The organism is Streptomyces sp. NPDC004629 (assembly GCF_042873595.1).
Lineage (GTDB): Bacteria > Actinomycetota > Actinomycetes > Streptomycetales > Streptomycetaceae > Streptomyces.
Map to the genome: position 1 here is coordinate 168,094 of NZ_JBIALO010000011.1, position 57,671 is coordinate 225,764.

The following is a 57,671-nucleotide window of genomic DNA, read 5'->3' on the forward strand; positions in this document are numbered from 1 at the left end:
CAAGCAGTTCTGGTTCCCCGCCGGACAGGACCGCCCCAACTTCAACCGCGCTCTCGGCGTGGTGGCCGTCGCCGATCCCGACGACTGGGACGACACCGGCAGCCCGTCAGGCCGGGGCCGGTTCGACTCGGCCCTGACCACCCCGGCAGTGGCCATCCCCTCGGGCACATCCGCCCTCCACCTGGGCTTCGACTCCCATTACCGGCAGGAGAGCCCGCAGGAGGCCGAGGTCACCGTCGTGTTCGACACCGGCGAACCGGTCCGGCTGCTCCACTACAGCAGCGCGACGTCCGGGAACACCAACCTGGGCCAGGACCAGCAGAACCGGCTCGTCCGGCTCTCCTGTCCCGTCCCCGCCGGGGCGACGTCGGCGAAGGTCAGCTTCCGGATCTTCAACGCGGGCAACAACTGGTTCTGGGCGATCGACAACGTCCGTCTGGGCGCCGACCCGATCGCCGACGCCTGACCGGGCGTCGGCGGACCGGCTCCGGTGGGGCGGCGGGTCAGTGGCCCGCCGCCCCGCCGTCGGCGCCTGCCGAGTCCGTCAATGGGCCATTCTAGCGCGCCAGTTGGCCGCGGGCCCGCTCGTCTGGTCCATCCGCGCAGGGTGTCGGGGTCGACGCCGGTCAGGTCGCGGCTGGCGTCCCACAGCCGTGCCGCGACGGCGGTGTCGGCGAGATGACTCCATACCGCCTCTTGTCGGGGTGTGCCGCGCAGGCTGAAGAGGCGTGGTCCCCACAGCTGCCCTCCGCGCACGGCCGGGTCGAGCACCGCTCGGACCGCGGGCCATGCGCCGGCGTGCTTGCCCTGGACGAGGAGGGCGGCGGGCGCCGCACACAGCCGTGCGCCGGGAGTGCGCAGGTGGACCGGCGGTCGCGAGGGGGTGAGCGAGTCCAGGGCGCCACCGGGATGGACCACCACGCTCGCCACCGTGCTGCCCAAGCCGCGCAGGCGGCGGTCGAGTTCGAGTCCGAAGTACATCTGTGCCAGCTTGGATCGTCCGTAGCTGCGCTTGGGGCGGTAGTCCCGCCGGGACTGGAGGTCGTCCAGGTCCAGCCGCTCGGACTTCGCCGCGAAACTGCCGACGGTCACGATGCGTGCCGCCGGTGCGGCCGACAGCAGTGGCAGCAGCCGGCCGGTCAGCGCGAAGTGCCCCAAATGGTTCGTGACGAACATGAGTTCATAGCCGTCCCGTGTCTCGCGGCGCGGCGGGTGATCGAGCGCGACCCCGGCATTGTGGACCACCGCATCGAGACGATCCACCGTCAAGGATTCCATCGCTGTGCTCAGCGACGACAGGTCGGCGATGTCCAACTGGATGGCATCTACCCGCGCGCCGGGCACACGTGAGCGGATCGAGGCTACGGCGGCTTCGGCTCTCGCCGGGTCCCGGCTGCCCAGCACGACGGTGGCTCCGGTGGCGGAGAGCTGCTCCGAGATGAAGTACCCGATGCCCGCGTTGCCGCCGGTGACCAGGAAGACACGGCCTTCGGCACGCGGTAGCCGGTGAACATCCCAGGGCGGGGCGGAGGACGCGGAGGACATGACGGAAGGCTCCCTTGATCCGGAAGGACGAGACGAGACGGTCACGGCCGCTGCCGGGCAAGCGGCTTGTCAACCCACGGTTCCAGCCGGCACCGACACATCACCTATGGATCACCGACAGCCGCGCCGCGAGACGGACATCCCGCCGATAGGCGGAGCGGGTTCAGGCCGTCGTGGGCGCCGACGCGAGGTCGAGGGCGATGTCGGTGATCATGTCCTCCTGGCCGCCGACCAGGCCCCGGCGGCCGACTTCCACGAGGATGGTCCGGGTGTCCAGGCCATGGCGGCGCGCGGCAGCCTCGGCGTGGCGCAGGAAGCTGGAGTACACACCCGCGTAGCCGAGGGTGAGCGTCTCCCGGTCCACGCGGACCTCGCGGTCCTGCAAGGGACGTACGACGTCGTCGGCCGCGTCCATCAGCGGGAACAGAGCGCAGCCGTGCTTCCATCCCATGAGATCGGCGACGGCGACGAACGCTTCGAGCGGGCAGTTGCCCGCCCCCGCTCCCTGGCCGGCGAGCGAGGCGTCCACCCGGGTGACGCCGTTCTCGACCGCCACCACCGAATTGGCCACGCCCAGCCCGAGATTGTGGTGGGCGTGGATGCCGAGTTCGGTGGCCGGGTCAAGGGCGTCGCGGTAGGCCCTCAGTCGGTCTCGGACACCGTCCATGGTGAGCCGGCCGCCGGAGTCGGTGACGTACACGCAGTGGGCGCCGTACGACTCCATCAGTGTGGCCTGGCGGGCGAGTTCCGCGGGCTCGGCCATGTGGGACATCATCAGGAAGCCCGCGACGTCCATGCCCAACTCGCGGGCGGCCGCGATGTGCTGCGCGGCGATGTCGGCCTCGGTGCAGTGGGTGGCGACGCGCACCGAGCGGATGCCGAGGGCGTGTGCCTGCCTGAGGTCGTGCACGGTGCCGATGCCGGGCAGCAGCAGGGTGGTGGGCACCGCGCGCCGTACGACGTCGGTGACGGCTTCGATCCATTCCCAGTCGGTGTGGGCCCCGACGCCATAGGTGACGCTGGAGCCGGAAAGGCCGTCACCGTGGGCGATCTCGATCGCGGCGACACCAGCGGCGTCCAGGGCGGCGGCGATGGTGCGGGCCTGTTCCACGGTGTAGCGATGGCGGACGGCGTGCATGCCGTCCCGCAGGGTGACGTCCTGGACGTACAGGGTGGCAGTCATGCGGTCACCGCCTTGGTGGTGTGGTGGGCGGTCATGCGTTCGGCGGTGCGCAGGGCGGCCGACGTCATGATGTCGAGGTTGCCCGCGTAGGCGGGCAGATAGTGGGCGGCGCCCTCCACTTCGAGGAACACCGAGACCTTGGCGGCCGCGCCGGACCGGGCGGCGGCCGGCAGCAGGGAACGCAGCGGGTCGTCGGTGGCGACGGGGTCGAACTGGACCTTCTGCTTGAGGCGGTAGCCGGGGACGTAGGTCTGGACGCGGGCGACCATGTCCTCGACCGATGCGGTCACCGCGGCGTCGTCGCAGTCGCCCACCAGGCAGTGCACGGTGTCCCGCATGATCAGCGGTGGTTCGGCCGGGTTGAGGATGATGACGGCCTTGCCGCGGGTCGCGCCGCCGACCCGTTCGATGGCCGCGGACGTGGTCTCGGTGAACTCGTCGATGTTGGCCCGGGTGCCGGGGCCGGCCGAGCGCGAGGAGATCGAGGCGACGATCTCTCCGTAGTGGACGGGGGTGACCGCGGCGGCGGCGGCGACCACGGGGATGGTGGCCTGGCCACCGCAGGTGACCATGTTGACGTTGGGCGCATCGAGGTGTGCGGCGCCGTTGACCGGTGGCACGACGTAGGGGCCGAGCGCGGCCGGAGTCAGGTCGACGACCGTGCGCCCGAGCGACCGCAGCACCTCGTCATGACGGCGGTGGGCGCCTGCGGAGGTGGCGTCGAAGACGTAGCGGACGTCGGCGAACTCGGCCATCCGCACCAGGCCGTCCACGCCCTCGTGGGTGGTGGCGACCTTCAGCCGGCGGGCGCGGGCGAGTCCGTCGGAATCCGGGTCGATGCCGGCCATCGCGGCGATCTCCAGTGTTTCGGACAGCCGCAGAATCTTGATCATGAGATCGGTGCCGATATTGCCTGATCCGATGACGGCGACCTTGGTGGTCATGCTCCGGTTCCTTCCTCGGCGGAGCCCGCGAACGCGACCCCGACCGTGCCGAGACCTTCGATGTGTGCGCTGAACTCGTCGCCCTCGGCGGCCACCGCCATGGGCCCGAGCGCGCCGGTGAGGACGATGTCGCCGGCCCGCAGCGGGTCGCCCAGCCGCGCGAGCGTGGCGGCGAGCCAGAGCGCGGCGGTGAGCGGGCTGCCCAGGCAGTCGGCGCCGACGCCCCGCGAGACGGTCTCGCCGTTCCTCATCAGGGTCATCCGTGCGGCGCGCACGTCGACCCGGTCCAGTGGCACGGGGGTACCGCCGAGGACGAACAGACCGCTGGAGGCGTTGTCGGCCACGGTGTCGACGATGGTGATGTCCCAGTCGGCGATGCGGCTGTCGACGATCTCCAGAGCGGGCAGGGCGAACGCCGTGGACAGCAGCAGGTCGGCGACGGTCGGGGCGCGGTGCGGCAGATCGGCGCCGAGCACCAGGGCGACCTCCGCCTCGACCTTGGGCTGCAGCAGCCGGCCAGGGGCGACGCGCGCACCCTCGGGCACCGCCATGTCGGCGAAGAGGGCGCCGAAGTCGGGCTGTTCGACGCCTAGTTGGGCCTGTACGGCGGGCGATGTCAGGCCGATCTTCCGGCCCACGAGTCGTCGGCCGGCCGCGACGGCCCGTTCGACGTGCAGCCGCTGCACGGCGTAGGCGGCCTCGACGTCACCCTCCGGGAGGAGTGAGCGCACCGGAGGGCAGGCCAGGCCGGTCCGGGCGGCGGCGTCCAGGGCCTCGGCCGCCTTCGTCACGGCGTCGGCTGCGTCGTGGGCGCTCATGCCGCCCTCCTTGCCGGAGCGCTACGGGGGCGGTGCGGTACGGGCATGCTGGTTACCTCCGGGAGCGGCGTACGGGCGGGTGTGCGGCACCGGACGGCGATGGTCACGGCAGCGCACCAAACGTATAGATGCAGGGCTTGAGTCGAGGCAAAATATGTTCCATGACACGGAACAGCGCACAGGGCAATATGCTCGACAAGGCAGCAGCGGTCCTTGACTGCTTCCGCCCGGATGGCGGTTCGTTCCGTCTCACAGAACTCGCGGCGCGCGCGGGCCTGGCCAAGACCACCGTGCACCGTCTGTGCGCCGATCTGGTGCGCCTCGGTCTCCTCGAACGCGACGCGGAGAACTACCGGCTCGGCGCAGTCCTGTTCGAGCTGGGCTCACTGGTGCCCCGTCGACGTGATCTGCGCGAGGCGGCCCTGCCCTTTCTGCAGGACCTGTTCGAGGCCACGCACGAAACGGTGCATCTCGGGGTCCGCGAGGGCCATGAGGTGGTCTACGTCGAGCGCATCCACGGCCATGAGGTGCTGCGGTTGCCGTCCCGCATCGGCGGGCGGCTGCCGCTGACCTGCACCGGCGTCGGAAAGGCACTCCTGGCCTTTTCCGGCGCCGAACTGACCGAGGAGGTCCTTGCCGCGCCGCTGCCCCGCCTCACCGCACACTCGATCACCGATCCGGAGCGGCTGCGCACCGCCATCGAGCAGGCTCAGGTCGCGGGCCTCGCCTACGAGGAGGAAGAAGCGGCCCCGGGTGTCAGCTGTATCGCGGCGCCCGTCTTCGACGGGCCCGCCGCGGTGGCCGCGCTGTCGGTGGCCGTACCCCGCGGCCGGTTCAGGCCGGCCCAACTCGCCCCGGCCGTACGGACAGCGGCACTCGGTCTCTCCCGCGCGCTGCGCTCCGGTACCTGACCGCACCGCCCGACGGGCCACACGGGCGGCATCGGGCAGCCTGGCCGGCCGGTGAGAAGTAGACGCAGGCCAGCGCCCGATGACGGCGATCTCGTACGGGGCATGGTGACTCCTTGCTGTGCGAGGGGTGCTACCGCCCGGCGAGCCGGCACAGCGCCTGCCGCAGGCCGGCGACATCCGTCACGGTGTCCAGTGACAGACACCGGGTGATCCACCGCTGCCAGTCCGGGTCGTCGCGTCCGGCGCCGGTCTGGCCGCGGAACTTGGCCGTGACCGGGTCCGCGGGCGCGGACCGGGCGGTGCCACGTCCTGCGCCGGTGATCTTCTGCTCCGCCCGCCGTCCATCCGCGAGATCGACGATCACCCGGGCACCCCAGTGGTCCGGCAGGCCGCGGTCCAGGTCGGGGGCGTCGCCCAGGACCACCTCCGGAGTGTCCTCGGGAAGGGAGCCCCGGAAGAAGGAGACGTCGTCGGCGGCTCCGTGGAGCCAGGCCGCGACGGCGAAGGCCGCACTGGCCGCGGCCTCCGTCGGTCCCGCGGGCGCACGGTCGGCCGTGACGAAACGCAGCAGTGCCGCAGGCAGGAGAATCGTCAGACGACGTGCCGTTCGTACGGGCACCCCGCTGCCCGCCAGCACGTCCAGCGCCTCCAGTGCCGCGTGCAGGGGCCGGGCGCACGGGTATGCCTTGAACACACAGTCGTCCAGGTGCGGCGTCCTGACGGACGTGGGGGCTGCGGCGCTCGCCCCCAGTGCGGCGGCTCCGGGCGCGTCCAGCAAGGTGCGGCTGGCCCGGCCACCGGCGCGCGCCAGGTAGGCGGCCTCCATCCCGTCGGCCGCCGCGCGTCCGGCGAGCAGATAGTGCCCCGTGGCCAGTTCGTCGGTGCTGAGCAGCCCGCCGAGCCCGGCCGCCGCCATCCCCAGAGCCGCGAGTGTCTCCTCGTCGTCCAGCCGCAGCAGGCTCGCCACGGCCGCCGCCGATCCCAGCGCGCCGAAGACCGACGTCGGCCACCAGGCCCTGCCGTACAGGCTCGGCCCGCCGAATCGCAGCCCCGCCTCGACGACGACCTCATAGCCGACGATCACCGCGTCGGTGACGGCCCGGCCCGGCAGCCCCTCGTGGTCGGCGACGGCCAGGGCGGCCGGGACCACCACGGCCGACGGCACCACCGCGGCGGCGGGATGCAGGGCGTCGTACTCGTCGACGTGGGCCAGCACCGACTCCATGAGCACCGTCGTGCGCAGCGCATGCGTCCCCGTCAGGGCCGGCGTGCACAGCTCACCGGTGTCGCCGGTCTGCGTCACCAAGCGCTTCAGCTGCGTCGCCAGGGGATGAGAAGAACCGGCCACCACACAGCCCCATGTGTCCAGGACGTGCAGAGCCGCCGTCGACCGTGTCGCCGCCCCGGCCGCACGGAGGCCGCGTCGGCCGCGCTCGGCCAGTTCCTCCAGCACGCTCACCGGGTGGCTCCGCTCCGCAAGGCCGCAAGCACCGAGGAGCCGACGGTCTCGACCAGCTCGGTGGGCGGGTCGTAGGAGCCCACGTGTTGCAGGAAGACATGGGTGACGCCGTCGGCGTGCAACGCCCTGAGCCGTTCGGTGATCTCCTGCGCCGTACCGAACAGGCAGAACGCCTGAGCGAAACGGAGGGCCGCCTCGTCGCTCACCCACTGCGAGCAGATCCTGACGGCCGCGGCCCAGTCCTCGGCGTGGACGAGATCCGGGTAGACACCCTCCACCTGTGCGGGAACGTCCAGTTCGATCCCGGCGAGCGCGAGGAACGGGGCTCCGCCGTTCTGTGCGATCGACACGCAGATCGGTTTGAGCAGCCGGGCTTCGGCCTCCACGTCGTCGGTCACCGCGCAGTACGCCGAGACGGTCAGCGGGATGGAGGCAGCACTTCGGCCCGCGGCCTCGGCCCCTTCCCGGACCCGGGCGGTGGCACTGGCCAGCGTCTTGCGTGAGACACCGCTGAGGAGGATGACGCCATCGGCGATCTCCCCGGCGAGCCGCAGGTTCCGGGGGCCGCTCGCGGCCAGGTGGATCGGCACGTTCGGGCCCGGGTCCCGAAGACGGGACCGGACGCCGCCGAAGTCCCACTCGCGCCCCTCGAACAGTGCTCGCAGCATCGCGAAACCCTCGCGCAGCTGCGCACCGGTGCTCTGTCGCATACCGATGGGGCCGACCGAGCTGTTGCCCACACCGAGGCCGAGGGTGAACCTGCCCGGGGCGATCTCGGCCACGCTGCGTGCGGCCGAGGCGACGACGGCCGGGTGCCGGGTGACCAGGTTGGTGACGGCACTGCCCAGACCGATCCGTTCGGTGGACAGGGCGGCAGCGGTCAGCACCGTGAACACGTCCCGCCACAGCAACTGCGAGTCGGGGAACCACACCTGGTCGAAGCCGAGTCCCTCCGCCCGCCGCACGGTTTCGACCAGCCGGTCCACTCGGTCGCACGGCGGAATGCGAACGCCGACCCGAAGTCCGTTCTGCTCCGACGTGCTCACGCCTGCCCTCCGCGCAGGAACTCCAGGTGCAGGGCGTTGAACCGGTCGGCATGCTCGTGCTGGGGCCAGTGACCGCACTCGGGGAAGATCTCCAGGGTCGAGCCGGGGATGCTGCGGTGCAGGGCGCGGGCCTCGGGGACGTCACCGAAGGGGTTGTCCGCGCCCCAGACGATCAGGGTCGGGGCACTGATCCGGGCCATCTGCTCGGGGCTGAGCAGGTCCTCCAGGCGGTTGTCCATCTCTTGCAGGCACAGCAGGTTCGGCAGCGCCTCGACGAACTCCGGCTGGTGGTAGATCGCATGGCGGACCGCGACCAGTTCGTCGCTGACGCTCTCGGCGGGGTCGTACATGAGCAGTTCGAGCCGCTTCCGGGTGAAGGCGATGTCGTCGCTCTCCACCGCCCTGCGGGTGCTGGTCCTGATGCGTTCCATCACCTCGGGGTTGGCGACGGTGCCTCCGGGGGCCACCAGGGTCAGACGGCTCACCCGGTCGGGGTGGTCGGCGGCCAGCCTGCCGGCCACCCAGCCGCCGAGGGACTCCCCCACGAAGTGGGCGCGGTCGATGCCGCAGGCATCCAGGTAGGCGAGCACATGCTCGACGTAGCGGGGGATCCGGTACGGGTAGTCGGGGCCGGTGGTGTAGCCATGACCGATCATGTCGATCGCGTGGCAGGCGTATCCGGCGGCCGCATGGGCGGGAATGTTGCGGATGAAGGCCTCCAGGTGGCCGCTGGTGCCGTGCAGGAACACCACGGCCTCGCCCGCCCCGGCCTGCAGGGCCCGGGTGCGGATCCCTCCCGCGTTCACATGTCCGAGGCGGAAGTCGACACCGGTCAGTTCGGTCCAGATGCTCATGTGGGATATCTCCTGTGACAAGGTCAGGCAAGGTCGAGCAAGGTCGAGCAAGGTCTGCAAGGTCTGCAAGGTCAGGAACGTGGTTCGAGTACGGCGACGGCCATGCCGGTGAGCCATTCGTCCATCGCGGCGTAGGCGAGCGTGCGTCCGGTGCACGGGCCGAGAGCGGCGACCATCGCGATCCATGCGCGGATCTCCTGGGCGCCGTTGCCCGCCCGGGCCGCCACCTGAGCGGAGCTGAGGCCGAGCAGCGGGCCGAGGTCGCCCGCCTCGATCATGGCGAGGAAGCGCCGGTCGAACTCCTCGTTGATCTGCGGCCGGGCGGCCCGGATGATCTGCCGGCGCCGCACCTCGTACTCGGCCCACGAGTGACGGCCGTTCAGCCACGCCTCGACCAGGAAGCGGTCGTCGTCGCTGAGCGCTTCGAACCACGCGGGCCACGGCAGTTGGTGGGACAACCCACCGGAGGCGATCACAGCGACCCGCTTGTCCGCGCCGTCACGGCCGACGGCGGAGGCGATGGCCCGGCCGAGGGCGTGGCAGCGGGCCAGCGCGGGCAGGGGCGGCGCGAACATGTTGATCACTACGGGAACGATCGGCACACCCGGCTCCGGCACCAGGTGCTGAAGGCTGTGGGTGATGCCGTGGTCCACCGTCAGCCGGAGCGAGAACGCGGGGTCGAACCCGTCGTCGACCAGGGAGTCCACCAGATGGCGGGCCAGATCCGTGTCCACGCTCAGCGGTCCGGACGGCGTCCCGGCCTCGCCCGCGCCGAGGACCTCGCCGACGCCGACGGTGATCGCGGGCATCAGATCGAGGAAGAAGCCGCGGAAGTGGTTGGAGCCGATGATGACGACCGTGTCCGCGCGGGCCTCGGCCAGCACGCGGCGGGCCTGAAGCAGTCCGTCCCTGAACCGGTGCGCCCCCGGCAGGTGGTCCACCTCGTTCCAGTGCGTGTTCATCAGGGTGCTGTGGGAAGCACCCACGCCCAGGACCACAGAGCTCATGACGGGGCACTTCCTTCCGCGGCGGTCACTTCCGCCCTGGTACGGGTGCAGGTGTTGACCACGGCGTGCACCAGGCACCGGGTCAGGCGATGTGCCTCGCGGAGGTCCACGACGTTCATTCCGGCGGGAAAGTCCAGCGCCAGCGGGGCTTCCCCGTCGATGCGGTCCATGCCTATCCGGGCCGTGGGGATGCCCCGGTTGCGCAGGATGTTGGCGTCGGTGGCGCCGCTGTTGAGAAGGATCGGCTCGTGCGGCCGCCCCTCCATCTCCTCCCAGGCGGCCTTGCCTGCGCGGACGATCCAGCTGTCCTCGGGGGTGGACGTGCCGGGGACGGCGAGCGTCATCTCCCAGTCCAGGTCGATTCCCGGGTGGGCGGCGCGGATCGCGTCCATCGCCGCGGCGAACTCGCGCCGGGCCTGTGCGGGGCTGGTCCGGGGACTGATCCGCAGGTCGACGGTGAACCGGCACAGGGCGGGGGACAGTGAGGCCGTCCGGGGCCAGCCGCCCTCGATGGAGCCGACGTTGCCCTGCGGGGCGACCAGCCCGTCGGTGTGCCGCGCGGTGTACTCGGGAAGCCACCGCTCCAGCGCGGCGATCACGAGGCCCGCGTCCACGATGGGATTGCGGTATGTCATACGGTGCCGGCTGCCCACGTAGCCGTAGGTCCCATGGAGCCGGACCTCGAACCAGCACAGGCCGACCTCCTCCCAGGCCGTCGTCCAGCCGGGCTTGGCGATCAGCGCGTAGTCCGCCCACATCCCCTGCTCAAGCATGAACGAACAGCCGTTGCCCTGACCGGCGTTGTACCGGGCGCCCGGGACGGGTCGCCGGTTGGTCGGCATACCGCCCGCGCCCAGGCCGACCAGCACATCACCCCGCAGCGGCACCCCCGCCCGCCGGACCGCCTCGACGGCGGCGATCAGACAGGCGCCGTGCCCCTTGGGGTTGCTCGCGCCGAGGCCGAGGACATGGTCACCCTCGACGGTGGGTTCCGGGCGCATGTCGGGGCGCAGCACCGGGCCGACCCACGGCAGGTCCTCCTCCTGGGTGCCGGCGGTCAGCGTGTCGATCGGGGCGTACAGCAGCAGATCCACGCCGGTGCCGTCGCCGTGCAGCCGGCCGACCGCGTTGCCCTGGGCCTCGTCGATCGGCTGGTAACGGCCCTCGGCGCCGGACTCGACGAGCCGGTCGGCCAGCCAGCCGGCCAGTCGGCCCTCCTCCCCGGTCGGGCTGGGAATGCCCACCATGCCGACGATCAGTTCGGTGAGCCGACGGCCGTCGATCTGCTGCCATGCGGCCTCCAGCCAGGCCCGTCGCCGCGGGTCGAGGCCGACGGTGTCAGCGGCCATCGGGGGTGACACCTGCCGTGTGGGCCCGGGGCCGCTCGTCGCGGACCACGGTGCCGGTGGTCCTGAGGATCAACGCGGCTCCGGCACGCCGAAGGGGTGCGGCGGCGACGAGGGCGACGAGGGCGCCGACGAGCCCTGTCAGGAGTGCGGTACGTGGCATGGGGATGAACCTCCTCTTGTGCTGGGCGCGGTGCGCCGATCACGGGTGGGAAGACGGGGGGTGGTCGCGGCCGTCCGGCAAAAAGGCGTCGACGGCACGGGCGTAGTCCGCGGGCCGCTCTTCCTGCGGGTGGTGCGAGGTCCGGCCGAGGACGAACACGTCGGCGCGCGAAAGCCGTTGGGCCAGGGTGAGGGCGTAGTCCGGGCCGCAGAACGGGTCGTGCGCGCCCCACAGCAGCAGGACCGGCGCGGCCACCTGGGCGAGCGCGTCGGCAAGGTCCTCGGGTGTGCCTCGCCGTGCCGGGTCCGTGCCCAGTTCCAGCGCGCGCCGGGTGGTGCTGTGGGCGTACCGCAGGGCAACCGTCTTTGCGGCCGGTCCGGCCGGGCCGTACCACTCAAGCCCGGTCATCAGGGCGCGCATCTTGTCCGGGCTCGGCCCGCCGTTGCCGTAGTACTCCTCGCGGGCCCGCGCAGCGAGCGAGACGTCGTACCGGTGCGGCTCCGGCAGCGGGATCGGCTGGCTTCCGGTGACCACGAGGCGACCGACGCGGTCCGGGCGGTCGGCCGCCAGGCGCAGGGCGACCGAGCCGCCGAGTGACTGGCAGACGAAATCGGCGCGGGCGATCCCGAGGGCGTCCAGCAGCCCCGCCAGGTGTGCGGCGTGGAAGGTGAACAGCGGTCCGGTGATGTCGGGGCTGTCGGAGTCGCCGTACTGGGGCAGGTCGACCAGGATCAGCCGGCGCCGCTCGGCGAGTGGTCCGGCGACGGCCGCGAAGTCCGTCCAGGCCGAGCAGCCCGGCCCGCCGCCGTGCAGCAGCACGGTGGGTGTGCCGCCCGTGCCGAGTCCGGTCACCCGCAGTCCCACTCCGCGGATGCCGATGCGTCGTCCGGAGGGAGGGTCAGCGGTCATCTGTGTGCGCCATGGGTGAGGGCTGGACGGCCGGGCCGCTGCGTTCGATGTGGCGGCGCCAGGCGGTCAGGGACAGGTCCGGGCGGTAGAGCCGCTCCGGCGGGGCGTCCATGACGTCGACCATCCAGGCGTCCTGGCCGGTGAACTGTCCGTGGAAGAGCCATCGGACGGCGGCCAGATACTTGGCCTTGAAGACGGCGGCCCTGGCGCCCGTTTCGAACCGGACCATGATCTGCACGTAGCGGACATGGTCGGCGTCCACCGGGACGTACCACTCGTAGTGGATGAAGTGGGGGTAGGCCACCCGGAGCAGTCCGGGAAGGCGTACCGAGACAAAACCGGGGAGGTCCATCCCGGCGATGACCGGGTTGACGCTGTCCGACGTTCCCGGGCGGTCCGGCAGCGGGGCCCGCTTCCACCAGCGCTTGTTGGTCCAGGTGCCCAGACCGGGGAAGTCGGCCTCCCAGTGCACCTCGTCCTGGACGCGGATGAGCCAGGACCCGGACTCCACGATGCGGGTCTTGTTCCAGGCCGGCATGACCTTGAACAGCCGCCACAGGGCCGTGTTGTGCAGGTACTTGGCGTGGCCCTCGTCGAATCCGTTCTCGGCGGCGAAGCGCCAGTTCCCCGGGCGGATGTCGGTCCTGCCGCCCATCACGAACGGCTCGCGGAGGAGTTCTTCGGGGATGTCCCGTTCCACCGGCGGGGCCTCGCCGTCTCCCACGTACACCCAGATCAGGCCCAACCGCTCCGCGACCGGGTAGGTGCGGACCGCCAGCTTGCCGCAGATCGGCGAATCGGGGCCGTCGGTGAGGACCGCACACAGCTTGCCGTCGGCCAGGTCGTAGGTCCAGCCGTGGTAGGGGCAGCTGAGCGTGCCGGGATACTGGCGCCGGCCGAGGGACAGCGGCACCCCGCGGTGCGGGCAGCGATCGTGCAGCGCACGGACCACACCCTTGTCCCTGACCAGCACGATCTTCTCGCCGAGCAGGGTGATCGGGACGGGCTTCTCGCCGACCTGGCCGGTCCACTGCACGGGGTACCAGTAGTTCCGGAAGCCGAGGGTGGCGCTGTTGTAGACGGGCCAGGCCGACCAGTCCTGTCCCTCGGGGTCCGACGCCGGTCGTTCAGCCGCCGCGGCGACGGTCGGCCGCGCGGTGGCCGGGGTACGCGGCCTGCGCCGGGCCACGGCCGGTTCCTCAACGGGTCCGGAGCCGCTTGCCGCGTTGTTCCGGCTGTTCACCATGGCTGATCTCCAAGTCCATTTCCGAGCTGCGATACCGGTTCGGCGGGGAGCCCCGCGGGTGGCCGGGGACGGCGGTGCTTCACAGATCCAGCACCAATCGGTCGGAGGCGGCCCGGGAGACGCAGAGCATCATGGTGTGCCCCGACTCCCGCTCGCTCGCGGAGAGCAGTGAGTCGCGGTGATCCACCTCGCCCGCCAGTACCTTGGTCTCGCAGCTTCCGCAGACACCCTCCCGGCAGGCGCTCGGGACGGCGACCCCCGCCTCCTCAAGGCAGTCGAGGACCGACCGGCCCACGGGTATGCGCACAGCTGTTCCGGTCCGTTCGCAGACCGCCTCGAACTCCCGGTCGGGCGCGGACTCGTCCGCCGGCAGAGCCTTCGCCCTGAACCGCTCGACGTGCAGGCTGCCCTCGGGCCAGGACGCGCACCGCTGCTCGACGGCGAAGAGCAGGCCCTCGGGGCCGCAGCAGTACACCGCGGTGTCGTCGCGGGGTGTGCCCAGCAGGGCGTCCAGGTCGAGCGGGCCGCGCTCGGCCTCCACCACGATGTCGACCTTGTCGCCGTAGGAGGCCAGGTCGTTCAGGAAGGCCATCGACGAACGCCGCCGGCCCCCGTACGCCAACGACCACCGCGCGCCGCCCGCCTCGGCGGCCGCCACCATCGGCAGCACGGGGGTGATGCCGATGCCGCCCGCGAGGAACAGGTAGCGCTCCGCGGGCACCAGGGCGAAGCGGTTGCGGGGCCCGCCCACCTCGACGAGGTCCCCGACCCGCAGGGTCTCGTGCACAAACCGGGAGCCGCCTCGCGAGCGCTCCTCGCGCAGCACGGCGAAGCGGTACGCGTAGCGGTCGTGCGGGTCGCCGCACAGCGAGTACTGCCGGGTGACGCCGGGGAGCACGAGATCCAGATGGGCTCCCGGGGTCCAGGCCGGCAGGGCCGCGCCCTGCGGGTCGGCAAGGGTCACCGAGACGACTCCCTCCGATTCCCGGCGGATCTGCTCGACCCGTAGATCGAGGACGCCGTCGTCGTCCAGTGGTTCGTTCACGGTCTCCTCCTAAGGGGTCGACTCGGTTCGTACTATGTACGGTACGTTGCACGAACGTCAATGCCCTTGAGCCCCGGCCGTCGGTATCCGCAGGCCGTGGGGTTCGATGCTTAACCGGGAACGTCCGTCACCGGGACGTCGAAGAGGTGCTGGATCGCCGCGCGTGGCCGCCGGTCGGCCAGGGCGAGGCTCAGCAGCAGCCTGGCCTTCCACGGGCTGAGATCCGCGGCCGTGAGGAATCCGCCGGCCCTCGTTCCGGCGTGCGGTACGACCCTTCCGGAGCCCACGCGCGACGCCTGGCACACCACGACCCCTTTGCGCGCCGCGCGCTCAAGGGCCTGTTGTTCGGCCGGTGTGGGGTATCCCGCGCCCAGCCCCGCGCTGACGATCCCGGACGCCCCGGCGGCGACCGCCGCGTCGATCAGTGCCCCGTCGCCGCCGAGGTACGACACCACGACGTCGACACGTGGCAGTACGGACGGGAGCGCGCCCAGGTCGAACGGCGGCCCGGTCCGCGGCCCTTCGGTGCTCCGGTGGAACGCCACCTCGCCGTCCGGGCCGGCGAAGCCGATCGGGCCGAGTTCCGGGGAGCGGAACGCACCGAGCCGATACATGGCCGTCTTGGCCGCGTCCCGGGCCGGCAGGATCGCGTCGTCGAACACCACCAGCACCCCGCGGCCGGCCGAACGCGGATGCGCGGCCACCCGGACCGCGTTCAGCAGGTTCAGCGGACCGTCGCCGCCCAGCGCCGACGCCGGGCGCATGGCCCCGGTGACGACCACCGGGGTGTCACCGCCGACGACTTGGGAGAGGAAGAACGCCAGTTCCTCAAGGCCGTTGGTGCCACAACTGACCACCACACCCGTCACCTCGGGATCGGCCGCCGTACGCGCCACCGAACGGGCGAGGCCGAGCAGGTCCCCCACCGTCCAGGCGTGGCTGGGCGGCCGGGGGCGCTCCACCGCGGGGGTGACCAGCCGGACGTCGGCCGTGGACGCGAGTTCCGGCAGGTCTGCCAGGAAGTCGCGCGGGTGCCTGCACCGACCGCTTTCGCCATACGCCGTACGGTCGAGCCGGTCGTGCCCCCATGCCTCGACGGTCCCTCCGGTGGGGAGCCACGCGACCACCGGCCGGACGGGGACCTGCGCACCGGCCGCCTGCGAGGTGCGCGGACCGATCACGGCTCGCCCCTCGTCCGCGCCGTGCTGCCGCCGGCCACCAGCGACGCCGGAGCGGGCGGCGCGGTGGTGTCCCCGGCCGGCTCACGCAGGAACAGGGCCGCGATCAACGAGACGACCGACATGGCCGCCATGTACACCGCGATTCCGAGCCACCCGCCCGTCACATGCAGCAGATACGCGGCGATGTCGGGAGCGAACGCGTTGCCGGCGATCAGCCCGACGGTGAACCCGATCGACATACCCGTGAACCTCAGCCGGGCCGGGAACACCTGCGAGAAATACGCCGGCACCACTCCGTAGTTCGCGGAGTAACCGATGAACAGGAGCGCGAAGCCGAGCAGCATCAGCCAGTACTGCCGTGTCTGCAGCAGCGCCAGCCATGGGAACGGCAGGACGACCAGCGATGCCGCTCCGGCAAGGAACACGTTCCGGTTCCCGAACCGGTCCGCGAGTTTCCCCGCGAGCGGCACACAGACGATGATGACCAGCGTGGCCGGGAGGAGCACGGAGATCATGGTGTCCTTGCTCAGCCCCAGACCGGTCTGGCCGTATCCCAGGCTGTACACCGTCGCCAGTGTGAAGGCCACCCCGGCGCTCAGAATGCCCAGGGCCACCAGCAGGACTCGTCCGCCGCACTCACGGAACACATCGACCACCGGAAGCCGGCCGACCGTGTTCTCCGCCTTGACCGCCTCGAACTCGGGGCTCTCCTCCAGCCTGAGACGCACGAAGAGACCTACGCCGACGAGCACCGCGCTCAGCAGGAACGGCAGGCGCCATCCCCATGCCAGCAGTTGGTCGTCCGGCAGTTGGAGCACCCCCAAGAAGACGAGGTTGGCCAGCAGGAGCCCGGCCGAGGTCCCGGTGTTGACCAGTGATCCGCGGAAGCCGCGTTCATGCCCGTCGGCGTGCTCGACGGTCATCAGGATCGCCCCGCCGTATTCGCCGCCGACGGAGAATCCCTGAGCGAGCCTGGCGATGATCAGCAGGACGGGGGCCAGGCTCCCCGCCTGGCCATAGGTCGGCAGCAGCCCCACCGCGAACGTCGCGAGGCCCATCAGCCCCAACGTGGCGACCAGAGTGGACTTGCGGCCCATCCGGTCCCCGAAGTGCCCGAACACGACAGCGCCGACCGGCCGGGCGATGAAACCGATGGCGAAGGTCGACAGCGACAGGAGTGTGCCCGTGAGCGGGTCCGAGTGGGGGAAGAAGAGCTGCGCGAACACCACCGACGACGCCAGTCCGTAGATGGAGAAGTCGTAGTACTCGACGGTGGTGCCGAGCCAACTGGCCACCAGCGCCCTGTTGCGCTGGTCCCGGCGGGATACACGAACATCGGTAGCTGTCATGAAGGTCCTTTGTCCATAGGGACGGCGAAGCCTGTGAACGAGATGCGCCGACGCTCCCGCGACAGCCGGAGCGTGCATCGCCACGCCGGGGCTGCGTCGTCCCGTGCGGCGGCAGGAAGAGACGGGGAATGCCTGCGATCCGATCGAGGCGTGGGTCCATGACCCGTGAGGCCTGCCTCGCCGGGCAGTCGCCCGACCCAGAGGCCACGAAGTGCTCGTACTATGTACCGTTGGTCGTACGCCGTCAATACTCCCGACGGTGCCCATAACGGCACGCCGACGGGGCGGCGCCGAACATGCCGGCGGTCACAGGCAGCGCTACGGCTGCGCGCCGTGGGTCAGGACGTCGTCGACGCCGCGTCGCCGGCTGAACCCACCCGGACCCGCCGCAGCACACCTTCGACGAGGCACTCAAGCCCGAAGAGGAATTGTTCGTCGCTCGGCAGCGCGGTCAACTCCCCCGCCAATTCGACCATGTTGGGGAAGCCACCCTGCGGCAGGGCCGCGTAGAAGTGCCGGCGCCGACGCCGCAGTTCCTCGACATCGGGCAGGTCGGGCCGCCCCCACGGCCGAGGGGCTTGGTAGCTGGCGAAACCCAGGCTGTACTGCACGATCAGACCGTAGACGCGCACCGCGTCCCCGTCGGTGAAGCCCGCCTCACGCAGCCGCCCGATGACCGCTTCGAACGCGCCCCGCATGGACTCCGGGGTGGTGTTCACCCGAGTGGAGAAGAGCCGCACGATGCTGGGGTGTTCACGCATCATCTCCAGGAAGGCCAGCGCCAGGTCCCGCACGACCGCCGCGGGCGAGGTCTCCTCGGCGGCGGGAAGCCGGAAGGCACCCATGACGTGGTCGGCGATCGCGTCGAGGATCTCCTCCTTGCTGCGGAAGTAGCTGTAGAGCGTCATCGCACCGACACCGAGATCCGACGCGAGCCGCCGGATCGTCAGTACCTCGATGTCCTCCTCGTCGCAGATCCGGGTGGCCACCTCGATGATCCGCTCGGACGTGAGCGTTCTCGTGCGCGACCGCGGACCCGCCACAGGGGATCTCCTCTTCCTAGCACCGCCGGACCCCGGCGGCAGCCGTCCTCGTACAGCACACCGTACAGGCGTCATGAGCCTACAAAGGCCGCGCGGGGCAGGCGAGAGCGGCGACCGCACCGCGCACCCCGGACGGCCTGACCTCTTGACGCGGATCCAGCCACCCGTACAAAGTACGACGAGAAAGTGAACGAACGCACTGCCGCACACCCCCGAGCATGTGCGACGGACGGACCGCCCGCGCGGTGAGCCGTCATCTCCCAACGTCCGTGCCTGGCTCCTGCAAGCCGGGGATTCGTCCGTGGTGATCGCCCAGCGAGCCGGACATCGCCCCCGACCCGAACACCTCGGCCCCCGCCAACCTGTCCACGTCAGGAGAGTTCACATGCTGACCGCCCACTACGTCTCCAGCCGGTTCGGGCAACTGCACTACGTCGAATGCGGCGAGGGCGAGCCCGTGCTGCTGCTCCACCAGACTCCACGGTCATGGACCGAGTACCGGGATGTGCTGCCGCTGATCGGCGCCGGTCACCGGGCCATCGCGATGGACACCGTCGGCTACGGGGCCTCGGCGAAACCCGCCGAGGACCAGAGCATCGAGATGTTCGCCGACGGGGTCGAGGACCTGGTGGACGGGCTGGGACTCGGGGCGTTCCATCTGGTCGGCCACCACACCGGCGGAGTGGTCGCCGTGGAGGTGGCGGCGCGACTCGGCTCCCGGGTGCGCAGCCTGGTGCTCTCCGCGGTCCCGTTCATCACCCCGGACATGCGCGCCCGCGCGGCGTGGCGGCGCCCCGTCGACTGGGTACAGCCGAAGCCGGACGGTTCCCACCTCCTGGAGCTGTGGAACCGGCGCAGGCACTTCTACGAGCCGGGGCAGGAAGCCGCGCTCAACCGTTTCATGGCCGATGCCCTGCGCGTGCTGGAGCGGGCGGAGGACGGCCACATCGCCGTCCGGCTGTTCCCGATGGACGAGAGGCTGCCGCGGATCACCGCCCCGGCGACGGTCGTCTGCGGGCAGGACGATCACCCGTCGATGCCCAGCTTCGAACCCATGGTGAACGCGCTGTCGGCCAAGGGACACATCGTGCCCGGCGCCGGCGTGCCACTGCCCGAGCAACGGCCGGACGAGTTCGCCAGGCTCGTGCTGGAAGCCGTCGCCGCCGAGGCGACAGATCACTGACGGCAGTCGAGGCCAACGGCCCCTGTTCTCCATCCATATGACGGATCTCAACCGAGAGGTCTGGCCATGCTTCATGTGACCGGGCCGGGCCTCGCATGACAAGCCGACCCGGTTCGCCGGGCGCCCGGCGCGAGGGCCGAGCGCGCTCCCCGTTGCACGGGCGACGTCGTCAGGAGGCCGGTGTCCGCCCCCCGCCCTCCTCGGTGCCGGTGTTCGCTGCGCGGGCGGCGATGGCTTCGAGCATCAGGTCCAGGGCGAGGACGAAGTTCTCCTCCTCGTCGACCTCCGGAAGGTAGGGGGCGGCCGCGGCCAGGTGCGGGTAGCGCTGCGCGGGGGCGAGCGCGTACTCGCGTCCCCAGGCGGACTCGTCACCGGAGCGGGCGCCCGCGTCGAGCGCGGCGTAGGTGGCGGCCATGCACGACCAGGAGAGGGCGAAGTCGGCCAGGGCACGGTAGTAGTACACGGCACGGTCCGGGGAAAAGCCGGCCTGGGTCAACGCCGAAAGGATCAGTTCGACGGCCCGCATCTCGGCGGGTCGGCGGGTGGTCCGGATGGTGGCGAGCACCGCCGTGTGCGGGTGCGCCAGATACACCTTCCGCATACGCAGGCAAAGAGTACGCAGAGTCTCCCGCCAGTCCGCGGTCGGCTCGAAGGATTCAAGTGTGCGGGCCAGCAGCTCGTCGGCGATGGCGAGCAGCAGGTCGTCCTTGTCGCGGAAGTGCCGGTAGACCGCGGTCGGGTCGGCTCCCAGCCGGGCCCCGAGCGCGCGGAAGGTGAACTTGTCCGGGCCGTCGCTCTCCAGCAGCTCCAGGCTCGCTTCGATGATGCGCTGCGGCGACAGCGCCACCGCGCGCCGTCCGTTCCGGCCGTCCGCCGCCATGTCGATCTCCACCTGGTCCCTTCGTTCCACTCCGCGCCCATTCTGCCCAAAGAGCCCGGCGACCGGATCACCAGTCCCTGAGTCAACGCCATTGACAACTGCGATGACACGCTCGTTTCATAGTGCCGCCCACTCCCGTTCGCGGCGCCCGCCAGAGCGGCCCCCTCCCCTGCGTCCGGTCAGCCTGGAGGCGCCAGGACTGTGCCGACCACCGCCGAACCGTCCGTCCCGCGCCGGTGACCCCGCCTCACCCCGCGGGCCCGTGCCCCGCCCCACCGCAGAAAGGCCCCTCATGACACACGCCGACCTCGTCTTCACCAACGGCCCGGTCTGGACCGGCGATGCGGCCCGCAGTTGGGCCAGCGCCGTAGCGGTGCGGGGTGGGCGGATCACCGCCGTCGGCGACGACGAGGTACGCGGGCTCATCGGCCCGCGCACCGAACCGGTCGACCTGCACGGCCGTCTGCTGGTCCCCGGCTTCCAGGACGCCCACGTGCACCCGGTCTTCGCCGGCCTCACCATGCTCACCTGCGATCTGGCCCCCCACAACACCGCGCAGGAGTACGCCGCGGCGATCGCCCAGTACGCGGCGGCCAACCCGGACAAGCCCTGGATCACCGGTGGCGGCTGGTCGTTCACCGCGTTCCCGGGCGGGCTCCCCACCCGGCAACAGCTGGACACGGTCGTTCCGGATCGACCCGCCTACCTGACGGTTCGTGACGGGCACAGCGCCTGGGCCAACTCCCGGGCCCTGGAGATCGCCGGCATCACCCGGGCCACGCACGACCCGGTGGGCGGCCGGATCGAGCGGGACGCCGACGGCCATCCGACCGGTGTGCTGCACGAGCAGGCGATGGTCCTGGTCGGCGACCTCGCCCCGCACCCGACCGAGGACGACCTGATGCGCGGTCTGCTCGCCGCCCAGGCCCATCTGCATTCGCTCGGCATCACCGCCTGGCAGGACGCCATCGTGGGCGCCTACGGCGGCTGGCAGGATCAGCTCGACACCTACCTGGAGGCGGCCCGCACCGGTGTGCTCACCGCCCGGGTACGCGGCGCCCTGTGGTGGGATCGGGAACGCGGCCTGGAGCAGATCGACGACCTGCTCGCCCGGCACGCGAGGGGCACCGTGGGCCGTTTCACCGCAGGCAGCGTGAAGATCATGCAGGACGGGGTGCCGGAGAACTTCACCGCCGCCCTCTCCGAGCCCTACCTGGACGGCTGCGGCTGCGTCACGAGCAACCGGGGCCTGTCCATGGTCGACCCCGAGCTGCTGCGCGAGGCCGTCGTCCGACTGCACGCGGAGGGCTTCCAGGTGCACTTCCACGCCATCGGCGACCGTGCGGTCACCGAGGTGCTGGATGCCGTCGAGGCCGCTCGCACCGCCGGGGGTCGTCTCGACCTCCGCCACCACGCCGCGCATCTGCAGGTCGTTCACCCCCGCGACCTGCCGCGCTTTCGCACCCTGCGGGTCGCCGCCACCATGCAGCCGCTGTGGGCCGCGCACGAGCAGCAGATGGACGAGATGTGCATCCCCTACCTCGGCGAGCAACGCGCCGCCTGGCAGTACCCCTTCGGGGCCCTGCTGCGCGAGGGAGCGGTCCTGGCCGCGGGCAGCGACTGGATGGTCTCCTCACCGGACCCGATGCACGGCATCCATGTCGCCGTCAACCGCATCGCCCCCGACGCCGATCCCACCACCCCCGTGTTCCTCCCGCACCAGCGGCTCGACCTGGGCTCGGCGCTGGCCGCCTACACCGCGGGCTCGGCATACGTGAACCACCTCGATGACACCGGCAGCATCGCGGTCGGCAAACTCGCCGACCTCACCGTCCTCGACCGCAACCCGTTCGACGGCCCGGCCCGTGACATCGCGCACACCCGCGCCCTGCTCACCTACGTCGAAGGAGAACGCGTCCACGCCGCCGCCGACGCCTGAGTCGTTCGCGCGAGGTGCACCGCCACCGCACGTCGCGGTACGGGTCACCCGGAAGCCACGACGCCGAGGGCGGCACCCTCCGCGTGGGCACCCGCCGCGACCTCGCCCGGCTCGACCAGGACATTGCCCAGCCCGGCTGCCACGCCTGTGACGCCGGGTGGGATCTGTGGCCGGGTAACGCCCCATCGCGCCTCCCCGGGCGGCACCCGCGGTCGCCCGTGCGCGCCGTCGGCCTGCGGCGCCCATGGCTGTGACCGGCCGTCCGCGCATAAGGGTTCATGTCGAGCAAGCCGTCCATGAACCCCGCTCCGAAAGAACTCGGACGCTCAGCCGCTCAGCCGTACGCCCGTACCGGTGGCGAAGATGTGGGCCTCGCCGGGGTTGGGGATCACGTGGATGGTCTCTCCCTTCTTCGGGCTGCTCCTGCGGTGCACGCGCACGACGATGTCCCTCTCCTCGCCACTGATCGTGGCGGTGCCGTAGACGAAGCTGTCGGCGCCGATCTCCTCGACGATGCCGCCGGTGACGGCGATGCTGTCGCTGCTGCCGGCCGGAACGAGGTCGAAGTGCTCCGGGCGAATGCCGACCGTCACGGTCCTTTCGTCGCCGGCCCCGATCAGGGCCTCGCGGGAGATCTTGATGGCCGCGCCGCCGAGTTTCACACCGCCGTCGGTGCGGGGCACCTCGATGAGGTTCATGGCCGGGGAGCCGATGAACCCGGCGACGAACAGGTTGGCGGGCCGGTCGTACATGGTGCGCGGGGTGTCGATCTGTTGAAGGCGGCCGTCCTTGAGGACCGCGACTCGGTCGCCCATCGTCATGGCCTCGACCTGGTCGTGGGTGACGTAGACGGTGGTGATGCCGAGGCGGCGCTGCAGCCGGGTGATCTGGGTGCGGGTGGAGACGCGGAGCTTGGCGTCCAGGTTGGACAGCGGTTCGTCCATGAGGAAGACCTGCGGCTCACGCACGATGGCGCGGCCCATCGCGACACGCTGGCGCTGACCGCCGGAGAGCGCCCCCGGCTTGCGGTCCAGGTACTCCGTGAGGTCGAGGATCCTCGCCGCGTCCTGGACCTTCCTGCGGATCTCCGCCTTCGGCACACCGGCGATCTTGAGTGCGAAGCCCATGTTGTCGGCGACCGTCATGTGCGGGTAGAGCGCGTAGTTCTGGAACACCATGGCGATGTCCCGGTCCTTCGGCGGCAGGTGCGTGACATCGCGGTCACCGATGCGGATCGCGCCGCCGTCGACGTCTTCGAGGCCGGCGAGCATCCGCAGGGAGGTGGACTTGCCGCAGCCGGACGGGCCGACCAGGACGAGGAATTCGCCGTCCGCCATCTCGATGTCGAGCTGGTCGACGGCGGGTCTCGCCGAGCCGGGGTAGACGCGCGAGGCCTTGTCGAACGTGACGGTAGCCATGGTGGTGTGAGTCCCTTCACCGGCAGGAACGTGCCGGACGATCCGAGGAGAGGGGTGGGTCTTTCGGTGGTCGTTCCGCCCATGGGTTTGACCCTGGGTCTGGGTAAAAGGGTCAGCTCGCGAATCGAGTGAGGCCGAACGGGCGCAGTGACTCATGCCGCTCCCCCGTGATCACCTCTTCGGAGACGACCTCGGCGAGGTGAGCTGCAAGTGTCACACCGCTGTGGGTGGCGATGGCGTAGACCGATGACTTCTCCGTGATCCAACCGGAGATCGTCACACCGTCGTTCGGCAGGACACGCGTGCCGAGCGTCACCGTCTCGGTCGTGGCATTCCTCAGCGCCGGGTAGAGCATCCGGGCCCGGTCCAGCAGCAGACCGGGTACCGTCCAGATCCGCGGGTCGTCCGGCTTCCACAGCGCCCCTGTCGGGGAGTCGGTGAACGTCACACCGCCGTTGCGCGCGGGCCTGAGGGAGATTCCGGGCGCGTGGACGACGTGCCCGATGCCTGTCTCGACAGGGCCTGTTGTGGCGATGAGGCCAACGGCGGACGGTCCAACTCCTGTTCCCTCATCACCTGTTGATGGACGGGTCGGGAAATCGACGTCCATGGTCCGGAGAATGGGCCGGTTTCCGTTGCCGGCCGCCAAGACGGTCACGTCGGCCGCGTAGTGACGGGTGGTCCCGTCAGCCGAGGTCACCGTGACCTGACCCGTCGGCCTGAGTTCGGTGACTCGCTGGTACGGGAGAAACACCGCACCCGACGCACAGGCCTTCTGCAGGAGGCCGGCGCACATGGCGATCGTGTCGATCCACCCTTCCTTCGGGTACAGCGCGCCTCCCTTCAGGCCGGCGGAGTCGATCGAGGGCTCCAACTCCTCGATCTCGGCTCGCGTCAGCACAGTGGCGTCGTAGCCGGTCGAGGTGAGTCGGCCGACCTTCTCCTCCAGTGCGTCCATTTCCGCGTCGGTCGCTGCGACGTGCAGGTTTCCGGTCTGGTGGAACCAGTCCGCGGCACCCAGGGCGCGTGCCGTACGGGCCCGCTCGTGAGCGCGCAGTCCGAGGACATTGAGACGCTGGTACTCAGCGGGAGCCTTGTCGTTGGCATTGACCCAAGCGAAGGTCGCGGAGCTTGTTCCTGACGACAGCTCGGCGGCGTCGATGACGGTGACGGCTGCTCCGCGCAGCGTGAGCTGGTATGCGAGGCTGCAACCGATCACGCCGGCCCCGACTATCAGCACTGTCGGCTTCACCCATGGTCCTTTCTGACGCGAGGAACTTCCTCGTTCGCTCGGTCGGTGCGTTGTGGAGAATGCGGGCGCACTGCGATGCCGACGGATTCGCCGCTGACCAGCGATGGCTCACCGGGAACCACGTGACCTCATTTCGCCGTGCAAGCGCGGATCGGCTGTCGGTGCGGTCGCGAGGCTAACACTGGATGGATAATCCATCCAAGTGTCCATAGAAGCCTGGATAGTTCATCTTACGGTCGTCCAGGCTTGGTCGGCGCGTCATCCCGGCCGCTGAGCCTGGCACGGCCGGCACGATGCGGCAGCGGGTGAACGGACCCGAGGTGGAGGCCCACGCGGGACGGCACCACCGATCCCTCATCACCTCCCATCGGTTGCGATGCCCGCCGACTCCGGAAACGAGGAACACATCTGTGGTCACGCTGTCGCCGACCGCCGCACTGCGCCAACGCGCCGCGAAGGTGCGCCGTGAGGGGTCCGAAGTCTTCAACTTCTCGGTGGGTGAACTCGACCTGGCAACCCCCTCCCACATCGTCGCCGCGGCCGCCGACGCGGCGGCCAGGCCAAAGAACCACCACTACGGGCCGACCGCCGGCGATGAACGCCTGCGCCAGGCGATCGCGGACCGGCTCACCCTTCGGGCCGCGGCACCCGTCGACGGCTCGCATGTGCTCGTGACCAACGGCGCCAAGCAGTCCCTGTTCAACACGTTCAAGGCCCTGCTCGAACGCGGACTGCTGGCCATGGCCGAGGTCCTCAACAGTTGCCCGCGGCAACACCCGCTCCCCGAACGTGACACCAGATCCGAAGGACATCTCTGATGACGTTGAGACCATCCGCCATCACCCGTCGCCAACTCCTGCGACGCGGCGGCGCGCTGGGCACGGGACTGGCCGGCGCCTCGTTCCTCGCCGCCTGCTCGGCCACACCGGGCGGCAACGCCCCGTCCCAGCCGAAGGCGGGCAGCATCACCACCGACCCGGCCCGGCTCGGCGCGGTGACCCTGACCCAATGGGATCGCTTCACCAAGGAGGCGTTCCCCACCCGCTACGCGGCCCTCGAACAGCTTCGCTCGGAGTTCCAGCGGAAGTATCCCAACATCAAGATCACTCGCGTCGCCAAGACGACGTCCGAACTGGCCAACATCAAGCTCAGCCTCGCCGGTTCCGGCGGCGGCCCCGACGTGTTCGCCCTCAACAACACCGGCTACGCGGCGGCCCCGCTGGTCAAGGCCGGCCTCCTGCTCAACCTCGATCCCTACTACACCGCCTACGGCTGGAGAAAGCGCATCCCCGCCTCGCTGGACGCCGAGGGCCGTTACACGGCCACCGGGCACTGGGGCGACCCGGACGGACACCTGTACGGCAGTGGTCTGTTCCTGTCCTACCAACTGCTCCAGTACAACAAGGCCGACGTCAGCAAGCTCGGCGGACTGCCGAAGACCTTCGCCGACCTGGAGCCTTATCTCGCCAAGGCCAAGCAGCGGGGCTACACACCGTTCATGATCGGACTCGGCGCGCCGCAGAACGGCTCGCACAGCGGCATCTACCTGGCCGCCCTGCTGATCATGGAGAAGTGGGGAGCCGGCAATCTGCGCCGCTGGGTCTACGGCCAGTCCGGCGTCAGCATGGACAACCCGGACGTGATCGAGGCGCTCACGACCTTCCAGAAGTGGGGCCGGCAGGGCTACTTCCCCGCCAACCCCGCCGGCCTCGACCCGTCCAGCGACGTGGTCGGCTCCTTCGCCAAGGGCACAGGTGTCTTCCACTACAACGGCATGTGGCTCAACCCCAAGATCGTCCCGACGATGGGTGACAACTTCGGACAGGCGCTTCCCCCGGGCACCCGCGCCGGCGCGCCCGGTCCCACCATCGCCACCAGTGCGCAACTGCTCGCCTCGGCCAAGACCAAGCATCCCGACGCCGTAGGCGCCTGGCTCGACTTCCTGATCAGCCCCCGGGCCGCCACGATCTTCCTTTCCCACGGCGTCCTGCCCTCGACGTTCGTCGACTCGGCCGACGCCCCCGACGAGGCCACGAAGCAGTCAGCGCAACTGGCCCAGAAGGCCTTCACCTCCGGAAACACCGCCAGCAACCTCCAGGGGGCGTGGCCCACCGGAGCCGCGGACCAGGATGCCGAACTGACGCTCCTCCTGGCCGGAAAGAAGACACCGCAGCAGGTCGCCCAGGCCTTCGACTCCTACCGCGAAAAGTTCCTCAGCCAGCTATGAGCCTCTCCACCAGGCGCCCGCGCCCGATGACCGCCGAGGCCGCCCCGGCGGCGGCCCGGCGGGCCCGGGTCATGCGCCGTCTGACACCGTATCTGTTCGTCGCCCCGGCGCTGCTGGTGCTGCTCGTCTTCTCCCTCGGACCCTTCGTCCACGGCATCTGGCTGTCGTTCTACCGGTGGGACGGCATCAGCCCGGGGACCTGGGTCGGCGTGGACAACTACCGCACTCTGTGGCACGACGCCACGGTCCGCCGCTCGTTCCTCAACGCTGGGATGCTGCTGTGCTTCTCGGCGCTGGTGCCCCTGGGCGTCGCGCTGCTCGTCGCCGGGGGACTGCGCCGGGTGCGCCTTCGTGGGTTGACCGCCTATCGGACACTGCTCTTCCTGCCCTTCGTCCTGCCCGGCGTCGTGACCGCCATCATCTGGCACTGGCTGCTGGGCGATCCGGGACCGGTCAACCGGCTGTTGAGCGCCGTCGGCCTGGGCGGCCTCACCCGCCCCTGGCTGGCCGACTTCACCTTCGCGCTGCCGACCCTGGGCCTCGTGGCGGCGTGGAGTGTCATCGGCGTGCCGGTCGCGCTGTTCATCGCCGGCGCGCAGAAGATCCCGGCCAGCCTCTACGACGCGGCGCGCGTCGACGGCGCGGGAGCCTGGCGCGAGTTGCGGGCGGTGACGCTGCCGGGGCTGCGCAATGAGATCGTCGCCGCCACCGTGCTGCTGGTCACCTGGGTCCTGAAAATGTTCGAGCTGATCTTCCTGCTCACCGCCGGCGGCCCGGGAACCGGCACCACCACCATGCCCGGGTTCGAGCTGTACCGAATCGCCTTCGAGAACGAGGCCGTGGGACTCGGCGCCGCACTGGCGACCGTGCTCACGGTGATCATCTTCGTGATCACCGCGCTGATCACCCGACTGGAAGACCGACAACCATGAGCCAAGGCCGCGAACGCCTGATCGGCCACGCGATCATGCTTGTCCTGGCTGCGTGCGCCACCCTGCCGACGCTCGCCCTGCTGCTGCTCGCGTTCACCCCGAGCGACGCGGGCGGCACTGGGATCACCGTCCCCCGCAAGCTCACGCTGGACAACTTCGGCGCCGCCTGGCACGCCGGAACCGGCATGGCGGGTTACCTCGCGATCAGCGCCTTCATCACCGCGATCGTCGTCGCCGCCACGGTCGTCCTCTCCACGCTGGCCGGATACGCCTTGGGCACCATGCGATTTCCCGGCTCGCGGATCATCTCGACGACGTTCCTGCTCGGAGTGATCATGCCGGTGGAGGGCACGATCATCCCGATCTTCTACGACCTGCGCAGCGTCCGTCTCGACGGCACGGTCTGGGCGGTGATCCTCTCCCAGACAGCCCTCATGGTCGGGTTCGGCACATTCTGGATGCGTGCCGCGTTCCGGTCCATGCCCAGCGCGCTCATCGACGCCGCACGCATGGACGGCGCCAGTCACCTACGCGTGCTGCGTACGGTGCTGCTGCCGCTGGCCCGGCCGTCGCTGCTGGCTCTGGTGGCCCTGGTGATCACATGGACGTGGAACGAGTTCCTGCTCGCCCTCGTCCTGCTCGCCTCCACCACGGCCGACCTGCGCACGGCTCCGCTGGCCCTCGGCCTGTTCCAGTCGCAGGAGAGCGTCGACGTCAACGGACTGGCCGCTGCCGCCGTCGTGGTCGCGATCGTGCCCATCGCCGCCTTCCTGGCCCTGCAACGGCACTTCGTCCAGGGGCTGACCGCGGGAGCGACCGTTGAGTGACACCCACTCGGCCCACCCTTGAACGCCACGGGCCGGCACCGTGCACCGAAGCGTGCCTGACGCGGGCACATGTGCAGCACAACCCGTTGACCCCCACGTGGACCCCATGTATACATGCGCCATACGCGACGAATTCTCTTCGGAACGGCCCCTCTTCGGGCCCGGCGGGCGGAGATGTCATGGGAGTGATGAACAGGCGGAGCTTCCTCGCAGGAGGCGCCGCCGCGTTGGGGACCGCCACCTTGGCAGCCTGCGGGAATCCGGCGACTCTGCCCGAATCCATGGAGGCCGTCCGGCCGGAGGCCGGCGGTCCGAGCCGCGGCGGAGTGCTCCACTTCGGGCTCTCCACCGACCCGGCCAACCTGGATCCGCATGTTTCCACCGGGTCCGCCTCCGACTATCTGCGGCAGCTCGTCTACAACGGCCTGGTCCAGTACGACGGCGCCGGGGAGATCGTCTCCGACCTCGCGACCGAGTTCGGCTGGGCCGACCGGCACACGTACAAGGTCAGGCTGCGGCCGAAAGTCGCCTTCCACGACGGATCCACGATGACCGCCGAGGATGTGGTCTTCTCCTTCCGCCGGATGATGGACAAGGAGACCACGGCCACTTCCGGTCAGCTGCTCGACGCGGTCGAATCCGTCGAGGCGGTCGACGCCACCACGGTCGTGTTCCGTCTGACGCGGCCCGACGTGACCTTCCCTTTCGCCCTGGCGGCACCGACGTCCACCATCGTCTCGAAGCGGTGGATCGAGTCCGGGGCCACCACCAAGACCCAGATGATGGGCACCGGCCCGTTCCGGTTCGTGGAGCGCATCCCGGGTGTCAGCACCACCTTCGTCCGCTTCGAGCACTACTTCGAGCCAGAACTGCCGTATCTCAACGGGATCGTCTTCCAGCCCATGGGCGACGACTACGCCCGGGTGACCGCGCTGCGCACGGCCACCGTGGACATGATCGACTACGTCCCGGCCACCCACGTCGGCGTCATCACCCGCAACCCCCGATTGCGGTTCGCCTCCGACCGGACCTTCGGCTTCGGCTTCGTCGGGTTCGTGACCGGCAAGCCGCCCTTCGACGACGTACGGGTCCGCAAGGCGATAGCCCTCTCGATCAACCGGCCGTCGGTCCTCGACACCGCGCTGCTGGGACACGGACAACCCATGGACGGGGCGCTCATGCCCGGCTCCTTCGCCCGCTACGCACGGCAACTCGACGGCTCGATGCCGTACGACCCGGAGCAGGCGAGGTTCCTGCTCAAACAGGCGGGGCACGAGGGGCTCACCCTGCCGGTCGTCACCACCAGCTCGTACTCGGTGATCGCGCGGCCGGCGCAGGCCATGCTGCCCGGGCTGCGCGCGGCCGGTGTGCAGGTGGAACTCACCCAGCAGGAGTGGCTGACCTTCCGGGCCAGCGTGGCCGCCAAGACGTTCCCGGTCCACTCGTGGGGGACGGCACCCAAGTTCGGCGATCCCGCTGCCCTCGCCGACTTCATCGGCGGCACCGGCGCCTTCGCGATGAACCTCGGCTTCCAGGACGACCGGATCGACGAACTCCTCGCCCAGGGACGGCAGACGGACGACCCCGGGCTGCGGGACGAGATCTACCTGGAGGTGGAGCGGCGGGCGCTGGAACTGGTCCCGATGACCTACACCGTCCGCCGTGAGCAGGGCGAGGCCCACTACCACTACGTCAGGGGCTACCAGCACCCGCCGAAAGGCGCGTGGACCGGCGTGGCCCTCCGTCGGACCTGGATGGAGAAGGCAGCGTGAGGCGTTTCCTCTTCAGACGGTTCGCCCAGGCGGCCGTGCAACTGTTCGTCGTCGGCAGCATCGTCTTCTTCCTGGTCCGGCTCATACCCGGCGATCCCGCCAGGGCCGCCCTCGGCGACTTGGCCACGGAGGAGCAGATCGCCCAGACGCGGCGGGCGATGCACCTCGACGAGCCCTTCCTGAAGCAGTACCTCGGGTTCTGGGGGCGACTCCTCCACGGCGACCTGGGCACCTCCCTGATCAGCGGTCGGGAGGTGATGCAGGATCTGCCGTCCCGGATCGGCAACTCCCTGGAACTGGTGCTCATCGCCCTGGCCGTCTCGCTGGTGCTCGGTATCGCCCTTGGCCGACTGGCCGCCACCCGTGCCGACCGGCCGACGGACCATGCGCTGGTCGCAGGGTCGATCTTCGGGATCTCCCTCCCCGTCTTCGTCGTCGGCACTCTGCTGCTGCTCGTGTTCGCGTTCTTCCTTCCGATCCTGCCGCCGCGCCGGTTCACCTCGCCGCTGGAGGACCCCGTCACCCATCTGCAGACGCTGGTCCTGCCGGTGATCACGCTGGCCGCGGCGTCCTGCGCCGTGATCACCAGAATGACCAGGGCGGCCATGCTCGAAACACTCACCGCCGACTACGTCCGCACCGCACGCTCCAAGGGGCTGGCCGAACGGCGTGTGATCAACCGCCACGCCCTGCGCACCGCCATGCTGCCCGTGGTCTCCGCGACCACGGTCGAACTGACCACGCTCATCGGCAGCACGGTCCTGGTGGAGACCATCTTCGGCTGGCCCGGCATGAGTTCGCTGCTGATGGCCGCCGTGGGACAGCGCGACTACCCGGTCATACAGGCCGTGGTGCTGGCCGTCGCGACCATCGTCATCCTGGTCAACCTGGTCGGAGACCTGGTGGTCCGGGCCCTCGACCCCCGGGCGGAGGACAACTGACCATGACCAGTGTTCCGCACCCCCTGGTGCAGGCCCCACCGGATGCGCCAACCAGCGGCGGTATCGGCCGGAAGTCGTTTCTCAGAAGGCTGTCGGCGAACCGCAGGACCTCCGTGGCGGGCGCCTTCCTGCTGCTGGTCGCCCTCCTCGCGGTCTTCGCGCCGCTGATCGCCCCGCACGACTACCGCGACATCGTCGGCAAGCCGCTCTCCTTTGGCGGGGTCCTGGGGATCGACGACTTCGGCCGCGATGTCCTCTCCCGGCTGCTCATCGGTCTGCGTACCTCCCTGGGGGTGGCCCTGTCGGCCGTCCTGGTGGCCGGAGTGCTGGGCGTGGCGCTGGGTCTGGTGGCCGGATACGCCGGCCGCCGGGTCTCGGTCGTCATCATGCGCAGCATCGACATCCTGCTCAGCTTCCCGCCGATCGTGCTGGCGATCGCGGTGGTGGCGGTGCTCGGCCCGGCACTGGTCAACGTGGTCCTGGTGATCGGCGTGCTCTACATCCCCCGGTTCACCAGGATCGTCTACAGCCAGGTGCTCGCGATCAGGCACGTGGAGTATGTCGAGGCCTCACAGATCATGGGCACGCGACCGACCGGCATCATCCTGCGGACCATCCTGCCGAATGTGGCCGCCCCCGTGATCGTGCAGCTCAGCCTCTCGGTGAGCTTCGCCATCCAGATGGAGGCCGGTCTCAGCTTCCTCGGTCTCGGGGCGCAGCCGCCGCTGCCGTCCCTGGGCACGATGGTCGGATCCGGGCGTGACTTCCTTGAGGTCCAGCCCACCCTGCTGGTCTACCCCTCCGTATTGATCATCCTCGTCGTCCTCGCGCTCAACGTCTTCGGCGACGGCATGCGCGACCTGCTCGACCCACGCCGTCACGGCAGTAGCTCCTGAGCCCTGCGGCTCCCCCGACGACCATCCCCACCGAAAGGAAACACATGACCGCGGCCCTTCCCGCCACCCACCGGCTCGGCGAGTTCTCCTGGACCCAGGTGAAGTTGCTGGCCGAACAGGACCCGATCATCCTGCTGCCCATAGGCGCGGTCGAGCAGCACGGACCGCACCTGCCGATCCACGAGGACTCCATCGTCGCCGAGTGGGTGGCGGACCGGCTGGCGAAGGAGAACGGGTGCTATGTCGCACCGGCGCTCCACTACGGCCACTCCGGCACCTTCCGCGGTTACCCCGGTAACCTGTCGCTGAGCCAGGCGACGCTGCGCGCAGTCACCTACGAGCTCATCGAGGCGCTGGTCCAGTCCGGCTTCCGACGCATCGTCATCATCGACAACAACGGCGGCAACGTCGGGCCGGTCACCGGTGCGGGTCTTGACGCGCGGCGCGACTTCGGAGTCCTGATCGGGCATCTCTACCCGTGGCAGCTGGGCTACGCGCTCATGCGGGACATGTACGAGGACCCCAGGACGGCGTACGGCCACGGGGCGGAGCCCGAGCACTCCGCGATGCTCGCGCTCTTCCCCGACCAGGTGCAGAGCACCCTCGCCGTCGCCGGCGGCCTGGAATCCGCCGACGGCTGGACGCCGACCAGCTACAACGAGGCGGCGATCCCCGGATACGACGTCCCCGGCACCGTCCTGTGGGACTTCTCCGAGGTCAGTCCGACCGGCTGCACCGGCGATGTGAGCCTGGGCAGCGCGAAGACCGGCGAGATCTGGATCGAGCGGGTGATCGGGTTCTGCTCCGCCTACTTGCGGGAGTACGACCGGAACACCTCGGCCAAGTAACCGTCTGCCCCGTCCTGCGTGACCGTCCGAGGAGACGCCATGACAACCGGTACGACCTCTTGCGACCCGATCCTCTCGGTAGAGGGGCTTTCGGTGGACTTCCGGATCGCCGGTGCCTGGACACCGGCCGTCCGGCACGTCAGCTTCTCCGTGGCCAGGGGCGAGGTGGTCGCGCTGGTCGGGGAGTCGGGTTCCGGCAAGTCCGTCAGCTCGATGTCCGTGCTCGGTCTGCTGGGGCCGGGCTCCCGGCGCCGCGGCAGCATCCGGTTCGACGGCACCCAGCTGCTCGATCTCGATGACGAGGCCCTGCGCGCCATCCGGGGCAAGCGGATCGCGATGATCTTCCAGGAGCCGATGACGGCGCTCAACCCGGTCTACACCATCGGCGAGCAGATCATCGAGGCGATCCAGTGCCACGAGCCCGTGCCGACCGCCGAGGCCCGGACGCGGACGCTGGAGTTGCTGACAACGGTCGGCATCCCCGAGCCGGAACGCCGCATCGACGCCTACCCGCACCAGCTCTCCGGCGGCCAGCGCCAGCGCGCAATGATCGCCATGGCCGTCTCCGGCTCGCCGGAGGTCATCATCGCCGACGAGCCCACCACGGCACTCGACGTCACGGTGCAGGCGGAGATCCTCGAACTCCTCCGCCGCCTGCAGAAGGACCTCAATTCGGCGGTCGTCATCATCACCCATGACATGGGAGTCGTCGCCGACCTCGCCGACCGGGTGGTGGTCATGCGGCGGGGCGAGGTCGTCGAAGAGGCCCCGGTCGCCCGGCTGTTCTCCCGTCCACAGCACGAGTACACGCGCCGGCTGCTCGCCGCGGTGCCGCGGCGGCAGACCGGCCGGTGGACGGGACCCACCCCCATCGCCACCGCCACCACCGGCACCGGTGGGACGACGACGCTCCGGGTCACCGGCCTGGAGGTCGAATATCCCGGACGGCTGGGCCGCAAGGGCTTCAAAGCCGTGCACGGCGTGAGCCTCGCCATCGACAAGGGCCAAGTCCTCGGCCTGGTGGGCGAGTCGGGCTCGGGCAAATCCACCATCGGCCGGGCGATCGTCGGCCTGGCGCGGGCCTCGGCCGGGTCGGTGGAGATCTGCGGTACCGAGGTGACGCGGCTCAAGGGCCGGACGCTGCGGGCCTTTCGCAGAACGTACTCGATGGTCTTCCAGGACCCTGGCTCCTCGCTGAACCCCCGGCTGTCGATCGGGGACTCCATCGCCGCCCCGATGATCGCCAACCGCTTCGCGGACCGCCCCGCCATCCGCAGGCGGGTGCAGGACCTCCTCGACCAGGTCGAGCTGCCCACCGGCTGGGCCGAGAGGTTCCCGCACGAGCTGTCCGGCGGCCAGCGGCAGCGGGTCGGCATCGCCCGAGCGCTGGCTCTTGAGCCGGAGCTGCTGATCGCCGACGAGCCGACGTCCGCCCTCGACGTCTCCGTCCAGGCCACCGTGCTACGGCTGTTCCAGGAACTACAGGACAGGCTCGGCTTCTCCTGCCTGTTCATCAGCCACGACCTGGGCGTGGTCGAGCTGCTGGCCCACGAGGTCGCCGTACTGCAGCACGGGCGGCTGGTCGAGCAGGGCCCCGCCCGCGAGGTGCTGAAGCGCCCGCAGACCGACTACACGCGGAGGCTGGTGGCGGCCGCGCCGGTGCCCGACCCCGCGGAACAGGCGGAGCGCCGCAGACTCTGGCAGGCGATGACGAGATGACGCGCCGTCGCCCACCGGAGCGGGCCCCGGTCAGTGCAGATGCGAGACCACTCTCTCGTCCGGTTGCAGATGGCGGCGCAGTGTGCGCTCGGCGGCGTCGAAGTCGTGCACGGTCAGCGCCTCCAGCAGCGCCCGGTGCTCCGGACCGATGACCGACAGCCGCTTGGGGCGGACCGACACGGCTCGCACCCCGATCCTCTGATGCCTCGGTTGGAGGCTCGTGAAGAGGTCGATCAGGACGCTGTTTCCGGTCGCCTTCACAAATGAATAGTGGAAGAAGAAGTCCATCTTCGCTTGTTCGGCGATGGCGTCGCGATCCCCGGCCCGGCACCGTGCCAAACGGTCCGGATCCTCCATCTGATCCAGATATGCGGAAAGTTCGGCCGGAATCTCGATGTGTTTCTCACAGAGAATCCTGAAGCCGTGGATCTCAAGAACCTGCCGCATCTCGTAGGTCTCGACCAGCTCTTCGGCCGTCACTCTCCGCACCTGGGCACCGCGCCGGGGAAGCAGGTCGATGAATCTCTCCGCCGCCAATCGGTGCAGCGCCTCACGCACCGGGGTCCGCGACACCCCCGCCTCGTCGGAGACCACCTTCTCCTCCAGGAACGACCCCTCGGGGAACCGTCCGCCGAGGATCGCCTCCTTCGCCCACTGGTAGGCCCGCTCACCGGCCGTCACAGGCCGGTTTTCGTCGAATGACCAGTTCATCTCGCCCCTTTGTCATGTATACCCAGGGTATACCAGAGTTCTGAGGAGTCCCCGCAGTGCCTGAGCAAGACCGCAGATTCGCCGCCTGGCTGTCCGGCCCGAGTTTCGCCGCAGCCGAGATCGTCGCCCAGCTCGGGTATGGCGCGGTGGTGTTGGACATCGAGCACGGCTCCTTCGATCTCGCCGATCTCGAACGCTTCATTCCGTACCTCCGGCAGCTGAACCTCGATGTGCTGGCGAAGGTGCTGGGACCGGAACGGGGACCGATCCAGCAAGCTCTCGACTTCGGCGCCACCGCGGTCGTCATCCCCCATGTCGAGAACTCCGCGCATGCCGCCGCTGTCTGCGCCTTCGCCAAGTTCCCACCGCTGGGCGACCGGAGCTTCGCCGGCGGCCGCACCGCACGGTACGGCGGCTTCGACGACGACTGGATCGCACGGCAGGACCGCGAGACCCGGGTGTACCCGATGATCGAGGACGCCGGCGCCATCGAGGAGATCAATGACATCCTGGCGCTCCCCACGGTCGACGGTGTCTTCGTCGGCCCCAGCGACCTGTCCATGCGCCGTGACCGGGGCGCCTACACCCGATCCGCGGACGACTTCGCCGACCTGCGGACGGTGGCGGACGCGGCCCGCGCCTCCGGCAAGCCATGGGTGCTGCCGGCCTGGTCCACGACGGAAAGGGAGTTCGCGCTGGCGCACGGGGCCGACCAGTTGGTCCTCACCATGGAGCACGGCGCCCTCATGGCCGGCTTCGGGACGGCCCTCGTCGAGACCACCGCACTCACCACTGCCTTCGACCAGCACCGCTAGGAGACAGACCGTGCTCACCACCGTCGGCCAGTTCAACGCCACCCCCGACAAGGCCGCCAACATCGAGGCCGCCGCAACCCTGATCGGGCGGGCGGCCGCCCAGGGATCGCAGCTCGTCGTGCTGCCCGAGAACGCCATGTACTCCCATCCCGATCCCCAGGCGGACATCGTCCCGCACACCGAGCGGATCGACGGCCCGTTCGCCACCGCGATCGGCACGCTGGCCGAGCGGCACGGCATCGCCGTCGTGGCGGGCATGACCGAGTCACCGGCCGCCGAGGGCGAGCGGCCCAGCAACACCGTCATCGCGGTGGACCGGACGGGCGGTCCGCTCGGGGTGTACCGCAAGGTCCACCTGTACGACGCCTTCGGGTACCGCGAGTCGGACCGCGTCCAGGCCCATGCGCCCGCGCCGCTGCTCTTCACCCTGGAGGGGGTCACCTTCGGCGTCATGACCTGCTACGACCTCCGGTTCCCGGAGATGGCCCGTTTCCTCGTCGACGCGGGTGCCACGGCCCTCGTCGTCCCCGCCGCCTGGGTGGCCGGCCCGGCCAAGGAGGACCACTGGACCACGCTGGTCCGTGCCCGGGCGATCGAGAACACCGCGTACGTCCTGGCCTGTGGTCAGACCGGCCCCGTCTGCACGGGCCAGAGCCTCATCGTGGACCCGATGGGCCATGTGGCGGCTTCGGCGGGCGAGGCACCCGGGGTGGCGTCCGCCGTCCTCGACGCGGCTCGGGTCGAGGACGTCCGAACCAAGAACCCCAGCCTGGCGAACCGGAAGTTCCGGGTCGCCTTCGGCTGAGCAACCCTGGGCGCCGCACCGTCTCGGCGGCATCGATGCCCGCATTCCGCGGACCGCTTTCGTCGCGGCCCACTCGGGTGGACGCCCCGCACAGCGTGCGGGGCGCCCCAGCGCACGTGGCGGCTGTCGCGCCCGTTCAGCGGGCCGCCCTGCTCGGGAGCCGGCTCAAGCCAGCCGGGCGAGCGCGTCGCCGGCTGACTTGAGTTCTTCGGCGTCCAGTCGCACCCGCACACCGGGGAGCCGATCCTGCGCTACGCCGAACCGCTCGACCCTGCCGCGTTCCTCAGCCCGCTGTTCCTGGAGGTCGAGGGGCTGCCCGACGACCTGACCCCGGAGGCGTTCTTCGCCGACATCGAAAGACGCCTGTACGACCCCGAGGTCACCTACCACCAGGAACATCACGCTCCGCCGGGCGCCGCTCACTCACACCGAGCGTCGAGTACCAACCGGTGACGCCCCGGCCCTAGTGTCATCGCTTTTCGGCCGTGAGCACCGTACACGCGGGGAAAGGGCTCAGCACCGCCGCTGACGGGCTCTCGGGTGCCGGGCGGCAGGACGAACACACCCGAGGCCCCACTCGGAATCTCGATGTCCGCAATGAACGACGCGCTGTCTGCAACGATTTCCCAGCGGATCGCGGCTGCGCCGTAGCGGGTCTTCATCTCCGCCCGGGCCCAGGTCAGTCCCCCGCCCGGGACAGGAGCGAACACGATCCTGCGGTAGCCCGGGGCCTCAGCGTCGGGTGCCAGCCCTGCGACCACGCGGAACAGCCAAGCCGCGACGGCTCCATAGGCATAGTGGTTGAGGGACATCATGGACGCGCCGTTGCCCAGGTCACCGGCGTGGATGGTGCCCGACTCGTCTATGGCATCCCATCGCTCCCATATGGTCGTCGCTCCATGGCGTACCTGGTGCAGCCATCCCGGGCATCGATCGTTCAACAGCAACTGGTACGCCTGCTCATGCTGCCCCGCAGCCGTCAGCGCCGGCAGCACGAGGGGGGTGCCCAGGAAGCCGGTGGAGATACGTCCCTCGGCGGTCCGTACCAGGTCCGCCAGCCGTTCTCCGATCTCTCTGCGATCGTCCTCTGGCGCGATGCCGAACTCCAAGGCGATGGCACAACCCGTCTGTGTGCCGAGGGCGTCGTCGGCGTATCGTGCCCACGCCGCCCTGGCCGCCGCGTCGCCCATCGCCGCGTAGCGCTCCGCATCCTGGTCGCGGCCGCGGATCCGTGCCATCCGGGCGAGGAGGCGAGCGCCGTGAGCGAAGTAGGACGTCGCCACGAAGGCGGTCGGCGTGGTTGCCTCGTGGGGACGTTCAGGCGGAGCACCTGGATCGAGCCAGTCACCGAAGTGAAACCCGCTCGACCATATGCCGTCGCTGTCCAACTGCCGTTGGCTCCAGTCCACCCATCTCCGCATGGAGTCGTAATGCCGCGCCAGCACATCCATGTCGCCGTACGCCTCGTACAGCGCCCAGGGCACGATCACGGCGGCATCCGCCCACCCGGTGCTGCCGTACTCCAAGTCGCCGGCGTCCACCAAGTGCAGCACGTCGGGAACGACGTTGGGGACACAACCGTCGTTACGCTGCTCGGCCGCCAGATCCCGCAGCCAGTTACGCAGGAACGAGCGACTGTCGAAAATGTGGCAAGCCGTCGAGGCGAAGACCTGTATGTCCCCGGTCCAGCCCAGACGCTCGTCGCGTTGCGGGCAGTCGGTAGGCAGGGACAGGAAGTTGCCCCGCTGGGACCACAGGACATTGTCGAAGAGTTTGTTGATGGACTCATCGGAGCAGGAGAAGGCGCCCGTGCAGGTGAGGTCGGACGCCACGACGACAACCTCCACTTCGTGGATCGTCACGCCCGGATCGAAGGCGATGTCGGCGTAGCGGAAGCCATGGAAGGTGAAAGCGGGGCTGAGGACGGTGGCGCGCTCATCGGCCAGGACGTATGTGTCAGTGGAAGTGGCGCCCCGCAGGGCGACGGTGTGGAGTTCGCCGTTCACGTCCACGACCTCGGCGTGCCGTACCACCACGGTGGCGCCGCGACCTCCCGCGGCGGTGATGCGCAGGTATCCCGTGAGGTTCTGGCCCGTGTCGACCCGTATCCGATGCCGACGAGCAAAGAGGACAGCCGGCCGGGTCTCGATCACACGGATGGCGGGCATGGCCCGCTGCTCAAGCCCTGCGGGCAGGCCCAGCGTGACAACCGACTCCCATGTGCCGTCGTCGAAGCCGGGCAGCTCCCAGCCTTCTTGGCGTTGCCGCAGATCGATGGAGCTTCCTTCGTACAGGCCCGCCGAGGTGATCTCGCCCGTGGAAGCCCGCCAGGCGTGGTCTGTGGACACGACAAGCCGTTCCCCGTTGTCCAGCTCGACTTCGAGTTGGGCGATCAGCGCGGAGGCATCTCCGTAGACGTTGCGGTGCGGCTGCCACGTGAGCGTGCCCCGATACCAACCGTCCCCCACCGTTGCGCTGATCACATTGGCGCCGGGTTGGAGCAGCGACGTGACGTCATAGGTGGAGAAGAGCAACCGGTGTCCGTAGCTGGTCCAGCCCGGCTCCAGCAGGTCCTCGCCCACGGCCACCCCGTTGAGGCGTGTGTCATGCACTCCGAGCGCGGTCACATACAGGCGGGCGGATCGCCAGTTCATGGGAATCCTGAACTCACGGCGGAACAGCTGAGCGGGCCCTGCTGTGCCGCGGCCGATGTCGGCACCCAGTGCGACAGGGCGAGCCGACCAGTCCCTCTGATCCAGCAGCGCCGCCTCTACACGAGCGGGGCTGCTCCATGGTGTCCATCCGCGATCGGTTCGGACACGCACACGCCACCAGCGGACCTCCCTGCTGCGTAGCGGAGGTCCCGGCATCTCGATGTCGTGACTCCGGTCGCTCCGCACCACGCCACTGCTGCATACGCCCGCACGGAAGCTGTCATCGGCGGTCCACTCGACTTCGTAGCTTCGCTGCGCAAACAACGGATCTTCCGCGTGCAACCGCCAGGCCAGCAAGGGTCTGCAGGCTCCCGTTGCAATCAGCCCGGAATCATCGGCAGTGTGCAGTTCGACAACCTGCACGGTCGTGTCCTCGTCTTCATAAGCTGCACGCTCGGCTGGGAGGGTCATGAAAAACGTGTCTCCGCTCTGCGGTAGATGGCGACGCCGTGTCCTCAGACCGGGCAAACGAACGCCAAGGCCAGGGCAGTCACCCTTCACACACGGTGGGCCGGTCAACATGGTCCAGCTTGTACGGCCGGCCGGATCGCCTGCTGCTCTGCCGCATCGAGCATGTGATTCCCGCCGACCGGCCACTTCGCCCACCGGCTGTCGAGAGGCCAAGCAGAACCCATGATCAGGCGGTCGCGGTGATCCGGTAGCGGACCGTGTCCGCCGGGCCGGGCAGGTCGAGCCGTGCAAGACCGTACAGGCCGCGGCGGCCTTCCCAGCCGGCCGGGACCACGGCGAGGCCGGCGATGCCGCCGTTCACCCGGATCTCTACGGTCTCGTCGGCCAGGCGCAGGCGTACGCCGTCGGGCAGACGCTCGACGGCGGTGTGGTCTGGTGCGCCGGTGTCGAGCGGGTACGGGATCAACAGGGTCGGGTGCGCGTCCGCACCGGGTGCCGACTCCTCGACCTCGATGCCGTTGCGGCCGTCCGTCAGCAGGTGGACGGACATGCGGTGTCGGCGGGCGGGCAGGCTGCCGGTGGCGGGGATCGTGCTGTCCAGGACGAGCACCCCGTGCGGCTCGGCGACCGTCGGGACACACGGGGTGTGGCGGCGCGCGGACAGCACCTCCAGGGGCTGTCGGCCCGGTCCCGGGCGCAGCGCCAGGCCGATGGCCGCCCGGCCGTCGCCGACGGTGGCCCGGGCCACGCCGAAGCCGAGGCTGCGGCCGGGGCCGAAGACGAGATCGGCGATGCCGAAGGCGTCGTACGACTCGGCCGGGTCGCCGTCCAGGTGGACGCTGACAGCGCCGCGGTGGGCGACCGCCCGGAAGATCGGCGCCCCTTCGATGCGCACCGTGTCCCGGGCGTCGAACGCCGGGGCCGGCTCCTCAGGCCACTCGGCACCGCCGTAGCCGTCCATCAGGGCGTCGGCGAGAAAGGCGAGCGCGAGTGAGGAGTAGTGGGCGTCGGCGGTGTAGAACTCGTAGCCGACGCGCAGTGCGGGCGGCAGCAGGTTGTCGACCGGGCTGAACGGCCCATCGGGGCGCTGGCGTTGGCCCAGGAACCGGACGGCCCGGACGGCGGCGGTGCGGGCGGCATGTGCCAGGTCCTGGTTGCCGCCGTCGCCCGCGAACCAGCCCGCGGCCAGGGTGAAGAAGGCCGCTTGCTGGCCGACGGTCCAGCTCTGCCCGGTGCTGCGGTGCGCGGAGGCCATCGAGCCGTCGGAGAGTTGCATGTCGAGCGAGCGGAGCAGTCCGGTCTCCAGCAGCCGGACAAGGGCGGGCCGCTGCGCGCCGTCGTAGCCGTCGGCGAGGATTCCCGCTAGGTGGAGGCGGGTGAACAGGTCGTAGGAGTTGGGGAGTCCGGGTTCGGCGTAGAAGCCGAGGTCGAGGTCGATGAGTTCCTCGAAGAACACCGCGATCAGCCGGTCGATGTCCTCGCGGGTGTGCCCGGACAGGCCCTCGCGGTAGCGGATCCATTCGCCGCGCAGCCACACCGCGGCCCAGTTGCACGGCGGGCGGAACTTGAACGACTTCTCCAGGTCGACGGCTGAGACCTGGTCCCGGAGCGCACGGACCGTGTCGGCGTCCGCGCCGATACGAGGCAGTATGCGGAGGGTCTTCAGGATCGGCGGCCAGGTGAAGTCACGGTGGTTGACGCGGTCGGTGACACTACCGGTGATGCGGTCGAACCCGGATGCGAAGTTGGCAAGTTCGGGGTTGCCGGTGTGTGCGAGCGCGACGGTGATGCCGCGGACGGCTCGGTCGAGGCGGTCCGGCCGCTCTTCCGGCGGGCCGAGCAGCGCGAGGACGGCGTTGCCGTAGGCGTGATAGGCAGTGCCGTACTGGGTGGGTTCGCCGAAGCAGGGGTCGTGCAGCTCGCCGGACTCCTGGAGGTGGTCGCGGAAGCTGTCCACGCCGGTCGTGAGGATGTCCAGGGCGGTGTCGCGTTGAGTTGCCACGTGTTCCAGTGCTCCAATCCGGGCTGTCAGACATCCCATGGTGTCGGTTGTTCAGTTGTGGCGAGGTTCGCGTGGTCGTCACACGAACGAGAATCGTGGCCGCGCCACAGATACTGACCCTAACGAGGAGAAGCGGGCCGACAGGCGGCGCGGATTGGCCGATGGTAGGAGGATGTTGATCCGCGATCCGGTCACCTGCCGACCGCCGTGCTCGCACGCTGCGACGACCCTCGGACCACCAGCTCGGGCCGCATGACCAGGTGTTCGTGTTCATGGGCCAGGGGCGCAGCGGTTTTCCGCAGCAGCATACGGACGGCTTGTCGGCCCATCTCCGCCATCGGCCGCTGCACCGTCGTCAGCGGAACGACGGCTGACGCTCCGTGCACCCCGTCGTCGAATCCGACCACGGCCATGTCATCGGGCACCCTGAGGCCGGCCTCGTACAGAGCCTGCAACACACCCGACGCGAGGGCGACATCGGCGCAGAGGACCGCGGTCGGCCGACGGGGGCCGGCCAGCAATCCGTCCGCCGCCTGCCTGCCGGCCTCGCAGGTAAGGGCATCGGCCCGCACCGTCAGCGAGCCCGCACCTGTGGCTCCGGTCGCGCAATACGCCTGCGTCACGGCCTGCAGGCGGTGCTGTGAACGGCGCGACGCGGGGCCGTCGACATAGGCGATGGTCCGGTGCCCTTGTGCGAGGAGGTGCCGAACTGCGTCGGACGCTCCGGCGGCGTCGTCCGTCTCCAGGGAACACGCGGCATCCCGCGGATGGTGGTCGTCGACGATCACCGAGGGAAGGCCGCGTTCGTGCAGTGCCTTCGCTGCGTGATCGATTCGATCGCCCGCCATCAGCACGACGCCGTGAATCCGCTGAGCGGCCAGGAAGTTCACGTAGCGTGCTGGCTGCGCGTGCTCCTGACGGCCCGAGTGAATCAGCACGCCGAGGCCGAGGCCGGTTGCTTCCTGCTCGACTCCGCGGGTCAGTTCGACGCCTGACGGGGCGGCCGTCTCCGGCAGCATGACGGCGATGACAGGGGCGGACAGCCCGTGCAACTGCCGCGCTCCTTCGGTGCGTACGAATTCCAGCGCGTCGATCGCGTCCTGTACGCGCATCCGGGTGGCAGCGGCCACGATGCCCGGGCGGTTCAGGACGTTGGAAACGGTGGCGATGGACACCCCGGCCTCCCGTGCGACATCCCGGATGGTCACCCTGCGCTGCATGGCGTTCTCATGCCTGAACGGTCAGGCCCTGCAGGGTGATCGGGCTGATCGGCGGCAGGCCGGAGCAGTAGCACTCAAGTTCGGTCAGCGCCGCCTGGGCCATCTTGCGGGTCTCCGGGCCCTGGGAACCCGCGATGTGCGGAGTGATGAGAACATTGGGAAGGTCGTAGAGCGGTGAGTGCGCAGGCAGCGGCTCAGGGTCGGTGACGTCGAGAATGGCATCCAACCGCCCAGAGACGCAGGCGCGTTCCAGTGCCGCGGTGTCGACCAGCATGCCCCGGGCGGTGTTGATCAGCGTGGCATGGGGTGGGAGGGCGGCCAGTTCGGCTTCGCCGATCATGTGCCGGGTCTCGGGCAGGGCCGGCGCGTGCAGGGACAGTATCTCCGCGTGCGGCAACGCCTCGGCCAGTTCGGCGGGTTGGGCACCTGCCGCGATCACCTCGGCCGGATCCGCATAGGGATCGACCACCAGGATCGGCCCGTCGTACAGCGCGCGCAGCTGGGCGACCACCCTGCGTCCGATGCGCGAGAAACCCACGATCACCACCGTGCGATCGTGACCGCTCAGCACGCCCCAGCGATCGCGGTAGGAGTGGTCGTCACGGAACCGGCGCGCGTCCTGGGCCAGGAACGGCACCTTCTTGAATGCCCAGAGCACCGCGGCGACCGTGTAGAGCGCCACCGGCGCGGCGTTCACCCCGGCCGCATGGGTGACCAGGATCCCGCGTTCGAACACCGGCGCCCGGACGATGCCTCGCACGCTGCCCGCGGCGTGGAAGACGGCGCGCAGTCGGGGCGCCGCCTGAAGCACGCCCTCGTCGAGTGGCGGGCATCCCCAGGAGGTGACCAGCACTTCCACCTCGCCCAGACGGGCCCGGGCCTCGGGTGAACTCAGCTCGTCCACCATGATCGGGACGTCCAGGGCGGCCAGCCCACGGAGTCGCGCCAACTCGCCCTCGCCGAACTGGGTTCGCAGGGTTTCGGGCGCCATGGCCAACAGGGCCTTCGGACGAGGAGAGGGCGAGTTGGGGACGTTGTCGTGCTGATGAGCGCGGTTCATCACTGTCTCCGTCGATCAGGGTTGACGGGGCTCCGGGTGCGGCAGCACGCGGCCGGGCAGCGGCGCGCTGAAGCGACCTGCGGCTCGGGTCGGCGGGGCGCAAGAGCCGGGCCGCAGGGGATGTGCATCAGCGGCGGGTGCCGAACACCCGGCGGATCTGCTCCAGATGACCGTACTCATGGACGGTGTCGGGCTCCAGATACGTGCCTTCGGTCCACTCGTTCCAAGCGTTGACGGTCACCAACGGAGTCCCGGTCTTCTCGACATACGACCGCGCCCTTTCAAGTGCTCGTCCGAACTGTTCCGGAGTGCAGTCCGAGATGATGTTGGTGTGGGGATAGCCGAGGGCGGGGTTGTACCGGTCTGACTGCACGGTACGCGGTGACGGGTCCCACCCGACCGTCACATTGGCGTAGTACGGCTGGTCGAACCTGGCCGCGAGCGCCTCCCATCCCTTCTCGGCCTGCTCCAGGACATCGGAGTACGGGGTGAGCAAGGTCGGCAGCGGATGGTGATGTACCCAGACGTACGACGTCACACTGTCGAAACCAAGACGATTCAGCAGGGCGGCTTCGTCGAGCGTCATGCCGTCCTGCGGCAGGACCGGCTGGTCGCGTGCGACGGCATTGAGGTGGATGCCGCCGTGCCCTGCCCTCTCGGCGCGCGAACGCAGATCGTCCAGCGCGGCTTTCGTGGCGTCGACACCACCGAGCCCGTCGAGGAGAGTGGGGAGGTCGTAGATGGACAGGTAGGGGCGGTCGTCGAGGCGCAGGTACGCCGGGTGGTTGACGTACCGCTCCAGAAGGTAGTCCGTGGCGGCCCGGAACTGGGCCGCGTCGACGCTTCCCGACTCCAACTGGGTGGCGCTCGTCCCGGACTTCCACGGGTGGATGTTGGTCCAGTGATGGTTCGCCCACATGACGGCGAACTTCATGTCGCGGGTGGCCGCGGCAGGCATGAACGCCTTCTCCAGCGGACGCTCCAGGTAGGGGCGTCCGCCGTACCAGTACCAATCGAAGATGAAGGCGTCGACCCCGTACCGGGTAGCCATCTCGACCTTGTCGGCCATGACGGCCGGATCAGCCTCGTCCTCGTAGCCCCGCAGGGGGACACGGGGCTGTACATGCCCCTCGAAGCGCGCAGTGGCCTTCTTCGACACCTCCCACTCCGTCCAGCCCTCGCCGTGCCACTGCTCGTTCCTCGGGTCCACGTGGTAGTTCGGGAAGTAGTAGGCCGCAATCATCACCTCACGCCCGCTCATGCGCAGCACCCCCACGCGTACGAGAGCGACCGGAAGCTCGTCTCTGGATACCGTTGCTCGATCATGACGGCGACTGTATTGAAGAGTCGGACTCAAGCTGTGCGGTCGGGATTGAGGGAAAACAGGACAGTATTGACCTGCGAACGCAGGACGTAACGCTGCGCGCATTCACCGCGGCTCACTTCGTCGTGTTCGCCGCATGCTCCTCGGCATACTCCTGGGCGGTCTTGTCGCCACCGCCGGAGTTGAACTTCTTGACGGCCGAGTCCCACGCGCTGACGGGCTGCCGACCGGTGACGATTCCGGTGATGGCATCGTTGATCTCCTGACGGAGTGTGGCACCGCGCGTCGTCCAGGTCGCCGAGCGCAGACCCTTCGACGGGTCGTCGAGCATCTTGGGGCAGACCTTCTGCTCCCACTCATACAGGGACCGGACGCCGGCTTGCGCACCGGGAACGTACAGCACCTGCGGGGCGTCGCACAGGTAGTAGAAGGGCAGGTTGGTGATGTTCTCGGTGTTGCCGAGCGTGGTCGGCGTCGGATCCCCGTCCTTGCTGAACGTGAAGTGGACGCCCTCCACGCCGTAGTGCATCAACTGGTACTCCTCCGTGCCGAACGGTGAGGCGAGGTGGTCCAGGACCCGCAGCACCGTCTTGACCTTCGCCTTCGACAGTTTCTTGTTGATGACGGTGTAGCCGGAGAGGCCGGGGCTGGACCAGGCGCTCGGGGTGATTCCTTCGGCGACGTACGGGACCATGGGTACGGCCTCGAAGTCCTGCACCAGCTTGAGCGTGGTCAGGTACGCGCTGAAGCTGTCCATGTAGGACTGCACCGTGCCGTTGTAGAAGCGCGTCTTGAGGTCGACTGATGAGATCGAGGGAGAGTCCGGGAAGTACAGACGTTCCTTCCACAGCGATCTCAGGTAGGAGAGCATCTCCGTGAAGTGGCCGCTCTCATAGTAGGACGTGAATTTGCCATCCGATGCGGACCAGGTGTTGGGTATTCCGTGGGACTGCGCGTGTGCGATCCAGCCGAACGGCCAGTCCTTCGATGCGCCGGTTCCGTACTTCCTTCCGCGTGTGAGCGAGGAGAGGGCGTGGGTGAAGTCGTCACGGCTGAATCCATCGGCCGTGTATCCCTGCTGCTTGAATTCCGTTGCGTTGATCCACAACGCAGCGCTGGGCCTGGGGCGTTGGATCGGAATCCCGTAGATGCCGCCGCGGAACCGGCCCACCGCCTGCCATGAGGTTGTGGGGAGGTTGGCCAGATTCGGGTAGTCCTTGATGGCATCCCCGGACAGGAACTCCGAGAGGTTCGTCATGGTCTTGAGGACGAACTCTTCTTCATGAGCGACGGTGTTGTTGACGATGTTGAGGATGTCGGGGAGGTCGTTGCCCGCCATGACGGTGGACAGCTTGCTCTGGAAGTCCGCAGCCGGCACCGGCGTGAAGTCGATCTTCACTCCGAGCGCCTTCTCCATGGCCTGCCAGTAGCGGTTCTGGCCCTCGGGTTTCGGTACGACCCCGTATGTGATCGTCATGACCTTGAGCGTGGAGCCATCGCCCGGGATGTCGGAGGTGCCCTTGGTCAGCTTGGACGGATACGACAGATAGGCGTCCTGCACTCCCGTTTGCGGGCTGCCCTTGAGTTCCGGTGTGGGCCCGGCCTTCGGGATGTAGGTCGGCCAAGGCGCCAGTTCGACGCCCCGGTTGGAGATGTCGCCGGCCGAGCCGGAACCGCTGCAGGCGGTCAGCAACGAGGGGGCGGAAACCGCGGCGGAGGCCACTCCGATGGAGCGCAGCAGGGAGCGGCGTGAGATGTCTGGCACGGAAGTGGGTTCCTTTCGGGACGAGCATCGAGCTGCAGCACGGCGCGCTCGCTGACGGAGATGGCTGCGGCGAGAGTGGAGGACGGTTCTCGCTCTGCGCGCGGGCAGATGGGACCGGGGTCGGCTCTCAACGGCCCGGATCAGCTCTTGATGGCGCCGGTGAGTACGCCCCTGGCGAAGTACTTCTGCAGGAACGGGTAGGCGAGGAGGATCGGGACGGTCGCCACGACCAGCACGGCCATCTGGATCGTCTGTGGGGCGGACATCGCGGAATCGCCTGCCCCGTTCGAGTCGCTCAGCTGGGCGCCGCTCAGCACGTAGGTACGCAGGACCTGCTGCAGCGGCCAGTGGTCGTCACTCAAGTAGATGGAGGCCTGGAACCAGGAGTTCCAGTAGGCGACGGCGTAGAAGAGGGCGACCACGGCGAGTGCGGCCTTGGACAACGGCAGCACCACGGAAAGCAGAATCCGGACGTTGCCGGCGCCGTCGAGCCGGGCGGCTTCGTAGAGTTCCTCCGGGATGGACTGGAAGAAGCCTCGGAGAACCACCAGGTTGAAGACGCTGATGAGCATCGGCGCGATGAGCGCGAGGTAGTTGTCCAGCAGTCCCAGGCTCTTGACCATCAGATAGGTGGGGATCATTCCCGGCGGGAACAGGAAGGTGAAGAGCACCAGCAGCAGCACCGGCTTGCCCCCGAACACCTTCGGCCGGGCCAGGGCGTAGGCCAGCATGACGGTGCAGGCCATGCTGGCGGCCGTGCCGAGGAGTGTCACCCCGATGCTCACCCAGAGGGCGTGCGTCACCACGGAGCCGCTGAAGATGTCCCGGTACGCGTCGAGGGTCGGGTTCTCGGGCCACAGCACCCAGCCACCGTTGTCGATGACCTCCTTGGGGGAGGCCAGGGAGGTCGCGATCACCAGCAGGAAAGGCACCAGTACGAGGACGGCGATCACGGCCAGAGCGATCGCCTTTGCGGCCAAGGTGATCTTGCGGGGCTTCTCCATCCACGCCGGGCGGCCGGGTCGTTTCACTCCGCGGCCGGCGCGGGTCCCGAAGACGACGCTCATTTGTACACCCCTTGCTCTCCGAGACGGTGCGCGACCTTGTTGGCGGTGAAGACCAGGACCGCTCCCACGACTCCCTTGAAGAGCCCGGCTGCCACGCCGTAGCCGAAGTTGCCGCCGACGATGCCCTTGTAGTACACGAAGGTGTCGATGATCTCGGCGGCCTGAGCGCCCACCGCGTCACGCTGCAACAGGATCTGTTCGAAGCCGACGGACAGGATGTCGCCGATCCGCATGACCAGCAGCAGAAGAACGATGGGGCGGATGGCCGGCAGGGTGATGTGCCAGAACCGCCGCCAGGGCCCTGCCCCGTCGATCGCCGAAGCCTCGTAGAGCTGATCGTCGACCTGGGTGAGAGCGGCCAGGAAGATGATGGTGCCCCAGCCACAGTCCTTCCAGATCACCTCAAGGACGGTGAGTGGTTTGAAGAGTTCGGGATCGCCGATGATGTCGACGGTGTGCAATCCGGCTCCGGAGAGCGCCGAGTTGAGAACACCGGTGGCGCCGAGCATCTGCTGGGCCATGGCGACCACGATCACCCAGGACATGAAATGGGGCAGGTAGACGATCGATTGGACGACTCGTCGCAGAGTGTTCGATGTGAGACTGTGCAACAGCAGCGCCAAGGCCAGCGGCGCCGGGAAGAAGAAGACCAGCTGCAGACACGCTATCTCCACGGTGTTGAGGGCAGCGCGCCAGAAATCGGAGTCGCCGAACAGGTCCGTGAAGTTTCTGAAGCCCGCCCAGGGGCTGCCCGAGAACCCGTTGAAAGGTATGTAGTCCTTGAAGGCGATGATGTTCCCGAAGAACACCCCGTAGTGGAAGACCAGGAAGTACATCACTCCCGGCACCATGAGCAGCAGGAACGCGCGGTCTCGCCAGATTCGGCGGAGCGCCCTTGAGCCAGGGCGTTTTCGTCGCGGCGGTGGGCTCTGGACCGTACCCGACTCCTCGGGCACGGCGGCGACCTCGCTGATGCTCACCACGGTTCGACCTGTCCTTCTCGGGAGGGCGGCCGATGAAGACCCTCGGGATCTCCAGCCGGCCGCAATTCATGTCGGTGACACTTGGCGCGTGTGTGATTGTTCGGGGTGTGACGTCCCTCTTGGCTCACGGAATGGACAGCTTCTTCCGTCCCTCTGCGGCCGGACCAACACCTTCTCACCGGGGGTCGCCCGGGGCGGGGAGAAGGACCAGTAAGCGGCGTGGTGGGACCGCCGGGTCCCCGCCATTCAACCCGAACAACTCAGCCACATCACGGAGTGGAGGTTGTTCACCAGTACGTAGTGGTACAGACTCACGGCGGTGACGCTAGTCACCGACAATGCGGCCCACCATGGCGGGGATTGAGCAAAAGTAGGACGAAATTGCCCGTCCGCCGGAGTGGGGCATCATGACTCGCTCCGGTAGGAATCACTCTGCGGTGGCCAGAAGTTGAGGACACACCGAGCGGCATGCACGGCGGGCGGACGGCGTCCCTCCAGCATCTGAGGGCACAGCGAGTGTTCCGAGGGATGCCCGTAGAAACCGTCGACCCTCAGCAGCAGACCGTCGACCGGCCCGGGCGATACGAAGCCGCCGGAAGTTCTCGGCCGGACACCGTTGCGCGATCCCGACGGGGACTGTATTGAAGAGTCGAGCCGAAACTGTGCGGCCTGGCCTGAGGGAAGCAGGACAGAATTGACCAGCGAACGAAGGAAGCCCCGCTACGAGCGCGCCACCGTGTTCAATCCGGACGGCCTACCGGTCTGGGCGGACCGCCACCGTCTCGATGCCGACGTGGCGGCGCACGACCATGACTTCTTCGAGATCGCGCTCGTCACCCAGGGCCACGGTGTCCATATCGCAGCCGACGGCGACCACCCCATCGGTCCAGGAAGCGTCGTCGTGATGCCGCCCAACCAATGGCACGCCTACGGTGAGTGCGAAGATCTCACGGTCTTCGACAGCTTCATCACTCCTGAACTGCTCGACACCACCCTGTCCTTTCTCGATGCCGAACTTCCGCTCATACGGGCCGTGAACTCGACGAGCCTGCCGCTGCCACAGCGTGTCCAGCTTCCGCCCCGTGACGTCAGCATGGCGATCGGTGAACTGCACAGCATGACCGACATGACCGCACAGCGCTCGCGTATGCAGATCGTCGGGCACCTACTGATCTACCTCGACATCCTCAACCGTGCCTGGTCCGGCGAGCACGCCATGCACCGACGTACGCTTGCCCCGCTCCATCCAGGTGTCTCGCGAGCCGTGGAGCTGCTGGAAGCCGACCCGGGATACCCCTGGACTCTCGCCGAGCTGGCCGGGGAGGCCGCTACGGAGCGCACCTACTTGGTGCGTCTGTTCCAACGCGACCTGGGAATCCCGCCCATCGCATACCTCAACCGGTTGCGCGAGCAGTACGCGGCCCGGCTCCTCGTGCAGACCGACCAGCCGATCGCTCAGATCGGGGCACAACTCGGCTGGGAGGACGCCGCGTACTTCGCCCGCCGGTTCAAGTCGGCCTACGGCCTCAGCCCCTCGGCCTACCGGAAACGTGCCCACACCGGTGAGACCCGCTATCACTCCACGGTGGTCCCCGAACCCCGGCTGCCCGTCAGCGGTGCGCGCTTCGACGTAAGACCGGTCAGCTAGCGCCGTGACCGCATGAGCAGCAACATCACAGCCGACCGTTACCAACTGTTTGTGTTCTTTTACTCACCTTTACCCCTTCGGTGAGCCGGGAATTTATGTTACTCATGAGGTGTGCGGTGAGGATCTCGGAGCTTGACCGCACGGACTCGGGATTACTTTCCGGCACGTGCCGGAGTCAGCGAGCTGGGGAGCTGCATGGACCCCACACCCTCCTCTTCCTCCGCTTCGCCCTTCGACATGGTCAGCGACGCTCTGGCGGATTACATCCCGAGGGCCGGGACAACGGCGGCCGAAGGCCCTGCCGAATCACCGGCCGAGCACCCCGCCCGTCGGTCTTCAGGCACCAGTGGGGAGAACGGAGGTCGGGAACAGATCCTCGGGGCGGTCAACCTCGACCGGGATCTGAGGATCACCGGCTGCAATCTGGAGGCTGCTCCCTTCGCGGGGGTGAGTGTCGCGTCAGGGGCCGCTTTCACCGATCTGCTGCCACCCGGGGACGTACCGACGGTGACGCAACGGTTGCAGAGGGTTCTTGAGACGCGAGAAGCGCACGTCGCCCGGGTCCAGCGTCTGCGGCGGGCCGACGGGACGGATCTGGTGGTCTCGATGAGCATCCTGCCGGCCGCACCGCCGCGGGAAGGTCTGACAGTCTCCCTGATCGCCATGGCCAAGCGGCTGCACCTGTACGCCTCCGCGACCGCGATCGGGACGTCATTGGACGTCGGGGAGACCGCGTTGTCCCTGGCCCAGGCCCTGCTGGCATGGGGAGACGTAGCCGCCGTCGACCTGGATTACGCCGTATGGACGGGCGAGGCGGTCACCGAGCAGGCGCAGGAGCGCATCCGGCTGCGGCGGGCGGCCCTGGTGCCGGACCGGGCCTGGCCCGAGGGGTACCTGACTCCCGGGGACAACCTTCCCCGCGAAGCGAGCCGTCTGCTGGCCGGTGCGGTCATGCGCGACGACATGCCGCAGGCCATCGTCATTCCCGACCGTGAGGCGATCGAGCAGGCACTGCTCAACGATCCGCGGCTGGTGCGCGCCCTGGTGCCCGGCAACCGGCCGGTGAGTGTCGCCTGCATACCGCTGGTCGTGGACGGACCGGAAGGCACGCCCGGACCCATCGTGCTGGGCATGACGGAGGTCTGGCGGCGCCCGGAGCGCCCCTTCCGTGCCGGCGAGCTGCTCGACTTGCAAGAACTCGTGGCCAAGACCGCCCGTCATGTGGACCTGGCCCGGCAGCATCAGCGTGAGCACGCCCAGGTCCTGGCGCTGCAGCGCCGGCTGCTGCCGCGGGCCGGCAGCGACGCCATCGAGGTCGCCAGCGTCTATGAGCCCACCACCCCCGACAGCGCGGGCGTCGGCGGTGACTGGGTGAACAGCTTTCCGCTGCCGGGTGACCGTACCGCGCTGGTGGTCGGCGACGTTGTGGGGCACGGTCTGGGGGCCGCGGCGGCCATGGGCCAGCTGAGCATGGAGGCCCGCGCGCTGCTGTCGGCGGGGATGGGCCCCGGAGAAGTGCTGGAGCGTCTGGACGAGACGGTCACGCTCCTGGACGACACGGACACGGGCCTGGCTGCCGGATACAGCGCGCTGGGCTCGACGTGCTGCATCGCGGTCTACGATCCGGTCGACCACCGGGTGGTGATGTCCAATGCCGGCCATCTGCCCCCCGTCCTCATCCATCCGGACGGGTCCGCCGAGACCGTCACGGCGCAGCCGCATCCGGGCCTGGGAGCCGTGTTCGCCGTGCGGGAGCCGTTCGACGAGCATGAGTTCGCCGCACCGCCCGGCTCCCTCCTCGTCCTCTACACGGACGGTCTGGTGGAGGATCCGGCAGCCTCGATCGACGACGGCATCGGCCGGTTGACGGACGTGGTGCGCGAGGTGCATCCCTGGGACGATCTGCAGCAGGCCGCGCGTCGCGTGGTCGCCGGTCTGGCACCGCAGGGGCGCCTGCGCGACGACATGACCCTGCTGCTCGCCCGTATGGCCGGCCGCCGCAGCCGGGACACCGCCACCTGGCACCTGCCCGCCCGCGATGACACCGCCGCCCGCAGCCGCGCCTTGGCCTCCCCCCTCCTGCGGCGATGGCACACCAGCGACCAGACCCGGGACAGTGCGCTGCTGGTGATCAGCGAACTGGTCACCAACGCCGTCCGGTTCGGCACCGGGCCCGTCACGGTACGGCTGGTGAAGGCCGGGAGCCGTCTGTCATGCGAGGTCGGCGACACCGGCAATGTCCGGCCGCGCATGCGCCGCGGTGAGCCACTCGACGAGGGTGGGCGTGGCCTGTACATCGTCCATAAGCTCACCACACGTTGGGGGGTGCGGTGGACCAACACCGGCAAAGCCGTCTGGGCGGAACTGGAGGCGTAGCGCCCGTGCCGGAACGAGAGCGGCGAGCCTCGGCTACAGCCACTCCCCCTCCACGGCCGTGGCGGTGAGCCCGGGCGCGGCCGCATACAGCACCGTGCGACTGCCTGCCTTCTGGCCGGCGTCGTGCGCGCGCCGCAGTATGTCGAGCACGGCGGCACCGCCGCGGTTGCCCGTGGTGTAGCTGTCCCGACTGTAGGCCAAAAGCCCCGCCGGCCAGCCGTCGGGCATCGTCTGCTCCATGTACTCCAGCACCCGCGTGCCACCGGGGTGCGCGAGCAGCAGATCTGGATGCCACGTGTGCCCGTCGTCCTGGTGGCGCACGCGCAGCCACTCCCACATCGCGGCGACCGTCTCCTGCACGGCGCGCGGTCCACGGCGGTCCATCACGAAATGCGTACCGTCGGCCCGCGTCTCCAGTCGGTGCAGGTCCGCGGTGCCGGGCAGAGTGTGATGCCAGACCGCATCCAGGCGCAGGACCGACTCCGCTCTGGGGCGGCCTGTGACCACCACGGCGACGGCGGTATCCGCGAACAGCAGCCGGACGATCAGCGATTCCAGCGTGTCGTCGGCGGGCTGGTAGGTGGTGCTCAGCGCCTCCGATATCACGACCAGCACCACCCGGTCGGGGTCCGCGGCGACCAGATCGGCCGCCAGCGCCAGCGATCGGGTGCCGGCGATGCAGGCCCACTGGGTGGCCGGCAGCAGCAGCACGTCGCTACGCAGCGGAAGCCGGTTGAGCAGGGTCAGGTCCAGCCCCGGCAGGGCCGGGGTGGTGGAGTGACTGGTGATCAGACAGTCGACGTCGGCGGTATCCAGTCCGGCGATCCGAAGGGCTCCACGGGCTGCGCGCTCCCCGTAGGTCTGCACGACCGCCCAGGCCGGCGCGGTGCGCTCCTCGATGGTCTGCGGCGCCGGTATCGCCTCCAGTGCGGCGATCACGCGGTTCACCTCCTGGTCGGTGAACCCGCCGCCGGCCAGTGCCGCACGGGCGGGGCCGGCGCCCAAAGTTCGCAGGCCGCTCCCGCTGCTGGGCGCGGTGGCTGTCTCCAGCGGCAGCATCCAACCGCGGGAGGTGATCCCCGTACTCGCGGCGATGCCGTCGATCCGTCGCAGCCACGGCGCCTGCGGATGCCGGCTTCGTACCTCCGCCAGGATCTGGCCGGTCTCCACGACATGTTCGCCATGTAGTACGACGGGAGGGCACAGGTAGGCGCCCATAGTACGCACCTTTCTCCGAAAACCCATGAATGGCGTGAAGTGTCCGAAACCTGCCTGATTGGGCAGGCTAGGGCCAAGTCGCCTTCATCGCACTCTACTTCGCGCTCGCCTTCCCTTGGGCCGTATCACACATGCACGAAGTCATGCGGGTTCAAAGACCACTCCGGCCGCGCGCACAAGCGGAAGGCGGCCCGGTGCACCAGTGGTGCGCCGGGCCGCCTGTCGGCTACCGCGACCGACCTGCTACCTCAGGGTGGTCAGACAACGGTCACGACGACTCGCTGATAGGAGGTCAGCCCGCCATCGTCCGTCACCGACAAGACGAAGTGCACGGTCTGGCCGACCTGAGCGTCGGCCGGAACAGTGACCTTCGCCAAGGAGAAGTTGCCGTTGCGCGCCTCAGCCACCCGCACGGGCGTCGTACCGTCATAGGTGTCGGCATCGGCATACCGCCACCACTTGGCCGTGAGCTTGTTCTTGTCGGGATCGCTGATCTTCGCGGTCAGCGAGATCTTCTCTCCCGGCTTCGCAGTACGGTCGAGCCGCCCCTGGACGTTGACGATCGGCTCGTGGTTGGCGTGCTTGTACTTGTCCGTGACGGTCCACTTGAGGCGGGCGGCGAAGTCCTCCTGGGCCGCGCCGAACCATCGAGCGCTCGCGTAATCGGTTGACGGCGCGCCGTTCGTGCCGATGTCCGTACCGGCGCGACCGCCCCATCCGCCCCAACTCGGGTCAACGTCTGCCCGAAGCCCATTCTGGATCAGGTTCATATAGATGGATGTGTCTCCCTCGGAGATCCACGATCCCTTCGCCTGCGGGGGCGTCCAAACGATATAACCCATGGCCTTCAACTGCTCGGTGGTGAGGCCTGAGAACCCGAAGTAGTCGAAGATATCGCCTGGCACCATCTGCTCTCCGTCGCCCCACACCCTGTAGAACTTCCCGAACGGACCGACGCCGGACACGTTGGCCTTGGTCCATTCGGTGGACAGGTATTTCGCATCGCCCGGCAGAACGGCGGAGCGCGCTCCGTAGCCCCAGATGCTGGTGGACATCTGACGGAACTTCACGTCGGGCCAGTTGGGCTGAATGTACTTGCCGTACATGCCGTCCTGGTCTCCGAATGACTGAATGACGGCCTTATGGGACACCTTGCGGTAAACATCCGGCCATTCGGGCGTCCCGAAGTACTCGTCCTTGATGGACTTCAGTGCACGCGCGATCGTCGACTGCCCGGCGCCGGTCAGCAGATAGACCGGCTTACTGGACTTGTCCAGGAGAAGGCGTCGGATGAGGTTCGACCCGTCGGAGTCCTTAGAGATGTCCCCATCGAACTCGATGTTTCCGTTGAAGATCTTCGAGCGCAGGTCCTTCGGTGCCGGATACCCGTTGGCATGCTTCTTCAGGTTGGGGTAGACCTTCGCGTAGATGTCCACGGCGTCGTTGATGAATCGCTCGCCAGGCTTCCAGCGCCATGATTCACACGGGCAGAGGTTCAGTCCGAAGCGCGTGTACTCGCGTCCGGGCACAAACCACTTGGTCCCCTTGCCGTCGCCGGCCCAGTGGACTCCGCTGCTCGCGTACACCAGCCCCTTCGTATCGAATTCGTTGCTGTAAAGCAGATACCGCACGACGGTGTTCTGGTCGTCGAGTTCCGGATCGTTCATCAGGACGATGCGCGGTTTCTCCTGCTTCCCCTCGCCGGAACCGTCACCTCGCGCTAGTGCGGGTGACGCAGTGCCGGCTCCGAAGAGTATGGTCATCAAGACGACCACGCCAAGCGCGTTGGCAAGACGCATGGGCCGGCGGCTGGACGGCGTGCATCTGAACATCCTTGCTCCCTTCTGGCGAATCCGTTGAGTCGGCCGACTGGCCGACTGCTATTTCTTGGAGACGGTGACGACCACGCGCTGATAGTGCTTGAGCGCGAGAGTGCCGTTGTCCTTGGCCTCCAGGACGATGTGGATGGTGGATCCGGGCGCGGCATCGGCCGGCACGGTGAAGGACACGTTGCGCGTGTCCGTCCCGGTCAGGGCGACGTCCCCGGGGTAGGTGTCGGCGTCGGTGTACTGCCACCACTTGTACGACACGCGGTCACCATCGGGGTCTGTGGCACTGCCCCTCAAGGTGATCTTGGCTCCGGGTCTGGCAGTGAGGTCGGTGCCGGGCTTCACCGAGGCCGTGGGGTTGTGGTTCGCGTCGGCGTAGGAACGCGTGCTTCCCCACGTGGCGCGGGCCGCGAAGTCGTTCTGGATGTCTTCGACCCAGCGAGTCTGGGGATAGTTGCGGTCCGCTGCGTTCCCCGTGTACGGGTTGGCGTCGGACGTGTCGATCCACCCGGATGCGTTGGGTGTGAAGCGCCCGCCCCATCCTCCGTATGCCGGGTCCTCGGAGGATCGCAGCCCGTTGAAGTCCAGCAGGTGCAGGAACGCGGGCGAGTCTCCTTCAGAGATGAAGTCGTGGACGTCGTAGCCGGCGTTCTGATTCGCGGAGCTGGATTCCGGGCGCCAGCGGTTGTTCTCGTCGTCGCCCGGGGTCGGGTTGCCGTCCCGGTAGGTGCGGTACTGCTCCAGCAGGGGTCCGTGTCCGTTGAGGAAGTTGTTCTCCATGTACGGGGCGCGGAGTGTGTACTGGAAGGGTTCAGGGACGGTCCTCTTCCACAGGTAGGC

The 57,671-nt window shown here is 69.1% G+C and carries 48 protein-coding genes and 1 pseudogene (2 of these 49 only partly in view); 17 read left to right on the top strand and 32 right to left on the bottom strand.

Translation table 11 applies throughout. The features are described from left to right. Positions 1 to 466 carry the 3' end of a phosphocholine-specific phospholipase C gene (locus ACFYTE_RS18980; protein WP_388711271.1) on the top strand. The gene continues 2,972 nt to the left of window position 1, outside the view, so the window shows 466 of its 3,438 coding nt (coding positions 2,973–3,438); its start codon lies off the left edge, out of view; it ends in the stop codon at positions 464 to 466. Positions 467 to 612: 146 nt separating this feature from the next. Here the strand turns inward: ACFYTE_RS18980 and ACFYTE_RS18985 are convergent. From ACFYTE_RS18985 to ACFYTE_RS19000, 4 genes and pseudogenes are all read right to left on the bottom strand, one after another. After that, a pseudogene (locus ACFYTE_RS18985) lies at positions 613 to 1,545 on the bottom strand (SDR family NAD(P)-dependent oxidoreductase); the annotation flags it as partial. A 163-nt stretch (positions 1,546 to 1,708) separates the two neighbouring features. Then, positions 1,709 to 2,728, bottom strand: coding sequence for a 4-hydroxy-2-oxovalerate aldolase (dmpG, locus tag ACFYTE_RS18990; RefSeq protein ID WP_388711274.1), 1,020 nt, complete (start codon positions 2,726 to 2,728; stop codon positions 1,709 to 1,711). Then, the gene (locus ACFYTE_RS18995) at positions 2,725 to 3,672 is read right to left on the bottom strand and encodes an acetaldehyde dehydrogenase (acetylating) (RefSeq protein WP_388711277.1); all 948 of its coding nucleotides are present in this window, start codon (positions 3,670 to 3,672) and stop codon (positions 2,725 to 2,727) included. The genes dmpG and ACFYTE_RS18995 overlap by 4 nt, the downstream gene beginning before the upstream one ends. Next, positions 3,669 to 4,490: a fumarylacetoacetate hydrolase family protein gene (locus tag ACFYTE_RS19000; protein ID WP_388711280.1), complete on the bottom strand. Its 822-nt coding sequence runs from the start codon at positions 4,488 to 4,490 to the stop codon at positions 3,669 to 3,671. The genes ACFYTE_RS18995 and ACFYTE_RS19000 overlap by 4 nt, the downstream gene beginning before the upstream one ends. Positions 4,491 to 4,678: 188 nt before the next feature. Here ACFYTE_RS19000 and ACFYTE_RS19005 point away from each other — a divergent pair, with 188 nt between their 5' ends. Then, positions 4,679 to 5,401: an IclR family transcriptional regulator gene (locus tag ACFYTE_RS19005; RefSeq protein ID WP_388711617.1), complete on the top strand. Its 723-nt coding sequence runs from the start codon at positions 4,679 to 4,681 to the stop codon at positions 5,399 to 5,401. A 130-nt stretch (positions 5,402 to 5,531) separates the two neighbouring features. On the opposite strand, the gene ACFYTE_RS19010 is transcribed toward ACFYTE_RS19005, so the two are convergent. The 12 genes from ACFYTE_RS19010 to ACFYTE_RS19065 form a co-directional block, all read right to left on the bottom strand. After that, a complete protein-coding gene (locus ACFYTE_RS19010) occupies positions 5,532 to 6,860 on the bottom strand; it encodes an MmgE/PrpD family protein (RefSeq protein ID WP_388711283.1) in 1,329 nt (442 codons plus the stop codon). Then, on the bottom strand, positions 6,857 to 7,906 hold the full coding sequence (locus tag ACFYTE_RS19015; RefSeq protein WP_388711286.1) for an LLM class flavin-dependent oxidoreductase: 1,050 nt from the start codon (positions 7,904 to 7,906) through the stop codon (positions 6,857 to 6,859). Before ACFYTE_RS19015 ends, ACFYTE_RS19010 begins: the two co-directional genes overlap by 4 nt. After that, positions 7,903 to 8,760 carry an alpha/beta fold hydrolase gene (locus tag ACFYTE_RS19020; protein WP_388711289.1) on the bottom strand — a complete coding sequence of 286 codons (858 nt, stop codon included), beginning with the start codon at positions 8,758 to 8,760 and terminating at the stop codon, positions 7,903 to 7,905. Before ACFYTE_RS19020 ends, ACFYTE_RS19015 begins: the two co-directional genes overlap by 4 nt. A gap of 71 nt (positions 8,761 to 8,831) precedes the next feature. Then, complete coding sequence (locus ACFYTE_RS19025; protein WP_388711292.1) at positions 8,832 to 9,767, bottom strand: catechol 1,2-dioxygenase; 936 nt, start codon at positions 9,765 to 9,767, stop codon at positions 8,832 to 8,834. Beyond that, positions 9,764 to 11,116, bottom strand: coding sequence for a M20 family metallopeptidase (locus ACFYTE_RS19030; protein WP_388711295.1), 1,353 nt, complete (start codon positions 11,114 to 11,116; stop codon positions 9,764 to 9,766). The genes ACFYTE_RS19025 and ACFYTE_RS19030 overlap by 4 nt, the downstream gene beginning before the upstream one ends. After that, positions 11,106 to 11,276 (bottom strand): hypothetical protein, encoded by a 171-nt coding sequence (locus tag ACFYTE_RS19035; RefSeq protein WP_388711298.1) that lies wholly within the window; start codon positions 11,274 to 11,276, stop codon positions 11,106 to 11,108. The genes ACFYTE_RS19030 and ACFYTE_RS19035 overlap by 11 nt, the downstream gene beginning before the upstream one ends. A gap of 39 nt (positions 11,277 to 11,315) precedes the next feature. Further along, positions 11,316 to 12,185, bottom strand: a complete 870-nt coding sequence (locus ACFYTE_RS19040; RefSeq protein ID WP_388711301.1) for an alpha/beta fold hydrolase — start codon at positions 12,183 to 12,185, stop codon at positions 11,316 to 11,318. Then, positions 12,175 to 13,431: a Rieske 2Fe-2S domain-containing protein gene (locus ACFYTE_RS19045; RefSeq protein ID WP_388711304.1), complete on the bottom strand. Its 1,257-nt coding sequence runs from the start codon at positions 13,429 to 13,431 to the stop codon at positions 12,175 to 12,177. The genes ACFYTE_RS19040 and ACFYTE_RS19045 overlap by 11 nt, the downstream gene beginning before the upstream one ends. A 79-nt stretch (positions 13,432 to 13,510) precedes the next feature. Next, positions 13,511 to 14,476, bottom strand: a complete 966-nt coding sequence (locus tag ACFYTE_RS19050) for a PDR/VanB family oxidoreductase (protein WP_388711307.1) — start codon at positions 14,474 to 14,476, stop codon at positions 13,511 to 13,513. A 110-nt stretch (positions 14,477 to 14,586) separates the two neighbouring features. Then, the gene (locus tag ACFYTE_RS19055) at positions 14,587 to 15,657 is read right to left on the bottom strand and encodes an asparaginase (RefSeq protein WP_388711310.1); all 1,071 of its coding nucleotides are present in this window, start codon (positions 15,655 to 15,657) and stop codon (positions 14,587 to 14,589) included. Next, positions 15,654 to 17,006 carry an MFS transporter gene (locus tag ACFYTE_RS19060; protein WP_388711313.1) on the bottom strand — a complete coding sequence of 451 codons (1,353 nt, stop codon included), beginning with the start codon at positions 17,004 to 17,006 and terminating at the stop codon, positions 15,654 to 15,656. The genes ACFYTE_RS19055 and ACFYTE_RS19060 overlap by 4 nt, the downstream gene beginning before the upstream one ends. Before the next feature lie 338 nt (positions 17,007 to 17,344). After that, the gene (locus ACFYTE_RS19065) at positions 17,345 to 18,049 is read right to left on the bottom strand and encodes a TetR/AcrR family transcriptional regulator (RefSeq protein WP_388711316.1); all 705 of its coding nucleotides are present in this window, start codon (positions 18,047 to 18,049) and stop codon (positions 17,345 to 17,347) included. A 385-nt stretch (positions 18,050 to 18,434) separates the two neighbouring features. Between ACFYTE_RS19065 and ACFYTE_RS19070 the strand changes: the two genes are divergently transcribed. After that, entirely contained in the window at positions 18,435 to 19,232 is a 798-nt protein-coding gene (locus tag ACFYTE_RS19070; RefSeq protein ID WP_388711319.1) for an alpha/beta fold hydrolase, read from the top strand. Between the two features lie 169 nt (positions 19,233 to 19,401). Here ACFYTE_RS19070 and ACFYTE_RS19075 read toward each other — a convergent pair whose 3' ends face one another. Further along, complete coding sequence (locus ACFYTE_RS19075) at positions 19,402 to 20,142, bottom strand: TetR/AcrR family transcriptional regulator C-terminal domain-containing protein (RefSeq protein ID WP_388711322.1); 741 nt, start codon at positions 20,140 to 20,142, stop codon at positions 19,402 to 19,404. Positions 20,143 to 20,404: 262 nt separating this feature from the next. On the opposite strand from ACFYTE_RS19075, the gene ACFYTE_RS19080 reads away from it, so the two are divergent. Then, complete coding sequence (locus ACFYTE_RS19080; RefSeq protein WP_388711324.1) at positions 20,405 to 22,051, top strand: amidohydrolase; 1,647 nt, start codon at positions 20,405 to 20,407, stop codon at positions 22,049 to 22,051. Positions 22,052 to 22,377: 326 nt separating this feature from the next. Here the strand turns inward: ACFYTE_RS19080 and ACFYTE_RS19085 are convergent, their stop codons facing one another. Both ACFYTE_RS19085 and ACFYTE_RS19090 read right to left on the bottom strand, forming a co-directional pair. Continuing rightward, complete coding sequence (locus ACFYTE_RS19085; RefSeq protein WP_388711327.1) at positions 22,378 to 23,469, bottom strand: ABC transporter ATP-binding protein; 1,092 nt, start codon at positions 23,467 to 23,469, stop codon at positions 22,378 to 22,380. Between the two features lie 112 nt (positions 23,470 to 23,581). Continuing rightward, complete coding sequence (locus ACFYTE_RS19090; protein WP_388711329.1) at positions 23,582 to 24,721, bottom strand: NAD(P)/FAD-dependent oxidoreductase; 1,140 nt, start codon at positions 24,719 to 24,721, stop codon at positions 23,582 to 23,584. A gap of 410 nt (positions 24,722 to 25,131) precedes the next feature. Here ACFYTE_RS19090 and ACFYTE_RS19095 point away from each other — a divergent pair, with 410 nt between their 5' ends. From ACFYTE_RS19095 to ACFYTE_RS19135, 9 genes are all read left to right on the top strand, one after another. Beyond that, positions 25,132 to 25,539: an aminotransferase class I/II-fold pyridoxal phosphate-dependent enzyme gene (locus ACFYTE_RS19095; RefSeq protein WP_388711332.1), complete on the top strand. Its 408-nt coding sequence runs from the start codon at positions 25,132 to 25,134 to the stop codon at positions 25,537 to 25,539. Beyond that, positions 25,539 to 26,948, top strand: a complete 1,410-nt coding sequence (locus ACFYTE_RS19100; RefSeq protein WP_388711335.1) for an extracellular solute-binding protein — start codon at positions 25,539 to 25,541, stop codon at positions 26,946 to 26,948. The genes ACFYTE_RS19095 and ACFYTE_RS19100 overlap by 1 nt, the downstream gene beginning before the upstream one ends. Beyond that, on the top strand, positions 26,945 to 27,880 hold the full coding sequence (locus tag ACFYTE_RS19105; RefSeq protein ID WP_388711338.1) for a carbohydrate ABC transporter permease: 936 nt from the start codon (positions 26,945 to 26,947) through the stop codon (positions 27,878 to 27,880). The genes ACFYTE_RS19100 and ACFYTE_RS19105 overlap by 4 nt, the downstream gene beginning before the upstream one ends. Beyond that, on the top strand, positions 27,877 to 28,707 hold the full coding sequence (locus ACFYTE_RS19110; RefSeq protein ID WP_388711341.1) for a carbohydrate ABC transporter permease: 831 nt from the start codon (positions 27,877 to 27,879) through the stop codon (positions 28,705 to 28,707). Before ACFYTE_RS19105 ends, ACFYTE_RS19110 begins: the two co-directional genes overlap by 4 nt. A gap of 188 nt (positions 28,708 to 28,895) precedes the next feature. Next, positions 28,896 to 30,479 (top strand): ABC transporter substrate-binding protein, encoded by a 1,584-nt coding sequence (locus ACFYTE_RS19115; RefSeq protein ID WP_388711344.1) that lies wholly within the window; start codon positions 28,896 to 28,898, stop codon positions 30,477 to 30,479. Further along, the gene (locus ACFYTE_RS19120; RefSeq protein ID WP_388711347.1) at positions 30,476 to 31,420 is read left to right on the top strand and encodes an ABC transporter permease; all 945 of its coding nucleotides are present in this window, start codon (positions 30,476 to 30,478) and stop codon (positions 31,418 to 31,420) included. The genes ACFYTE_RS19115 and ACFYTE_RS19120 overlap by 4 nt, the downstream gene beginning before the upstream one ends. Positions 31,421 to 31,422: 2 nt before the next feature. Then, positions 31,423 to 32,316: an ABC transporter permease gene (locus ACFYTE_RS19125; RefSeq protein WP_388711350.1), complete on the top strand. Its 894-nt coding sequence runs from the start codon at positions 31,423 to 31,425 to the stop codon at positions 32,314 to 32,316. A 44-nt stretch (positions 32,317 to 32,360) separates the two neighbouring features. Beyond that, on the top strand, positions 32,361 to 33,164 hold the full coding sequence (locus ACFYTE_RS19130) for a creatininase family protein (protein ID WP_388711353.1): 804 nt from the start codon (positions 32,361 to 32,363) through the stop codon (positions 33,162 to 33,164). Positions 33,165 to 33,203: 39 nt separating this feature from the next. Next, positions 33,204 to 34,883, top strand: a complete 1,680-nt coding sequence (locus ACFYTE_RS19135) for an ABC transporter ATP-binding protein (protein WP_388711356.1) — start codon at positions 33,204 to 33,206, stop codon at positions 34,881 to 34,883. Between the two features lie 30 nt (positions 34,884 to 34,913). On the opposite strand, the gene ACFYTE_RS19140 is transcribed toward ACFYTE_RS19135, so the two are convergent. Next, on the bottom strand, positions 34,914 to 35,594 hold the full coding sequence (locus ACFYTE_RS19140; protein WP_388711359.1) for a GntR family transcriptional regulator: 681 nt from the start codon (positions 35,592 to 35,594) through the stop codon (positions 34,914 to 34,916). 56 nt (positions 35,595 to 35,650) lie between these two features. Between ACFYTE_RS19140 and ACFYTE_RS19145 the strand changes: the two genes are divergently transcribed. Beyond that, positions 35,651 to 36,409, top strand: coding sequence for an HpcH/HpaI aldolase/citrate lyase family protein (locus tag ACFYTE_RS19145; protein WP_388711362.1), 759 nt, complete (start codon positions 35,651 to 35,653; stop codon positions 36,407 to 36,409). A 10-nt stretch (positions 36,410 to 36,419) separates the two neighbouring features. Then, on the top strand, positions 36,420 to 37,214 hold the full coding sequence (locus ACFYTE_RS19150; RefSeq protein ID WP_388711364.1) for a carbon-nitrogen hydrolase family protein: 795 nt from the start codon (positions 36,420 to 36,422) through the stop codon (positions 37,212 to 37,214). Between the two features lie 165 nt (positions 37,215 to 37,379). Here the strand turns inward: ACFYTE_RS19150 and ACFYTE_RS19155 are convergent, their stop codons facing one another. From ACFYTE_RS19155 to ACFYTE_RS19195, 9 genes are all read right to left on the bottom strand, one after another. After that, positions 37,380 to 37,613, bottom strand: coding sequence for a hypothetical protein (locus ACFYTE_RS19155; protein ID WP_388711367.1), 234 nt, complete (start codon positions 37,611 to 37,613; stop codon positions 37,380 to 37,382). Between the two features lie 20 nt (positions 37,614 to 37,633). Then, positions 37,634 to 40,339 carry a family 78 glycoside hydrolase catalytic domain gene (locus tag ACFYTE_RS19160; protein ID WP_388711370.1) on the bottom strand — a complete coding sequence of 902 codons (2,706 nt, stop codon included), beginning with the start codon at positions 40,337 to 40,339 and terminating at the stop codon, positions 37,634 to 37,636. Positions 40,340 to 40,565: 226 nt separating this feature from the next. Then, positions 40,566 to 42,341: a hypothetical protein gene (locus ACFYTE_RS19165; RefSeq protein WP_388711373.1), complete on the bottom strand. Its 1,776-nt coding sequence runs from the start codon at positions 42,339 to 42,341 to the stop codon at positions 40,566 to 40,568. Positions 42,342 to 42,532: 191 nt separating this feature from the next. After that, positions 42,533 to 43,561: a LacI family DNA-binding transcriptional regulator gene (locus tag ACFYTE_RS19170; protein ID WP_388711376.1), complete on the bottom strand. Its 1,029-nt coding sequence runs from the start codon at positions 43,559 to 43,561 to the stop codon at positions 42,533 to 42,535. Between the two features lie 7 nt (positions 43,562 to 43,568). Continuing rightward, on the bottom strand, positions 43,569 to 44,621 hold the full coding sequence (locus tag ACFYTE_RS19175) for a hydroxyacid dehydrogenase (protein WP_388711379.1): 1,053 nt from the start codon (positions 44,619 to 44,621) through the stop codon (positions 43,569 to 43,571). Between the two features lie 127 nt (positions 44,622 to 44,748). Next, positions 44,749 to 45,882 carry a glycoside hydrolase family 99-like domain-containing protein gene (locus tag ACFYTE_RS19180; RefSeq protein WP_388711382.1) on the bottom strand — a complete coding sequence of 378 codons (1,134 nt, stop codon included), beginning with the start codon at positions 45,880 to 45,882 and terminating at the stop codon, positions 44,749 to 44,751. A gap of 178 nt (positions 45,883 to 46,060) precedes the next feature. Next, complete coding sequence (locus tag ACFYTE_RS19185; RefSeq protein ID WP_388711385.1) at positions 46,061 to 47,710, bottom strand: extracellular solute-binding protein; 1,650 nt, start codon at positions 47,708 to 47,710, stop codon at positions 46,061 to 46,063. A gap of 140 nt (positions 47,711 to 47,850) precedes the next feature. Then, entirely contained in the window at positions 47,851 to 48,777 is a 927-nt protein-coding gene (locus tag ACFYTE_RS19190) for a carbohydrate ABC transporter permease (protein WP_388711388.1), read from the bottom strand. Continuing rightward, entirely contained in the window at positions 48,774 to 49,628 is an 855-nt protein-coding gene (locus ACFYTE_RS19195) for an ABC transporter permease (RefSeq protein ID WP_388711620.1), read from the bottom strand. The genes ACFYTE_RS19190 and ACFYTE_RS19195 overlap by 4 nt, the downstream gene beginning before the upstream one ends. An 826-nt stretch (positions 49,629 to 50,454) precedes the next feature. Between ACFYTE_RS19195 and ACFYTE_RS19200 the strand changes: the two genes are divergently transcribed. Both ACFYTE_RS19200 and ACFYTE_RS19205 read left to right on the top strand, forming a co-directional pair. Then, the gene (locus ACFYTE_RS19200; RefSeq protein ID WP_388711391.1) at positions 50,455 to 51,408 is read left to right on the top strand and encodes an AraC family transcriptional regulator; all 954 of its coding nucleotides are present in this window, start codon (positions 50,455 to 50,457) and stop codon (positions 51,406 to 51,408) included. A 195-nt stretch (positions 51,409 to 51,603) separates the two neighbouring features. After that, a complete protein-coding gene (locus tag ACFYTE_RS19205) occupies positions 51,604 to 53,784 on the top strand; it encodes a SpoIIE family protein phosphatase (protein WP_388711394.1) in 2,181 nt (726 codons plus the stop codon). Between the two features lie 33 nt (positions 53,785 to 53,817). Here the strand turns inward: ACFYTE_RS19205 and ACFYTE_RS19210 are convergent, their stop codons facing one another. From ACFYTE_RS19210 to ACFYTE_RS19220, 3 genes are all read right to left on the bottom strand, one after another. Beyond that, positions 53,818 to 55,002: a type III polyketide synthase gene (locus ACFYTE_RS19210; RefSeq protein ID WP_388711397.1), complete on the bottom strand. Its 1,185-nt coding sequence runs from the start codon at positions 55,000 to 55,002 to the stop codon at positions 53,818 to 53,820. Between the two features lie 257 nt (positions 55,003 to 55,259). Beyond that, positions 55,260 to 56,801, bottom strand: coding sequence for a nucleoside hydrolase-like domain-containing protein (locus ACFYTE_RS19215; protein ID WP_388711400.1), 1,542 nt, complete (start codon positions 56,799 to 56,801; stop codon positions 55,260 to 55,262). An 81-nt stretch (positions 56,802 to 56,882) separates the two neighbouring features. Further along, on the bottom strand, positions 56,883 to 57,671 hold the 3' portion of the coding sequence (locus tag ACFYTE_RS19220) for a nucleoside hydrolase-like domain-containing protein (protein WP_388711403.1). Its footprint extends 750 nt past the window's final position; only the last 789 of its 1,539 coding nucleotides appear in the window; its start codon lies beyond the right edge, outside the window; it ends in the stop codon at positions 56,883 to 56,885.

Excerpts from the sequence above, each read along its gene's own strand:
- dmpG (WP_388711274.1), bottom strand. The coding sequence starts at position 2,728 with ATGACTGCCACCCTGTACGTCCAGGACGTCACCCTGCGGGACGGCATG.
- ACFYTE_RS18995 (WP_388711277.1), bottom strand. The coding sequence starts at position 3,672 with ATGACCACCAAGGTCGCCGTCATCGGATCAGGCAATATCGGCACCGAT.
- ACFYTE_RS19000 (WP_388711280.1), bottom strand. The coding sequence starts at position 4,490 with ATGAGCGCCCACGACGCAGCCGACGCCGTGACGAAGGCGGCCGAGGCC.
- ACFYTE_RS19005 (WP_388711617.1), top strand. The coding sequence starts at position 4,679 with ATGCTCGACAAGGCAGCAGCGGTCCTTGACTGCTTCCGCCCGGATGGC.
- ACFYTE_RS19020 (WP_388711289.1), bottom strand. The coding sequence starts at position 8,760 with ATGAGCATCTGGACCGAACTGACCGGTGTCGACTTCCGCCTCGGACAT.
- ACFYTE_RS19025 (WP_388711292.1), bottom strand. The coding sequence starts at position 9,767 with ATGAGCTCTGTGGTCCTGGGCGTGGGTGCTTCCCACAGCACCCTGATG.
- ACFYTE_RS19030 (WP_388711295.1), bottom strand. The coding sequence starts at position 11,116 with ATGGCCGCTGACACCGTCGGCCTCGACCCGCGGCGACGGGCCTGGCTG.
- ACFYTE_RS19035 (WP_388711298.1), bottom strand. The coding sequence starts at position 11,276 with ATGCCACGTACCGCACTCCTGACAGGGCTCGTCGGCGCCCTCGTCGCC.
- ACFYTE_RS19040 (WP_388711301.1), bottom strand. The coding sequence starts at position 12,185 with ATGACCGCTGACCCTCCCTCCGGACGACGCATCGGCATCCGCGGAGTG.
- ACFYTE_RS19045 (WP_388711304.1), bottom strand. The coding sequence starts at position 13,431 with ATGGTGAACAGCCGGAACAACGCGGCAAGCGGCTCCGGACCCGTTGAG.
- ACFYTE_RS19060 (WP_388711313.1), bottom strand. The coding sequence starts at position 17,006 with ATGACAGCTACCGATGTTCGTGTATCCCGCCGGGACCAGCGCAACAGG.
- ACFYTE_RS19070 (WP_388711319.1), top strand. The coding sequence starts at position 18,435 with ATGCTGACCGCCCACTACGTCTCCAGCCGGTTCGGGCAACTGCACTAC.
- ACFYTE_RS19080 (WP_388711324.1), top strand. The coding sequence starts at position 20,405 with ATGACACACGCCGACCTCGTCTTCACCAACGGCCCGGTCTGGACCGGC.
- ACFYTE_RS19085 (WP_388711327.1), bottom strand. The coding sequence starts at position 23,469 with ATGGCTACCGTCACGTTCGACAAGGCCTCGCGCGTCTACCCCGGCTCG.
- ACFYTE_RS19100 (WP_388711335.1), top strand. The coding sequence starts at position 25,539 with ATGACGTTGAGACCATCCGCCATCACCCGTCGCCAACTCCTGCGACGC.
- ACFYTE_RS19105 (WP_388711338.1), top strand. The coding sequence starts at position 26,945 with ATGAGCCTCTCCACCAGGCGCCCGCGCCCGATGACCGCCGAGGCCGCC.
- ACFYTE_RS19110 (WP_388711341.1), top strand. The coding sequence starts at position 27,877 with ATGAGCCAAGGCCGCGAACGCCTGATCGGCCACGCGATCATGCTTGTC.
- ACFYTE_RS19115 (WP_388711344.1), top strand. The coding sequence starts at position 28,896 with ATGAACAGGCGGAGCTTCCTCGCAGGAGGCGCCGCCGCGTTGGGGACC.
- ACFYTE_RS19125 (WP_388711350.1), top strand. The coding sequence starts at position 31,423 with ATGACCAGTGTTCCGCACCCCCTGGTGCAGGCCCCACCGGATGCGCCA.
- ACFYTE_RS19130 (WP_388711353.1), top strand. The coding sequence starts at position 32,361 with ATGACCGCGGCCCTTCCCGCCACCCACCGGCTCGGCGAGTTCTCCTGG.
- ACFYTE_RS19135 (WP_388711356.1), top strand. The coding sequence starts at position 33,204 with ATGACAACCGGTACGACCTCTTGCGACCCGATCCTCTCGGTAGAGGGG.
- ACFYTE_RS19140 (WP_388711359.1), bottom strand. The coding sequence starts at position 35,594 with ATGAACTGGTCATTCGACGAAAACCGGCCTGTGACGGCCGGTGAGCGG.
- ACFYTE_RS19155 (WP_388711367.1), bottom strand. The coding sequence starts at position 37,613 with ATGTTCCTGGTGGTAGGTGACCTCGGGGTCGTACAGGCGTCTTTCGAT.
- ACFYTE_RS19160 (WP_388711370.1), bottom strand. The coding sequence starts at position 40,339 with ATGACCCTCCCAGCCGAGCGTGCAGCTTATGAAGACGAGGACACGACC.
- ACFYTE_RS19170 (WP_388711376.1), bottom strand. The coding sequence starts at position 43,561 with ATGCAGCGCAGGGTGACCATCCGGGATGTCGCACGGGAGGCCGGGGTG.
- ACFYTE_RS19175 (WP_388711379.1), bottom strand. The coding sequence starts at position 44,621 with ATGAACCGCGCTCATCAGCACGACAACGTCCCCAACTCGCCCTCTCCT.
- ACFYTE_RS19180 (WP_388711382.1), bottom strand. The coding sequence starts at position 45,882 with ATGAGCGGGCGTGAGGTGATGATTGCGGCCTACTACTTCCCGAACTAC.
- ACFYTE_RS19190 (WP_388711388.1), bottom strand. The coding sequence starts at position 48,777 with ATGAGCGTCGTCTTCGGGACCCGCGCCGGCCGCGGAGTGAAACGACCC.
- ACFYTE_RS19195 (WP_388711620.1), bottom strand. The coding sequence starts at position 49,628 with ATGGTGCCGGGAGTGATGTACTTCCTGGTCTTCCACTACGGGGTGTTC.
- ACFYTE_RS19205 (WP_388711394.1), top strand. The coding sequence starts at position 51,604 with ATGGACCCCACACCCTCCTCTTCCTCCGCTTCGCCCTTCGACATGGTC.
- ACFYTE_RS19210 (WP_388711397.1), bottom strand. The coding sequence starts at position 55,002 with ATGGGCGCCTACCTGTGCCCTCCCGTCGTACTACATGGCGAACATGTC.
- ACFYTE_RS19215 (WP_388711400.1), bottom strand. The coding sequence starts at position 56,801 with ATGCGTCTTGCCAACGCGCTTGGCGTGGTCGTCTTGATGACCATACTC.